This is a genomic window from Helicobacter sp. 12S02232-10 (assembly GCF_002272895.1).
In the GTDB taxonomy this organism is placed as follows: Bacteria; Campylobacterota; Campylobacteria; order Campylobacterales; family Helicobacteraceae; genus Helicobacter_J.
In genome coordinates this window covers 114,593-172,263 of the sequence record NZ_MLAQ01000004.1, presented here as the reverse complement: position 1 = coordinate 172,263, position 57,671 = coordinate 114,593, and the positions used below count along the sequence as shown (strand labels likewise).

Genomic DNA, 57,671 nt, shown 5'->3' with positions numbered 1-57,671 from the left:
TTCTAAGCACAAATTTAGCTTCCTGCTTAGCATTGCTGACGCTTACAATCGTCTCATCGTGTGCGCTATCAATTTTAAGCACACCATCAAACGGCGCTTTTATTTTAGGCTCTACAACCAATACTGCTGCATTTCTTCTGTTTGCAACAATATTTTTTCCTTCTTTGTTTTTGTAAGTCTTTAGATTATAATATCTGATAAACCCTTCTTTTTCCGCCAAAATCTCGCGTTCCTCTTGGCTTCTAGAAGCCGTACCCCCGACGTGAAAAGTTCTCAATGTAAGCTGGGTTCCAGGCTCGCCAATGGATTGAGCGGCAACAACTCCCACTGCTTCTCCAGGTTTAGACATTTTGCCCTCACCCAAATTCAATCCATAGCATTTGGCACAAACACCCTTTTGTGCCTTACAAGTAACTGGAGTTCTGATGATTACAGATTTTACTCCAGCTTCTGTGATTTTTTTGGCTTTTTCTTCACTGATTAAAGTACCTGCACTCAAAAGAATCTCATTAGTAATTGGATCAATAATATCTTCAGCCAACACTCGCCCAAAAATTCTTTCTTCTAAAGGTTCAATCAATTCGCTACCAACAGTGATATCTGTAATTTCAATACCTTCGTGCGTTCCACAATCCTCCATCACAACCTTGACATTTTGGGACACATCAATGAGCTTTCTTGTCAAATAACCAGCATTTGCCGTTTTAAGCGCAGTATCAGCCAACCCTTTTCTTGCTCCGTGCGTGGAGTTAAAATACTCCAATACATTCAGACCTTCTTTGAAGTTTGAAATAATCGGGGTTTCAATGATTGTACCATCAGGCTTTGCCATCAAACCTCTCATTGCAGATAGCTGTCTGATTTGTGCAGCCGAACCTCTTGCGCCCGAATCTGCCATCATATAAATTGAGTTAAAACCTCCCTTATCTGCCTCTACCAACGCCATCATTTCTTTGCCCATTTTATTATTGGTATCTGTCCAAATGTCAATGATCTTGTTATATCTTTCTTGCTCTGTCAATAATCCCTGATCGTATTGTGCTTGGATTTTCTTCACTTCATTTTTAGCAGCATTGACCACCTTTGGCTTATCATTAGGGACAATGATATCTGCAGCTGAAATTGAAATACCCGCTTTTGTGGCGTATTTAAAGCCCAATCCCTTAAGATTATCCAAGAAAGCAGCCGTAATTCCAATGCCTCCTTCTTTATAGACATAATCAATCAGTGCGCCAATATCTTTTTTCTTCATCACTTTGTTCCATAAATTGATGGGAACAAAATCGGGCAAAATAGACTTCAAAATCAATCTACCTGCTGTAGTATGAAGCACCCTACGTCCAATAACAGTTCGAATTTTTGCATTGATATCTAATTCTTGTGCATCAATAGCAATCATAATTTCATCGATATTTCCAAATAATTTATGCTCACCCCTGACACCTGATTTTTCCAAAGATAAGTAGTACAAGCCCAAAACCATATCCTGACTTGGAACCGCAACTGCTTTGCCGCTTGCAGGGAGCAATATATTCATTGAGCTAAGCATCAACACCTTGCACTCTGTGATCGCTTCTTGGGACAAAGGAACGTGAACAGCCATCTGATCGCCATCAAAGTCAGCATTAAACGCTGAACAAACAAGCGGATGGAGTTGGATTGCCTTACCATCAATCAGTTTTGGGTGGAATGCCTGTATAGATTGCTTATGGAGAGTCGGCGCACGATTGAGCAATACAGGATAGCCTGCTACAATTGCTTGCAAACATTCCCAAACTTCATTTGTTTTTTGCTCAATCATTTTTTTAGCCTGCTTGAGTGTCGTTGCATACCCTTTTTCTTCAAGTTTTGCCAATAAATGCGGTTTGAAAAGCTCTAAAGCCATATTTTTAGGCAACCCGCATTCATCCATTCGCAAATTTGGTCCCACGACAATAACACTTCTTCCGGAGAAATCCACACGTTTGCCAAGTAGATTTTGTCTGAATCTGCCTTGTTTTCCTTTGATAATCTCTGAAAGGGATTTTAAAGGACGTTTGTTTGCTCCTTTTACCGCATTTGCATTCCTGCCGTTATCAAAGAGTGCATCTACTGCCTCTTGCAACATTCTTTTTTCATTTCTGACAATAATTTCAGGGGCGTCAAGCTCCATTAGCCTTTTTAAGCGTTGGTTCCTATTGATAACCCTACGATACAAATCATTCACATCGCTTACAGCAAACTTTCCACCATCAAGAGCAACCAAAGGTCTTAAATCAGGGGGCAATACAGGCAATACGGTGAGCATCATCCATTCAGGGCGATTCCCAGAATTTAAAAAGCTCTCTACGACCTTCAAGCGTTTGATGATTGTTTTTTTCTTCGCTTCAGAATTAGTGCTTTTGACTTCCTCTCTGAGATTTTGGAGTAAAATGGTCAAATCAAGTTGTTCTAAAAGTTCTTTTACAGCTTCTCCACCCATTTGAGCAACAAAGCCTTTATCTTCAAACCTTTGATGGATATTTTGATACTGCTCTTCATTTAAAACATCGTATTTCATTACGGGTTTTGTGGATTCATTATCATAAAAAGCCTCTCCGGGTTCTTTGACAATATAGGCTTCATAATAAAGCACGCGTTCCAAATCTTTCATTTTTACACCAAGAAGCGTACCGATTCGGCTTGGCAAAGAGCTAACATACCAAATATGTGCAACTGGTGTTACAAGCTCAATATGCCCCATTCTAGAGCGTCTAACTTTTGAGCTTGTGACTTCAACTCCGCATTTTTCGCAAATAATGCCTTTATAACGCGGTTTTTTATATTTTCCACATAAACATTCATAATCTCTCACAGGACCAAAAATCTTAGTACAAAATAAGCCATCTCTTTCGGGCTTAAGTGTTCTATAGTTGATTGTTTCAGGTTTTTTAACCTCTCCATAACTCCAAGAGTGAATTTTTTCAGGACTTGCCAAAACTAATTGAAAAGAATTAAAATCTTTTGGGCGATCCTCTTCTTTGATTACGATTGGCTTAGGATTCCCTTCTTCATCAGTTTCATCGCCAAAAATATTGACATCTAAAGCCAAAGATTGTAATTCTTTTGTTAAAACATAAAAAGTTTCAGGGATTTCTGATTCTCCGACGTGCTCACCTCTTGTGATTGCACGATAGGCATTTTCCCTACCTTTAATATCATCAGATTTAACCGTAAGCATTTCTTTAAGAGTATGGGCTGCCCCATAAGCTTCAAGCGCCCAAACTTCCATTTCCCCAAATCTCTGTCCTCCAAAAAGTGCCTTACCACCAACAGGCTGTTGGGTAACAAGAGAATAAGGTCCGGTACTTCTAGCATGGACTTTTTCATCGACAAGATGGTGAAGTTTAAGCATATACATATAGCCTACATTCACTCTTTCTCTCATTTTTTCGCCAGTTTTGCCATCATAAAGATCGGTTTTGCCATCCATAGAGATTTTTGCCATTTCAAAAAGCTTATTGAATTTGTCTTGAGAAATGCCTTCAAATACAGGAATAGCAAATTTAACGCCATTGCTCCAATCTCTAGCATAACCCAACAATTCATCATCACTGCATTGCTTGAGAACTTCAATGATTTCGGGTTCATTTTGATTGACTGCTTCGGCAATTTCAAGCATTTTTGCCCTTAGGCTCTTAAGAAAAGATCCGGTTTGTTTCTCAAGTAATTCAGAAATTTGCCTACCAAATTCTTTGCCCACAAGACCTAAATGCACTTCTAAGATTTGTCCGATATTCATACGACTTGGAACACCCAAAGGATTTAAAACAATATCAACAGGTTCTCCATCAGCAGTATAAGGCATATCCACATCTGGGACTATATTGGATACGATACCCTTATTCCCGTGTCTTCCTGCCATTTTGTCACCGACTTTGAGCTTCCTTTTTGTAGCGATATAAATTTTAACCTGTTTAACAACCCCGCTGGGCAAAATATCATCTTTTTCCAAAATCGAAAGCTTTTCTTCGTGTTCTTCTCCAAGAGTCTTTTTTTGCTCTAAAAAATTTGTCTTGATCTGTTCATATTTACCTTGAACGGCTTTTGAATAACTTTTTATGAGTGTATTTAAGGCAAAACGATTGATATTGGCAATCTCATCTTTTGGAATCATTTCACCTTTTTTATACTTCTTGTCACTAATTACAGCATCTGCATTGAGCTTTTCCTTTGAAAGCATCAGACCAATTCGCAACATTTCTTCTTTATTAAGCATTGTCAATCGATCGTGGTGTTCAATGTCCAAAATAGACTTTTCTTCTTCATAAGCACTGATAGCCCTAGAATCTTTTTCATAGCCTTTTTTAGTGAAAATCTTCACGCCAACAACCGTTCCTTCCAAAGAAGGTGGGCAATAAAGCGACTTATTCACAACGTGACCGGCTTTTTCTCCAAAAATAGCCCTTAAAAGACGTTCTTCAGGAGTAGGCTTCACTTCACCCTTAGGAGAAACTTTGCCTACAAGAATCATCCCCCCACTGACATAAGTTCCGATTTTAACAATCCCGCTATCATCTAAGTGGGCGATTTCTTCTTCTCTGACATTGGGAATATCTGAAGTAATTTCTTCAACCCCGTGCTTCAATTCTCTAGCTTCAATTTCTTTTTCATAAATATGAATAGATGTGAAAGCATCTTCTCGGATAACCTTTTCACTCACAACAATTGCATCTTCAAAGTTATATCCATTCCAAGGCATAAATGCAACACGGATATTCTTGCCAAGAGCAAGTTCCCCATTATCCATACTCGGACCATCTGCAATGATCTGATCTTTTTGAATGGTGTCGCCGACTTTTATAATGGGTTTTTGGGTAAAACTTGTGTTTTGATTGGTTCGGAGATTTTTTTGCAACGAATAGGTATCTATATAAGCACCATTCTCATCTTCGCCCAAAATATAAACATTTTTTGCATCCACTTTTTCAACAATGCCAGGTCTAAGGGCCTTAATAGCCTCCCACGAATCCCTAGCAATAATTTTTTCTATACCTGTGCCTACAATTGGAGCATCTGGTCTGAGTAATGGAACGGCTTGACGTTGCATATTCGATCCCATCAAAGCACGGTTGGCATCATCGTGTTCCAAGAAAGGAATTAAAGACGCAGCAACCCCAACAAGCATTCTAGGGCTAAGATCAATAAGAGTGACTTTATTTTTTTCACTCAACATAATCTCTCCGCCAACCCTTGTTTCGATCAAATCTTCAACAATGGCTCCTTTATCGTTGAGCTTTGTGCTCGCAGGTGCAATGATATGACCATCTTCTTGAGTAGCGGTTAGATAAACAATTTCATCGGTTACTTTTCCATTGATAACCTTTTTATAAGGGGCTTCAATAAAACCAAGATCATTGACTCTAGTGAAAGTGGATAATGTATTGATAAGACCAATATTTTGACCTTCTGGAGTCTCTATCGGGCAAATTCTTCCATAATGCGTAGGATGCACATCTCTTGCCTCAAATCCAACTCTTTCTTTTACCAAACCGCCCTCACCAAGAGCAGAAAGCCTTCTTTTATGTGTGACTTCTGAAAGAGGATTTGTTTGATCCATAAATTGCGAAAGTTGCCCACCTGTAAAGAATTCCATAATCGTGCTTGTGATCATTTTGGAATTGATGAGATCGTGGGGCATAATCGTATCAAAAGAACTACTCATAGTCGTAAGTTTGTCTCTAATGGCTTTTTGCATTTTTACAAGCCCAGTGTGAAGTTCATTTGCCAAAAGTTCCCCAATAGCCCTTATCCTTCGATTGCCCAAATGATCCCTATCATCAATTCTTCCTTGACCATTTTTGACTTTTACCAAATATTTTACGGTCTCTATTACATCTTCATGGGTTAAAACGGTTACATAATCAGGAACATTCAACCCAAGCTTATGATTCATCTTCATTCTGCCCACTCGGGTTAAATCGTATCTCTCAGGTTCAAAAAATAATTGTTTTACAAATTGCTTAGCAACTTCTTTTGTAACAGGCTCTCCAGGTCTCATAACCTTATAGATTCTAATGGCTGCTAAATCGTTTTCATCATCAATCTTTTCAGTTTGCTTCAAAAGTCTCAAAGATTCAGCATCGGCTATAAAAGAATGGATAATGGAAGCATCATATCCCAATGCCAAATCATTGGCAATCACAAAATCTTTGACTTTGATTTCTAAAAGTTTTTTCAATTTGCTTTCATCAATTTGAGTGAGCGTATCAAAAATAATTTCTCCAGTCTTTGCATCAACGATCGGTTCAGCCAAATGGCGATTCAATAAGACATCAGTAGGATATTCTACCCATTTGAGTCCTTTTTCTTGAAGTTCCTTAGCTTTCTTAGCACTCAATCTTTTTCCAGCTGGAACAACTACCTCTCCATCAGAATTTTTCAGATCAAATTCAATCCTGCCATCAAAATCACTCGGATTGAAAGGTATCAAATACTTTCCTTTTTCAAACCGAATCCTCAATAAAGGATAAAACATTTTAACAATATCTTGTTTGCTATAGCCCATTGCTCTAAATAATATTGTAACGGGAACTTTTCTACGCTTATTGATTCTCACAAATAAAGTATCTTTTGCATCGTATTCAAAATACAGCCACGAACCCCTATCAGGAATAATTTGTCCTGTATAGATTAGCTTATTGAAAGAGGTTATCGATTCTTCTTCTTTAAAAATAACTCCAGGACTGCGGTGCAATTGATTGACAACAACACGTTCAACACCATTGATGATAAAAGAAGTTCGATCAGTCATTAAAGGGATTTCTCGAATAAAAATACTTTGCTCTTTAATATCTTTTATCCCTACTTTCTCGCCTTTTTCATCTTTATCCCACAAAACAAGTCTGATTTTTATTTTCAGCGGAATGGCGTAAGTAATACCTCTCTCCATTGCCTCGCGAATGGTATATTTAGGTTTGCCAAATTCACATCCTGCATATTCTAAAGTAATCCTATTTTGAGCATCTTGAATTGGAAAAATAGACTTAAAAACTTTTTCTATTCCACTTTCTTTATCCCCTCTTGGAGACAAAAAAGAATCATAACTATCTCTCTGCAATAACAACAAATTTGGAACTTCCAAACTTTGAGGTAACTTTGTAAAATCTATTCGTAATCTATTTTTTGTTTTAATTTTCGTTGGCATATTTTTAAACCTTCGTTCAGTGGAATTTAGAAGAGTCAAACACTCCGAATAAACCTAATTATTAGAGATAAATTAAGTTTATTTGGAGCGTCCATAAATTGCGATAACCCAAAAAACAATAATATTTGTTTTTTGGGTGCTTCAAATGTAATTGAATTAAAATTACTTAATTTCAACCTTAGCGCCAGCTTCCTCAAGTTTTTTCTTGAAATTCTCAGCATCTTCTTTGTTGATACCTTCTTTTAATGTATGAGGAGTATTTTCAGTGGCTTCTTTGGCTTCTTTCAAACCAAGCCCCGTAATTTCTCTAACTGCCTTAATAACGTTGATTTTATTAGCACCGCTATCAATTAAAACAACGTTAAATTCAGTTTTTTCTTCAACAGCCGCAGCACCTCCTGCAGCAGCAGCTCCAGCAACGACGGTTGGAGCAGCACTTACACCAAACTTTTCTTCAAAAGCTTTGACAAGTTCTGATAGTTCAAGAACTGATAAATTTCCAATATAATCTAAAATCTCTTCTTTTGTAATCGCCATAATGGCCTCCTTAATTTTTATTCTTGTTCTTTTTGTTTTTTAAGATTATCTAATCCTGTGACAAAATACCTAGCTGGAGCTGTCCAAACAGACAATAGCATTCCAATAAGCTCTTCTTTGCTTGGCAACTTCGAAATTGCCATAATATGATCAGCATCAACTTTCTCTTTATCAAAACATCCTGCTTTAATCGCAAATTTATCCTTATGATCTTGCCCGAATTTAGCGACTAATTTAGACAATGCTATTTGATCTTGTCCCCAAATAAAAATATTTGTATTCTTTAAATCCAAATCAGGGTACTGGGCATTCTTCATAGAAATTTCTGCTAAAGTGTTTTTAACCACCTGAACCTTGATCTGCAGACTTCTAGCAGACATTCTAAGCTCTTCTAAATTTTTAACCGCAAGACCTTTATAGTCGCATACAATCAAAGCAGATGCATTAATAAACTCCGCTGTCAGATACTCAACTGTCTGATTTTTTTGAAGTTTGGTCATTCTTTCCTCCTTTCTAGACTAGACTTCTACAAGGAGATGAATCAAATTAAGCAAAAGCCCTTGTGGTCTTCAGTCTAAAGATAAAATCGAACTTACTTTATTTAACGTCCATCAACTCTTGAGAATCGAGCTTGATTGATGGAGACATTGTTAATGACAATATGCCGCCTCGAATATATTTTCCTTTTGCACTAGCAGGTTTCAAACGATTGACTATTTTTAAAAATTCCAATATATTCTCTTTAATTTTTTCTTCAGTAAAACTTGCCTTTCCAATAGGGGCATGAATATTGCCTTTTTTATCAACCCTGAAATTAACCTGACCGCTTTTGGCATTTGTAACCGCCTTAGCAATTTCCATTGTTACAGTTCCAGTTTTTGGGTTTGGCATCAATCCCTTTGGTCCCAATATTCTTCCAACTTTTCCAACAAGTGCCATCATATCAGGGGTTGCAATCACCATATCAAAATTCAAATTACCGTTTTTGATTTCTTCTGCCAAATCCTCATCACCAACAATATCTGCCCCTGCATTTCTAGCTTCATCAGCTTTAATGCCTTTGGCAAAAACAGCAACTCTGATTTTTTTACCCGTTCCGTGAGGCAATACAACAGCGCCTCTTATCATTTGATCGGCATGTCTTGGGTCTACGCCAAGCCTAAGAGCTACTTCTACTGTTTCGTCAAATTTAGCAGATGCTAAAGACTTAACAGTACTTACTCCACTGCTTATATCATATATACGATTACTATCAACTTTTGAAAGTAAACCTTGCAATCTTTTGGCTACCTTTTTTTCCATACCATAAACTCCATCATATTATTTTTACTAATTAACGATTTCCACACCCATACTTCTTGCACTGCCAGAGACAATATTTTTAGCTGCTTCAAGGGTATTGGCATTCAAATCTTCCATTTTGAAAGTTGCAATTTCCTCTACTTGTTTTTGAGTCAATTTTGCAATCTTGTTTTTCAATGGATTATCTGAACCCTTTGCAATACCTGCAGCCTTTTTAATCAAATCTGTAACAGGAGGTTTTTTTGTGATAAAAGTAAAACTCTTATCCTGATAAACCGTAATAACTACCGGAATATTAAAACTACCCATATCTTTTGTTTTTTCATTGAAAGCTTTGCAAAATTCCATAATATTAACCCCTCTTTGACCCAAAGCAGGTCCCACAGGTGGAGAAGGATTTGCTTTGCCAGCAGGAATTTGAAGCTTAAGCTCCCCAACAATTTTCTTTGCCATATTACTTCCTTAAAAAAATATTTTTAATTATACTATTTTTTCTACTTGTGAATATAGTATTTCTATAGGAGTATTTCTACCAAAAATAGAAACATTTAATTTTAATTTTCTATGTTCAATATCATATTCCTCAACCGTTGCCGTAAAATTCGCAAAAGGACCCTCCACAATTCGCACAACTTCACCAGGATCAAAAGAAATTTTTGGTTTAGGTGCAGCACGATTTTTAACCTTTTCAAGAATGTGGTTAATATCAGCTTCACTAAGAGGTGTTGGCTTTTTACTCTCACCTATAAATCTACCGACCTTAGGAAGAGATTGTATCTTATGCCAAAGAGCAGTGTCTAAATCAACCTTGATAAAAACATAACCTGGATAAAGGCTTTGTTCAGTTACTTTATTCTTGCTCTTTTTGGAAACCTCAATAATATCTTCGGTAGGAACTACAATCTCTTTTAACCGATCGCCTATATTGTTTTCTTTGACAAGATTCTCAATTGCTCTTTTAACAGCCTGCTCGCTACCCGAATAAGTCTGTATAGCATACCAATCTAATGACATAAAATCTCCTATTACAGAATACTAGATACAGAAGCAGACAAAATAAGATCAACTAGTGCTAAAAACAAAGTAATAATAGTAACAACAACGACAACAGATATCGAAGCATTCCTTATTTGTTCTTTAGTAGGAAAAATTACCTTTGATAATTCTTCTTTAGCCAATCTATAATATACGAATATTTTTTTCATAAAATCTCACTTCTAAATTATACCCCAATTTAAAAATGGCAGGCCAGGAGGGATTCGAACCCCCAACACTCGGTTTTGGAGACCGACGCTCTACCATTGGAGCTACTGACCTATAAGCTAGGAAAAATCCTAGCTTTTTAGCTTAACTTCCTTATGAATAGTATGTTTATTAAGCCTAGGGCAGAATTTTTTGAGCTCCAGTTTTTCCGTATTTGTTTTAGCATTCTTTGTTGTGCTGTAGTTAATATCACCACATTCAGAACATTTTAGCCCTATTTTAACTTTCATAATATTTTCCCAATTCTACTCAATAATCTTTGTTACAACACCTGCACCAACTGTTCGACCACCTTCTCTGATTGCAAACTTGGTTCCAAGCTCCAAAGCGATTGGACTGATCAATTCAACATTGATTTTTATATTGTCGCCAGGCATAACCATTTCAACACCTTCTGGTAATTTGATAGAACCGGTTACATCTGTAGTTCGAACATAGAATTGAGGGCGATAACCATCAAAGAATGGAGTATGTCTACCACCCTCTTCTTTTGAAAGAACATAAATCTCGCCTTCAAATTTTTTATGAGGGGTAATTGAACCTGGCTTACACAAAACCATACCTCTAATAACATCTTCTTTTTTAGTTCCTCTCAAAAGAACACCGACGTTATCTCCGGCTTCACCTTTATCCAACTCTTTTCTAAACATTTCAACACCGGTAACGGTAGTTTTTTGAGTATCTCTAATACCTACAATTTCAACTTCATCACCAACTTTTACAATCCCTCTTTCAATTCTACCTGTTACAACAGTTCCTCTACCAGCAATAGAAAAAACATCTTCAACTGGCATCAAGAAAGTTTTATCGGTATCTCTTTCAGGAGTTGGGATATAGCTATCAACTTCTGCCATCAATTTGAGGATTTTTTCACCCCATTCTCCGACATTGCCACCTTTAGCTTCTTCTAGTGCTTTTAAAGCTGACCCTGCAACAATCGGAGTATTATCACCAGGGAATTCATAAGCACTTAAAAGCTCTCTGACTTCCATTTCAACCAAATCAAGCAATTCTTGATCATCAACCATATCTTGCTTATTTAAAAATACCACGATATAGGGAACGCCTACTTGTCTAGACAGAAGAATGTGCTCTCTTGTTTGAGGCATAGGACCATCTGCTGCAGAAACAACCAATATTGCACCATCCATTTGAGCTGCACCTGTGATCATATTTTTTACATAGTCTGCGTGTCCAGGGCAATCTACGTGGGCATAATGCCTATTTTCTGTTTCATATTCAATATGAGAAGTCGCAATTGTAATACCTCTTTCTTTTTCTTCTGGGGCATTGTCTATGTTGTCATAGTCTTTCATTTCAGCAAGACCCTTAAGAGACAAAACAGCAGAAATAGCGGCACTCAATGTAGTTTTACCATGGTCAACGTGTCCAATAGTCCCGATATTAACATGGGGTTTAGTTTTGACAAATTTTTCCTTCGCCATTTGTTTTCTCCTGAAAATTAAAATTTGAATTCTGATTTTAATAAAAATGTTCTTACAATAATGTTAAAAAATATCAAAAACATTCAAGTATTAAAATCTTTACTTTAGAAAAACTGGAGCCCATAAGCGGGATTGAACCGCCGGCCTCTTCCTTACCAAGGAAGTGCTCTACCACTGAGCTATATGGGCATTATTTGGAGCTATAGGAACACTTTTTTAATAGAAGTTCAGCTCCCAGTAAAATGGAGCGGGAAACGGGGCTCGAACCCGCGACCCTCAGCTTGGAAGGCTGATGCTCTAGCCAACTGAGCTATTCCCGCATCTTAACTTAAACCATAACCTATATGATTGATAAATCTTTGGCAAAGATTTAAAATTTAGTGGTGGTGAGACGTGGATTCGAACCACGGAAGACATAGTCAGCAGATTTACAGTCTGCCCTCGTTGGCCACTTGAGTATCTCACCAAAACAACTAAAATAAAGTTATAGCAAACAAAACTGGTCAAACACTGATTCAGAGAATTCTGTTTTAGGGTTTGAAAAATTTAAAAACAATGGAGCTGGTTAAGGGACTTGAACCCCCGGCCTGCTGCTTACAAGGCAGCTGCTCTACCAACTGAGCTAAACCAGCACACTCAATATAAAGGCGAAATTATACCTATTTTAAACCTACCCTGTCAAGCGTTTTATTTAAAAAATATGAATTCCATAAAAAATATCAAATCTATTGGGTTTTAACCTAATAATTTTATATAATTGTAAAGTTTGAAATATATTAATGTAGGAATCTAAGAATATGACGATCGCTATACTTTGCGGAGGTTCAGGGACAAGATTATGGCCACTTTCGCGTTCTTTATTGCCCAAGCAATTTGTTCCTCTCTTGGAAGATACGTCTTTTTTTACTCAAACTTTGCTTAGAAATATTCCGATTATCGAAAAATTCGATGGACATTATCAAATAATTGCTAATCAAGATCACTATTTTCTTGCTCAAGATCAAGCCAGAAATGCTAATGTTGAAATTAAAAGCTATATTTTAGAATCCATCGGAAAAAATACAGCTCCAGCACTTGTATTTAGTGCTTTGGACGCAATTAAAAATTATGGGGAAGATGAAATCATTTTAGCATTACCAAGCGATCATCTTATCAAAAACTCCAAAAATTACGAAAAAGCCATTCAAAAAGCAGTCCAATATGCAGAACAAGATTATCTTGTAACCTTTGGAATCAAACCCTCAAGTCCCCATACTGGATATGGATATATCCAAAGCAAAAACAATGATAATGTTGAAAAATTTGTCGAAAAACCCTGCCTAGAAATTGCGAAAAAATATATTAATGAAAAAAATTATTTCTGGAATAGCGGGATGTTTTGCTTCAAAGCATCAACTCTTCTTAGTGAAATGGAACTCCACGCAAAAGAAGTTTATAAAATATGCAAAGAGGTCTATCAAATATCCAAAAAAGACGGGGAATACGTTCGCTTAGATCCTGAGATTTCAAAAAAAATCCCTGAAATCAGTATTGATTACGCACTGATGGAAAAAAGTCAAAAAGTCAAATGCGTGATCGGGGATTTTCTATGGAACGATATGGGAAGCTTTGAATCTCTTAGTGAAGAATGGGAAAAAGATACCAATGGTAATGCATCTAAAAACACATTTATAGCAACAGAGAGTAAGAATAATTTTATCATTTCAGATAAAATTGTCGTCGCTATCAATATCAATGATTTGATTGTTATTGATACAAAAGACTCCTTACTGATCACAAAAAAAGGGGAATCTCAGAAAATAAAAGACGTACTCAAGCGACTCAAGCAATCCCACCCCAATCTGACTCAAATCCATACAACCGCCTATCGTCCGTGGGGAAATTACACTGTTCTACTCGAATCTCCCAGCTATAAAATCAAACAAATCATTGTCAAACCCAAATCTCGGCTTAGTCTTCAAAAACATTTTCATCGAAATGAACATTGGACAATAGTAAGCGGGAGTGCAAGCGTCACCATAGGAGATAAAGAAATTTTTTTAAAAGCCAATGAATCCACTTATATTCCGATGGGGCAGCTTCATCGCTTAGAAAATCCGGGAAAAATTGATCTAGTCATCATAGAAATACAAGTCGGTGAGTATCTTGGCGAAGATGATATCATCAGAATAGAAGATGATTTTAGAAGGTGCTAATGCTATGCCTACTAAAAATTTAAGGAAAATCCTTTGGTCCTCAAAAAATAAAACATAATTTTCATTGCAAACAATAACGCTATTTTGAAATATGTTAAAATGATCTAAATTTTACTCCAAACTAGAGGATAATGAATGAAAGTCGCACTGATTACAGGTATCACAGGACAAGACGGAGCTTATTTGGCAGAATTTTTACTGAAAAAAGGCTACGAAGTTCATGGAATTAAACGCAGAAGCTCTCTTTTTAATACCGATCGCATTGATCACCTCTACCAAGATCCTCATATTCAAAATCGAAATTTTATTCTTCACTATGGAGATATGACCGACTCAATGAATTTGACGCGCATTATTCAAGAAGTACAACCTGATGAAATTTATAATCTTGCCGCAATGAGTCACGTAGCCGTCTCATTTGAAACTCCCGAATATACTGCAAATGCTGATGGAATTGGGACATTGAGAATTCTTGAGGCCGTCAGACTGTTGGGTTTGACTCAAAAAACAAAGATTTATCAAGCTTCAACAAGTGAGCTTTTTGGAAAAGTATCAGAAATTCCACAAAAAGAAAGTACTCCTTTTTATCCTCGCTCTCCCTATGCTTGCGCAAAACTCTATGCTTATTGGATTACGGTAAATTATCGTGAAGCCTATGGAATTTTTGCAAGCAACGGAATTTTATTCAATCACGAAAGTCCGATCCGAGGGGAAACATTCGTAACACGAAAAATCACACGGGGGGTGGCAAAAATTGTTTTTGGAATTCAAGATAAACTTTATCTTGGTAATCTTTCGGCTAAAAGAGATTGGGGTTATGCCAAAGATTATATCAGAATGATGTGGATGATCCTTCAAGCTCAAAAACCTCAAGACTGGGTAATTGCCACCGGAACTACTACAGAAGTACGCCAATTTGTTAAAATGGCATTTGAAGAAGTGGGGATTACAATTGAATTTCAAGGAGAGGGCGTAAAAGAAAAAGGTTATGTAGTAAAATGCCAAAACAAAGATTTTCAGCTCCCAATTGGTAAAGAAGTCATCAGTGTCGATAAACAATATTTTCGCCCCACAGAAGTTGATTTGCTTATCGGCGATGCAACCAAAGCAAAAGAAGAGCTTGGCTGGGTTCCCGAATACGATTTAAAAGCTTTGGTAAAGGAAATGATGGAATCAGATTTAAAACTAGTACAGAAAGATAAATATCTCCAAAAGGGAGGTTATGAAATCTTGAGTTACTTTGAATAAATACATTGCAAGCAATCCGAAAAACAATAAGGAAAAATAATGAAAAAAGATTCTAAAATTTTCATTGCGGGTCATAAAGGATTGGTAGGTTCAGCTATTATGAAAGTTTTAAAAACAAAAGGTTATGAAAATCTTCTCACAAAAACCCGTGCAGAACTTGATTTAACCGATTCTGCTCAAACACAAGCCTTTTTTGAAAAAGAAATGCCAGAATATATTTTTTTAGCCGCTGCAAAAGTAGGAGGAATCAACGCAAACAACCTCTATCGCGCAGATTTTATCTATCAAAATCTTGCAATCCAAAATAATGTGATTTATAATGCCTATAAATATCACGCAAAAAAACTCTTATTTTTAGGTTCAAGTTGTATTTATCCAAAACATTCTCCCCAACCCATTAAGGAATCTTATCTGCTCACAAATGAGCTTGAATATACAAATGAACCTTATGCCATCGCAAAAATTACCGGTCTTAAAATGTGCGAGGCTTTCAGTTTGCAATACGGGTGCAATTTTATCTCTGCAATGCCCACAAATCTCTATGGAGAAAACGATAACTTTGATTTAGAAACCTCTCATGTTTTACCTGCACTGATTCGAAAATTTTACGAAGCCAAATCAAACAATTCAGACACTATAGTGCTTTGGGGTAGCGGAAACCCTCGAAGAGAATTTCTATATAGCTTGGATATGGCAAAAGCCTGTGTTTATATTATGGAAAATATTGACTTCAAAGATTTAGCAAAAGATCTTAAAACAATAAAAAATACACATATCAATATCGGTTATGGAAGTGATATCAGTATTAAAGAATTAGCTTTGTTAATCCAAAAAATCTCAGGCTTCAAAGGTAAAATTGTATTTGATCCCTCAAAGCCTGATGGCACTTATCAAAAACTTTTGGATTCTTCAAAAATAAATAATCTGGGTTGGGAACCTGAAATCACTCTCGAAAAAGGCATTCAAAAAGTATATGAATGGTATTTGGAGCAAAAATGAAAAAAAATAATTTCTTTAATATTCTTGATAAACTTCGGCACCTCATTACCAAGCGGGACAAAATAATTCTTGTTATTTTGCTATTTGCAACCATATTTTTATCGATTATAGAAACTTTTGGTATCAGTATTATTATGCCTTTCATCACATTTGCAAGCACCCCAAGTCTCATTCTTCAAAACAAGTTTTCAAAATTTATTTATGAGTTTTTCGAATTCAAATCAACCCTAAACTTTATGCTTACCTTTAGCTTTATATTGATTGTTTTTTATATCTTTAGAGCATTCTACAATATTGCCTACACATATGCCTTAAATCGTTTTGCCTTTAGAAAATACCATTATTTTTCTTATAAACTTTTTTGCAAAAGTATGAATTTAACCTATCTTGAATTTACAAATAAAAACACTGATAAAATTCGTAGCACAATCATTTCTGAATCATTAAACGCCGCCCAGTGTTTCCAATATTTTCTAACCATATTTTCAGAAATTTTTACTATCTTGCTTTTATATATCCTTTTGCTTTTAGTGAGTTGGAAAATGACTATTGTTTTGAGTTTTATTTTAGGCTTTAAGATTCTTTTTATCATAAAAAGTATTGGAAAAGTCATCAAAAATCAAGGCAATATCCGTGCCCAAATGGAGGAAAAATTTTTTAAAATTCTCTCAAAAAATTTTGGAAACTTCAAGATCATTAAACTCAGAGGGAACGAAGAAAAAGTTTATGCAAACTTCAATAACACCGGCAAAAAAAGAGCTAATGCCCAAATTATTTATCAAACCCTAAACCAACTCCCCAAAAATATTTTAGAAACCGTTGGTTTTAGTATCCTTATTGGCAGCGTGGCTTACATTCTTTATCGATACAACGATGCAAGTGCGGTATTGCCAATTATTTCAATGTATGCTTTAGCGTTATATCGGATCTTGCCTTCTGTCAATAAGATAATGTCGAGTTATGGTTTTATTATTTTTAGTCAAAAATCCCTAGAGATAGTCTATAATGATCTAGTTTATCAAACTAAAGAAGAGAGCGAAGAACCTCTTGATTTTAACAATAGCATTACGCTTAAAAATATTAATTTTGGCTATACCCGACAAAAAACCATTATTAAAAATTTTAACCTCACTATCTATAAGGGCGATAAAATTGCTTTTATCGGTCCAAGCGGAGCAGGAAAATCAACCTTGGTCGATCTCATTATCGGGATATATCAACCAACTTCAGGAGAAATTTATATTGATAACACAAAGCTTACAAACAAAAATATCAAAACGTGGAGAAAAAAAATAGGCTATATCCCTCAAAATATTTATTTATTTGAAGGCACTGTGGCAGAAAATGTGGCCTTTGGAAGCGAAATGGATAAAAACAAGCTTATTTGGGCATGCAAAATGGCAAATATCTATGATTTTTTAGTCGAAAATGAAGGATTAGAAACTCTAGTGGGAGATGGAGGCATCAAACTCAGTGGGGGACAAAAACAACGCATAGGGATTGCAAGGGCGATTTATAATGATCCTGAAATTCTAGTACTTGATGAAGCTACTAGCGCCTTGGATACAGATACTGAAACAAAAATAATGGATGAAATTTATAATATTGCAAGGAATAAAACTCTTATTATTATTGCTCACAGACTCAGCACGATAGAAAAATGTGAAAGAAAAATAAAAGTAGGGGATTAAATCCCCGATGGAAAAAATTTCTAAAAAGAAAGTTTGCTAAACAATACCAAAGCGTTGGAATTCTTTGAAATAGAGCCTCCTGAATTCACATAAGCCCCTCCGATATCTAAAGCCGAATCTTTACCCTTATAGGCACGATACATTGTTGCTAAAGAAATTTCGTTATAAGATCCTCCTGCATAAAGAAAATCAATCTTGATTCTATCAGCATCATAACCTAAGAAAACATAACCTGAATAAGCTCCTCTAGCCAAATAATTTGAAGTCCCAATGCCATTGACATATTTTCCATAAAACCTCATTTTATCATTGACAGACCAAATACCTGCTCCACTATCAATTTGATAATACCCTACTCCGGCCTTGAAAGCTTGATACCTTAATTCTTCTTCAATCAAAACAAAAAAAGTATTATCTTTATTGCTTTTTGCATTGATAGAGTCATTATAAGGCAAGCCACCATGAATTCCTAAGGCAACATTTCTAGCTTCAGTGTTTTGAAACATAAATTTAAGTGTGGTGATCGCTTTTAAAGAGTTATTAGAATAAGCATAAGAACCATTAAAACCTGCCTGCAAAAGACCTTTATTGCCATAGAGTCCATTCGCTAAAACAACATTAGTATTATAGAAGATATAAGGATCGATACTAAAGCCCCATTTTTTAAATCCAAAACCTCCAGATAAAACCTCTCCACCCATACTTTTTTCTTTAATCGTAGGATTATAGGCTTTTAACCAACTCAATTCCGAACCATATCTGCCCAATTGTTTTCCAAGACCAAGTTTTGAATCCATCACCGTTCCCCATACGTCAAAAAAACTATTGGTATAACGAATTGCTCCGCCTTGAAGAGGTCCAGCTATCCAATCAGAGGCGATAAATTCATCAGACATAAATCTACCTAAGGCAAATTTAAATCCCTCATTGGCATATCGAACATACAAATCAGAAAAATCTCCCGAATCGGTATAATAAGATTTTGAATATGCTTTTGAGCTTTGCATAACAGGAAGTGCAGCCACTACAGCAGCTCCTGAACTCCAACCATAACCCATATTCCAATTTACCCCTATCCTAGATTGGAGACCAGCATAAGAGCTTTGACTCTTACTACCACTCATTTGAGTATTTGCTAGTCCTTGATTGTAAAACCCCGCCAACCAGCCAAATTGTTTCAACTCCATTGCACTACTAGAACCAAAGCTTGCTGCAAGTAGCAACACCATAGAACCAAAATATTTTTTTCTCATTCTTGCTCCTTTTTGTTGTGTCTGTATATGAACAAATAGATATTACAAATAATCAAAAGAAATATTTTAGATCTGAGTCAAGAATAAAAACGACCATCATAAAGATGGTCAAAAGAAGAATTAAGAAGTTTAAAAAGATATCTTAGCAAAGATTACAGCATTATTTTGCTGTTTTTGTTTGCTCTGGAAACCATTGCTGACATAACCCCCACCGATTTGTAAACCAAGATCATCTTTCATCTGAAAGACATTCCAAGAAACAATCGCAGAAAATTCATTATAATCCCCATTAGCATAAAGCAAATCAAAATTGATTACTTTTGTCTCAAGTCCTGCAAAAGCATACCAGCTACTTTCATTTGTACCAAAATAATAATTGCTGAAATTTCCAGTCAAATATCTCCAGCCATAAAATCTGCTTCGATCGTTGATAGCATAAATCCCATTATTTTTACCCACAGTATACCAGCCTGCACCTACTTTTATCATATCTTTAAAGCGAAGCTCTTCATCTATCCAAAATAAAATCGTGTCATCTTTATTGACATCTAATATATTTTGCCACAAAAACCTTGCTGATGAAATTGATTTGATTCCATTATCGCTTCCTAATTCAAGTGCAACTTTAGTTCCTGCCTGCACCATAGAATGATTGCCAGCATAATAATTGCCGCCTAACCAATAATGAATAAATGGATCGATTTTCAAAAATCCCAAATCAATATTAATGCCACCTGCAAAAAGATCTCGCTGACCTATATCAAAATTATTAAAACTAGAAGAATATCTCCTAAACTGACTGAGTTCAGATCCAAAACGATTGGGTTGATAACCAAAAGTCGAGTAATCATTAACCCAAGTAGCCCACGCTCCAAAATATTTTGTATCCCATTTGGCAGCAACCCCTTGAGTATGCCCGACTATCCAATCAGATTTTAAAAATTCATTATCAAAACGACCAACAGCGAGTTCGATTTCTCCATCATATTTCACATACAAATCTGATAAATCGGCATAATTGGTAGTATACATATACTGTGCATAATTGCGTCCATCAAAAGCATCTTTAGGAGTGCCATATACAGGGAAAGCTCCCCATCCAGCTGCCCCTATATGAAGATTTCCAAACCCTATATCTAATCCTAATTGAGCAGTTATACCTGCATAATCGGCATTTTTGGTTTTTCCATCTTTGGCATCATACATCTTATTACCATCTCCAAAACCCTTGTTAAAAAATCCTCCGACATGCCCGAAAACATCAAAATCAGCTGCTCCGGCCCCACTTAAAAAAGTTCCCGCCAATACGATCGATCGAATAACCTTACTTTTCATTTCACCATCCTTAAATAAACAAGTTTGTCAGATAATAATCCAAACATTCCCTAAATCGACTAAAACAAATCTTTTTAAATCAATAAGAAAATTTACCAAAAAATACTAGCGAACTATCTCCAATAGAATTAAGTACTTTAGATGAATAGGAATAAACATAACCCCCGCCCGCATTGAACTTCATATTTCGATGTTGCCATATTTTATAATCTGCCATTAAAGAATATTCTTGATAATTTCCAAAAGCAACCATCGCATCCACTCTGACTCTATTAGTCTCCAAACCCCCAAATAAATAACCTGCAACCGTTGCATTGGCAAAATAAACAGCCGGCACACCCGGAGAATTAATGCCCCTTCCATAGAACTTCGTTCGATCATTAAATGTCCATAGCGAACCTTTTTTATCAGCCCCAGGAACCGCATAAAAACCTGCTCCAAAATTAAATAATTTATACTTAAAGGTTTGGTCAATCCAAATAAGACCTGCTAAATCATCGCCAGCCAAACCATCTGTATCCCCATATTGAAACATACCGCGCAAAAGCGTGACAGATTTAAAAGCATCAGCAATCACGGTTGCATACCCCGCTTTCGCCCCAACCTGAACAAGAACGCCTTTTGTTATGGTTGGAAGTTGGGTATCTATCAATACAAAAGGTGAGATTCTAAACCCTTTATAAGTGTAATCAACCCCGCCTGCAATCACTTCTCCGCCAACATAATTTTTCTTTGCGCCGGGATTATAGGCTGATAAAGAATTTAAATCAGTAGCAATCCTATTACCTTGTTGCCCGCTGTATTGATACCCGTTATAGAGCATCGAATCCATAAAAATTCCCCAATAATTCATCTTCCTATCATTAATCCTAATGGAAGCTCCTTGTACATTCCCTGCCATCCAATCAAATTCAAGAAAGTCAGTGTTATATCTTCCAAGTGCAAATTTAAGCCTTTCGGTATCATATTTTACATAAGCATCCGAAATATCCCCGCTATTGCTGTAAGGAGCATTATCATCCTTATGACTGAATACGCTCCAAGCCCCGATAGCACCAAGCCCCAAACTCCAATTGTTATCGAGGATAAAATTTGCTCCTGCTCTTGCATTCAGGCCGATATAACTATGCGGACTAGACTGAATTCCCTGATTATATAAAACACCCAAATAACCGAAAGGATCCACAGTTACCTCAAGGGCTTTGACAAAATTACCCCATAAAATAAATAAACAAACCGAACCTAAAGCAATTTTTCTCATAAAGCTTCTCCTTGTATTTTTAAAAATTTAAAAAAGAAATCATAGCCAATCAAAACTAAAAACTATATTGAACAAATCCACGTCCCATTATGTAATCCTTTGTTCCCCCAAAATATCCTGTCGCATCAGTTTGATTAAACATTCCTAAGATACCAAGACCCAATTCAACTCCTTTTTGAGGCTTAAAATTAATTTTAGCATCCCAGTTCAAAATATTCTTACCATTAATAAAAGTTCCCCTGACTGCTCCGTACAAAGAAAAATATCTGCCCATATCTCCAGAAGCAAATCCATACGCAGTAACCGCATCGCCATAAAACATTCCGACAGTTCTTTCAAACCTTGTATGTTGTCCAAAAGCATCAATTCTATTAGCTCCCGCTCCGCCACCGACTGAGACAATCCCAATACCACTTTCTAAACCATTCCAACCTACCAAGCCTTCAGCCCAAACCAATCCGCTACTACTAGAAGTTCCATAATGCTGTTTATTAGCTACATAAGAAAGCAAATGAATATGGCTATCAAAATAAACTCCGGACTTTAAGGGCAAATGGAGTTCAATTTTTATGCCTGGGGAAATAAAAAATCCCGGCGCCATATAAAGATAAGGCTTAATTTTGACAGGAGCATTAGGAATCTGAATATCTCCACGGAACAAAAGAGCACCTGACCAATTAAACATTTTTCTAAAATTACTCAAATAATAATTCGTGACCCAAGCATTTCTAAGAGCCCACACAAAAGACAATGAAATATTTTCAAACTTATCATAAGAAACACTGATACCCTCAGTATCGTGAGTCATCCATTCCTCATCAATATTATAACGCCCCAACGTTAGCCTGAATTTTTCATATTCATTATAAAAATCACCATAAATATTAGAAAATACAAAAATCTCTTGGGCCTTGTTAAAATCACCTTGTTTGGCTTCATAGATTTTAGGGACTAACCATGCTTTTGCACCAAATTTATAGCCCATAAATCTTTGGGTATTATACGACAAATCCATATTTAAATCCCCATAAGTGGGATCTTGTTTTGTCGATTGCTGAAAGAAAAATCCAATATGCCCATTAACAACTCCTTTCATAAAAGCCTCTTGAGGAGTTCTAGTACCTGCTGCAAAAACAACGCCTCCACATAAACAACACAAAACAAGCTTTCTGAGCATTTGCATCCTTTTATCCAAAGAAACAATAATTTATATTTTAGGTTTCTTGCAGAACTTGACAATTATCCTAGCAAAAAGAATTCCAAATTTAAACCCAACAGAATTTTATAAATAAAGTTGATTGACTTATACTAAAGTTTTATGATACAATAAAACTCAAAAAAATAGAAATTTATGCGGAGCACTCTATGAGCAAAAGTCTATATGAAACTCTTGGTGTCGAAGAAAATGCGACTGCTGAAGAAATAAAAAAATCTTACAGAAAACTAGCTAGAAAATACCATCCCGACATCAATAAAGATAAAGAAGCTGAAGAAAAATTTAAAGAAATTAATGCTGCTTATGAAATCTTAAGCGACGAAAAAAAGCGAGCTCAATACGATCAATTTGGCGACAATATGTTTGGGGGTCAAAATTTTAGTGATTTTGCCCGATCTCAAGGAGGTTCAGGGATTAATTTAGATGATATTCTCTCCCAAATTTTTGGCAGTGCCGGAGGATTTGGATCTGGAGCCAATAGTTTTGGTTTTGGTGGAAATTTCGGATTTGAACCCGATTTGGATATACGTGCAAATTTAACGATTCCTTTTGCAAGTGCAGTCCTTGGGGGCAAACATCATATCAATATTCAAAACGACAGCTTTGACATCAAAATCCCTGCCGGAATTAATGAAGGCGAAACAATCCGAGTTAGAGGAAAAGGAAAAACTGGCAGATCAGGAAAAGGAGACTTGTTATTAAAAATCAATATTGCCCAAGAGCCAGAATATTCAAGGGATAATGATGATTTGACTAAAACTTTTGACCTTCCCTTAAAAATTGCACTTTTTGGAGGAAAAATCAATATCCCCACATTGCACAAAGAAGTCAGTCTTAAAATTCCTGCCAATACAAAAAATGCCCAAAGATTTCGTATCAAAGAACTCGGGGTTAAAAACAGAAAAACAGGGCATACAGGAGATCTTTATCTGAAAGCAAACATTGTTTTGCCCCACACAGACTCTTTGCCAGACGAATTGAAAAAAAACCTTGAAGAGCAATTGCCCTAATTCATCAAAAAGGATAATGCAATGTATAGTTATGACGAACCTGTTTATCTTATCAGTGTTGTGGCAAAAATACTTGAGATCCATCCTCAAACCCTCAGACAATATGAGAAGGAAGGGCTGATCGAACCAGGTCGCACAGATGGAAAAATGAGGCTTTATTCCCAAAGAGACATTGATAAAATCAAAACCATTCTCAGATTAACACGCGATATGGGAGTTAATCTAGCAGGCGTAGATATTATCTTGCGACTTAAAGAAAAACTCGATGAGCTTGATACGATCAATGAAGAATTGCGCTCAAATCTACAAAAAAAAGCTCGGACAACTACTGGGACAGAAGTCAGCGTCAAAAAAAGCTCTTATGAACTCATTATATTTAAAAAATAACGCCATTGATGAATGATGAAAAATCTAGCTAGTCTCCTGCGTCCAAAAACTCTTGAAGAGTTCGCAGGGCAAAGCAAAATTATCGGCGAAAACTCTCCTCTTAAAAATGCCATTTCTACAGGAAATTTTCCTCATTCATTTTTTTATGGGCCTCCTGGGAGTGGCAAAACAACTTTGGCTAGACTCATTGCCCACAAACTTCAAAAACCTTTTTTACAATTCAATGCAACCAATTTTAAACTCGAAGAATTTCGCCTTGCACTCAAACAATACCAAAATACACTTGCAAAACCCGTTGTATTTATTGATGAAGTACATCGACTAAGCAAAAATCAACAAGAGTTCTTATTACCGATTATGGAAAATCAAGAAGCACTTATTTTGGGAGCAAGCACTGAAAATCCCTACTATAGTCTAACAGGAGCAATTCGTTCGCGCGCATTTTTATTTGAATTTGCCCCTCTTGGGAGATCTGAGCTCAATCAAATCCTACAAAAAGCTCTTGACATCTATCCTTGCAAAATCTCCCAAGAAGCTAGAGATTACCTAATTTCCTCAAGTGGCGGGGATGCACGAGCAATGCTAAATTTATTAGATGTGGCTATGGAGAGCCAAAACGATGAGATTGTTTTAGATACTCTCAAATCACTCCGTCCCATAAGTCTCAATGATGGAAGTAGTGATGAGAACACACATTACAATCTTATCAGCGCACTCATCAAATCTATTCGTGGTAGTGATGAAAACGCCGCACTTTATTATCTTGCAAGATTAGTTTGTGGGGGAGAAAATCCTGAATTCATTGCTAGAAGGCTCGTCATCTTGGCAAGCGAAGACATAGGAAATGCAAATCCAAACGCACTCAATCTTGCCACTTCTACAATGACAGCAGTGTCCAAAATCGGGTATCCTGAAGCTAGAATCATTCTCTCTCAATGCGTGATTTACCTGTCTTGTTGTCCAAAATCAAATACTGCTTATAATGCCATCAATGATGCAATAAAATCTGTCAATGAAGGTGAAATTCTTCCAATCCCAAAAAATATCCTTACTCATTCTAAAACCTACCTTTATCCACACGATTACGGCGGTTGGATCAAACAAAAATATCTTCAAAAACCCCTGCATTTTGTCAAACATACCCAAAAAGGATTTGAAAAAAACCTGCAAGAATGGATCATAAAAATCAAAGGAAGTCAATGAAATGCTCCAAATGGATTTTTCCATTTTTGATCTTGATAAATGCATTCGGAAAAGATTTAGATATTGACTTAACAAAAAATGGATGGCAACTTGAACTCAAGAGAATTTCCCTCAACTTCTCTTCAACCTCACTCAAAAATCAAAATCTTTACAAAAATTTTTCCAACAGTCGCATTCGTGGAAATTCTCAAATCGTTGCACAAACTTTTGGAGAATTTGACGCCAATTATTATGCTAAAAAATTCGTTGTCTTTAACTCTCTACTCACAGAATATGGAAGAAACGTCATCAATCCTGAAAAAGGACCTAAAATTGATAATAAAACTTTAGACAGAATTCTTTTATCTACAGATTACACCCAAAGGATTTGGAAGTTCGAAAAAGCCCTCGGAGGATTTGAGCTAGGTCCTTATGCCCAATTAAGCTACCGAACAGAATTTACCCCTCAACCAAGCTTAAATAGAATTAAGATCTTGCGCTTCAGTACAGGGTTCAAAATATTTGAGGGAAATTACATCAAAAATCTTTACCTCAACTTATTTGGCGAAGAAGATTTCACCTATAGCAGACCCGTAGAAAGTTTTGGTATTCAAACAGGATTTGACATCCAACAAAAAATACGCGACAACGTAAATTTTAATTACCATCTTAATTTCAGAGACTATATCCTTAATAATTACCAACCCTCCCATAACCCTCAATATGAATTGGAACTAGATATCAGAATGGACACAAACCTGTATAAAAACTTTTCCATCGCCCCGTTTTTCACCTTCTATATGCTCAAAGGAAGGTATTTTAAAGAAGTTGGAACAAATTTATTCATAGGTGTCTCAATTTCTTATAATCAAGTTTTTATTGATGCTTCAAAAAAATAAAGGGAATTTTAAATCAAACTTGCTAAAATCAACAAAAACTAAATAACTTGGAGCCACAATGCAAAAGTTGCAAAACAAAACGGGAAGAGCTTGGAAATTTGGCAAAAATATCGACACGGATATTATTATTGCCGCAAGATACCTAAATACCAGCGATGGAAAAGAATTGGCAAAGCACATTATGGAAGATTCTAGATATGGTTTTGCCGATATGATTTCTCAGGGAGATTTTATTGTTGCGAGTGAAAATTTTGGTTGCGGGAGCAGTAGAGAGCACGCCCCTCTTGCGCTAAAGGAAGCCGGAATAGCAGCAGTATTGGCGCCATCTTTTGCAAGAATTTTTTATCGAAATGCTTTCAATACAGGCTTGCTTATTTTAGAAGTCGCTCAAAATGATATTGACACGATCAATGAAGGTGATGCACTTGAAATTAGTCTAAAAGAAAATAAAATCTTTAATCACACTCAAAACCTGCAATACACTTATGCTAAAATCCCTTCTTTTATGCTTGAACTGCTTCAATGCGGGGGATTAATGCCTTATGCACAAAAACAAATAAAGGAAAAGATTTGAAATCTTATAACATAGCCCTTATCAAGGGAGATGGCATTGGTCCTGAAGTAATCGATGAAGCAAAAAAAGTGTTGGATGCAGTAAGTCAAGTTTATAACTTTAAAATCAAATACGAAGAATATTTAATGGGGGGATGTGCATATGATGCATATAAAAATCCTCTGCCTGAAATAACCATTCAAGGTTGCCTCAAAGCAGACGCCATTCTTTTTGGCGCAATCGGAGGAAGCAAATGGGACAATTTACCTAGAGAATTGCGACCAGAAAGTGGTCTTTTGCGTCTCAGAAAAGAATTGGAAGTGTTTGCCAATATCCGTCCAGCAATTGTATTTGAAGAATTGCTTGAAGCAAGCACGCTTAAACCTGAAGTCATTGCAGACACCGATTTAGTGATCATCAGGGAGCTTATCAGTGGAATTTATTTTGGCAAACCTAGAGGAAAGGACCAAAATCACGGATATAACACAATGGCTTATACAAAAAAAGAGATTGAAAGAATCGCAAAAATCGGCTTTCAGTTCGCCGCCAATCGAAGAAAAAAACTTTGCTCTGTGGATAAAGCAAATGTTTTGGAAGTAAGTCAGCTTTGGAGAGAAGTTGTTACTGATGTCTCAAAAGAATACCCAGAAATCGAACTGACCCATCAATACATTGATAACGCAAGTATGCAATTGATCAAAGACCCTAGACAATTTGACGTGATTTTAACCGGCAATCTTTTTGGAGATATTCTAAGCGATGAGGCCGGTATGCTAACAGGCTCTATTGGGTTACTTCCTTCTGCAAGTATCGGGGAAAAAGTCGCTCTTTATGAGCCTATTCACGGCTCGGCTCCAGACATAGCTGGAATGGGCATTGCCAATCCGATAGCTGCCATTTTAAGTGCTTCTATGTTACTAAAATACACACTCAAAGAAACACAAGCTGCCGAAGCCATCAATCAAGCGGTATCAAAGGTTTTAAAAAAAGGTTGTCGCACGCAAGACATTGCCCATTTTGGAGCTGAAAAAATCTGTAGCACTTCCCAAATGGGAGATTTAATTACAGAATGTTTGGAGCGAGGATAAGATGAGTTTTAAAACAATTACTCTTGCAAGTATTTATGAACTTCAAGGTTTAAAAGATGAGGCATTAGAGATTTATAAAAATATTCTCAAAACAGATCCAACAAACCAGGAAGCTAAAAGTGCTTATAAACGACTTACTGAAGAAATAAAAAACCTTGAGCGAGCTGATGTAAAGGCTAAAAACCTTTTTATAAACGCCTCAAGCCAAGAAGAATTAAAAACATTTGAAAGGTGGTTGATGCAATGGAATTAAAAGATATGATTCTTCAAACCCTCACAGAAATAGAAAATGTCCCTAATGAAAAAGAAATTAATTCATCAGAAACCAAAATTATTCCAAAAAGCGAATCTGAGTTCCTTTATGCTCTTAGAGAAAAAACACTTGTTCTCTTTGAGGGGCTCCAATCTCCTCAAATCAAAGATTTACCCACAAAACTTGATTTGGTTATCAATTATCTGCAATACCAACTTTCTATTATTGATGAAAAATTGGGACATTGATAGTGATTTGATTGATTCCTTAATTGTATAAAACTCAATTGAGGTCCTATTTTAATACGTAAAATCCCTTTGCCATCAACTCTTTATCTTGGATTCTTTAATTAAAAAATATGTATTATTTATAAATTTTATAGTATCATTCAGCAAAAAATATCTCTTATATAAGGTAAAAAATGCTAGAAGTATTGATGATAGAAGATGATATAGAACTTGCAGAAATTTTGAGCGAATACCTCAAACAACACGATATTAACGTCACTAATTATGATGAACCTTATACCGGAATGAGTGCTATAGCAACCCAACATTATGATCTTTTATTGCTTGATTTAACACTTCCCAATCTTGATGGACTTGAAGTCTGCAAGCGAGTCGCTAAACAAAAAAATATACCCATTATCATCTCATCTGCTAGAAGCGACTTAGATGATAAGATTAAAGCACTTGAATATGGAGCTGATGATTATATTCCAAAACCTTACGATCCTAAAGAGCTGCTTGCTAGAATCCAATCCCTTTTAAGACGTTACAATCAAAAGGGAGGAAAAAATGAAGAAAAAGATAAAAGCTCAATCTTTAAGATTGACAAAGATAGTCGAGAAGTATTCTTTAAAGATAAAAAACTAGATCTTACGCGTGCTGAATACGAAATACTTACTCTGCTTATCAGCAAAAAAGGACACGTATTTTCACGAGAGGCGATTGCGATTGAATCAGAATCTATCAATCCAGAAAGTTCAAATAAAAGCATTGATGTTATCATCGGAAGATTGCGGGCCAAAATCGAAGAAGATCCCAAAAAACCAAAGTATATTATTTCCGTCCGAGGTGTAGGTTACAAATTGGAATCTTAAAGCCCGATCAATGAAAACTTCTATATTTTTTAAGATTGCCATCTTATTTTTATTTGCTCTATTTAGTTTTTTCGCTTTCTCTTTTTATTTTATCAAATCTCAAATTGAATACGAAGATAACCAGTCTGAAATCAAATACAGACAATTTACTGCTACCATCAACCAAATTCTAGCCCACAACGGCAATATTGAACTCATAGAAAAATATCTCAAAGATCTCGGATTTAAAACAACTTCTGAAGCCAAAATTAAAGAAGTTTTGCTTAATTACAAAAAATTTCCTGCTGGCTTTAATGGCTTGTTAGCTAAAACCATCAAGCAAAATAATGAAATTTTTATTCTCTTAGAAACTCAAGATAAAGTCACGCTTTATAAAGACACGTTTAAAACCTCCTACCAAAACTATTATCTCATCACGTTTGCAGGGATACTCCTGCTTACGTTTTTATTTGCATTGGTGATAAAAAGTCTTTTGCCTCTCAAAAGACTCAGGCAACAAATTCGATATTTTTCTAACGGTAAACTCAATATCAATTGCAAAATCAATCAACAAGACGAAATTGGAGAACTTGCAAATGAATTTAACAATGCCATCAAAAAAATTGCCGCCCTCAATGAATCTAGAACACTTTTCCTCCGCTCTATTATGCACGAACTCAAAACCCCAATTACAAAAGGCAGGATCACTGCAGAAATGGTTGAAAACCCTTTGCAAAAAGAAAGACTCTCATCTGCTTTTGAACGATTGAATACCTTGATCAACCAATTTGCAAAAATTGAACAACTCTCCTCTCAAAGCTATAAACTTAATAAAAGAGAATTTTTAGTCGATGAGTTGATTGAATGCACTAAAAAAATGCTCTTGATTGACAAAATGAGTACTGACCCAATTACACTTTTAAGCCCAAATGATTTAATCAAGGCTGATTTCGATCTTTTTGCAATAGCTGTCAAAAATCTCTTGGATAATGCCATTAAATACGGTTCAGATGGAAAAGTACTTATCAATACCGACAAATACAGTCTTATCATTTCCAATAAAGGGAATCCCTTAAAAATGGACTTCAAAGAATATTTCAGACCTTATTTTAAAGACTCTACAAAAGTAAATTCTGAAGGATTCGGGTTGGGTATGTATATCATCAAAAACACATTGGATGCCCAAAACTTCAATATCACATACGAACATCAAGATGATACTAACTATTTTATTATCCACGGATGTATCGTCGAAAATTTCTGCGTTGTGCCTGAAAAGAGCAAATAAAATCGGTAAAATACTTTATGATTTATTTGTTACATTATGGAATAATAATGTTTGAGCTAAAGGGGATTTGGTATGAAAGATTGGAATGAAAAATGTGCAGTTGTAGGTATCTATAACGCATACAACGCCTCAATACTCAGCTACTACTCACTCTTTTCAATGCAGCACAGAGGGCAGGAAGCCAGCGGTATCAGTTCTTCTAATGGGGAAAAGATTTCCACTTACAAAAATAGCGGTTTAGTGACCAAAGTCTTTGATGAAAATACATTAAAAAAACTGCAAGGGAATTCAAGCATTGGTCACAATCGCTATTCCACAGCAGGAGAAGATTCGATTGATGATTGTCAGCCAATTTTTGCAAAATATAGCCTTGGCGAATTAGCCATCGTTCATAATGGAAATCTAACCAATGCAAAAAAAGTCAGAAAAAACCTCATTGAAGATGGAGCTATATTCCAAAGCCATTTGGACACAGAAAATCTAATCCATCTCATCGCTAAAAGCCATAAACACCAATTAGTCGATAGAATTACTGATGCTATCAACCAAATAGAAGGTGCTTATGCCCTTATTTTTCTATCTAGAACAAAAATGTTTGCAGTCCGAGATAAATACGGACTGCGACCCTTGAGTTTAGGTAAAATTACCAATCCCGATGGTAGTGTAGGCTATATCGTCGCAAGCGAAACTTGTGCATTTGATCTGATCGGGGCTGAATATGTTCGAGATGTAGAGCCTGGTGAAATGCTTGTTTTTGAAGGCGCTTATTCGAAACATATCACAATGCCAAAATCTATAAAAATCTTTGCTGCCAATCCTAAGCCTTGCATCTTTGAATACGTCTATTTTGCACGCCCTGATAGTAAAGTTTTTGGAAGAAATGTCTATGAAATCCGCAAAAAAATGGGTATAGAGCTTGCCAAAGAACATAAAATCAAAGCCGATATGGTTATTCCTGTTCCTGATAGCGGAGTGGCCGCTGCCATAGGGTATTCAAGAGAAAGTGGCATTCCTTTTGAGTTAGGCATTATTCGAAACCATTATGTGGGGCGAACTTTCATTGAACCCACTCAATCCGCTAGAGAACTAAAAGTAAAATTAAAATTAAATCCTATAGCTGAAATCATTGAAGGAAAAGAAATCATTATTATTGATGATTCGATTGTACGCGGCACTACAAGCAAGCAAATCATCAAAATCCTAAGACAAGCTGGGGCCAAAAAAATCCATCTCTTTATTAGCTCTCCTCCAACCATATCTCCTTGCTATTACGGCGTGGATACACCAGATAAATCCCAACTCATCTGTGCCAATCATTCCATTGAAGAAGTTAGAGATTTTATCGGTGCAGACTCATTGGCTTTTTTATCTTTGCAAGGACTTAAAAATAGCATCCAAAACGCTGGTGAAGAAAAATTTTGTCAAGCGTGCTTTGATGAGAATTATATTGAAGATTTACAGGAATAAAGAATTGAAAAAAATACTTACGATCGGAAGATATTTTAAATCAAAATTTGGTCAAAGGGTTAGAAAAATCCCTATTTCACTTCAAGGATTTACTTGCCCAAATATTGATGGAAGCGTCGCAAAAGGTGGGTGCATCTATTGCAGAAATGAGAGTTTCTCCCCTAGTATCGTTAAAATTTCAAACTTAAATACCTCGCCTGTAGAAATGAATTTCAAAATCACACAAAATCCTCTTTTGGAAGATCAAGTCGCCCAACTTAAAGAACAATTCAAATGGCATTCAAATTTTCACAAAGACAAATTTGCAGTCAGGAAGTATATGGTTTATTTCCAATCCTATACAAATACTTACGCCCCGTTTGAAACACTTAAGCGCCTGTATCAGGAAGCCTTAGCCCTTCCTAATGTAGTAGGTATGAGCATTGGAACACGGGTGGATTGCGTTGAGGATCGGGTGCTTGATTTGCTTGGAGATTATGTCAAAAAAGGCAAAGAAATATGGCTGGAATACGGGATACAATCTGTATATGATGAAACACTAAAAGCAACCAATAGGGGACACTCAACACAAGGTATGCAAGAGTTGTTTGAAAAAACTAGGCAAAGAGGCATTAAAGTCTGCGCACACTTAATCTATGGACTTCCCAAAGAAACTCCTGAAATGATGCTTCATTCTCTACAAACGGTTTTAAAATGGGGAATAGACGGGTTAAAAATACATCCCCTTTATGTTGTATCAGGAACCTATTTAGAAAAACTCTACCATTCTAAAAACTATACACCCATAGAGCTTACCGATTATGCCGATTTGATTGTAAAATCTCTGCAAATGATTCCTTCTGATGTAGTTATTCAAAGAGTAAGCGCAGGGGCTCACGATGAAACATTGCTTGCCCCAAAATGGTGTTTTGATAAAAATATTCAAATGCGTTATCTGCGAGAAAAACTCAAAGCTGCCGGCATAGAATATTAAATTAAGGAGAAAACAATGTTCAAAAGATTACGTCGCTTACGCTTGAATCAAAACTTAAGAGAGCTTGTCAAAGAAACAAGACTTGATATCAGAGACTTTATCTATCCTCTTTTTGCAATTGAAGGAAGTCAAATCAAAAATGAAATCTCTTCAATGCCAGGTGTTTATCAAATGAGTCCAGATGAAATACTGCAAGAATGCCAAGAGCTTAAAAAACTAGGAATTTATCATATCTTATTATTTGGAATTCCTGCACATAAAGATTCTTGCGGGAGTGAAGCATTGAGTGATCAGGGAATCGTGTCCAAAACTATCCGTACCATCAAAGAAAAACATCCCGACATTACAATCACGGCAGATTTATGCTTTTGCGAATACACAGATCACGGACATTGTGGCATTATTGATCCTAAACTAAAAACAGTAGATAACGATGCGACTCTTGAAATCTTAGCCCAACAAGCTATCGTTTTATGCAGTAGTGGTGCAGACATTATTGCTCCTAGTACAATGATGGATGGTATGGTTTTGACAATTAGAAATGCGCTTGATGCAGCAGGATTTTGTCACATCCCCATTATGAGTTATTCAACAAAATTTTCCAGCGCTTATTATGGTCCCTTTCGAGAAGCCGCCCAATCGGCTCCAGGTTTTGGGGATAGAAAAAGTTATCAAGAAGATCCAGCAAACCGCAGAGAAGCCATACTTGAAAGCCTTAATGATGAGGTCGAAGGGGCTGATATATTGATGGTTAAGCCCGCCTTAGCTTATCTTGATATCGTCAGAGATATTAGAGAAAGAACGCTCTTGCCTTTGGCAGTCTATAATGTCAGCGGGGAATATTCAATGCTTAAAATGGCTCAAAAATCAGGAATCATTGATTATGAAAAGGTAATGATTGAAACGATGCTGAGTTTCAAACGAGCAGGAGCAGATATCATTATCAGTTATCACACCAAAGAAGTTGCAAAGTATTTATCACAAATCAAATAAAAACACATAAGAGATGCCATAATAAAGATTACTAAATTCTCTTGTTACGGCGACATTGGCATATTCATCCGAATTATATCTGCCTTTTGAAAAGAATGGAATCCCAACGCTTACTTCAATGCGATGTTTTAAATTTATGGTCATATTCAAACCCATATCAATCAAAAGCTGATTAGCAATAATATTTTCATTTTTTCTTTTATAATAAGCATTAAATTAAGCCAAGCCAGCAAAAAATCCAAAATCAAATTTTTTATCACTGTAATAATTGAGCAAATAATCAGCTTGAATCTTGGTAGCTACGCCCGAAAATAAATCAAATTTATCCAAGCTATTTAATAATTTTATATTTGCATATCCCAACCCCAAAAAGGTTCGAACTCCATTTTTCTTATTAAAAAAATACTCCACGCCAATGCTACCCCCAAGATATCCCTCATACCCATAACGTTTCCCACTCAAATTCCCTGAGGATTTTTCATAATATTTAGAATCATAAATACTATCTGTACCTCTAGTATCAGCACCCACAAAAATTTTGAGATCATCAACGGCAAACAGACTCTTTGAAATTAAAAAAATGACCATAAAATAAAATCCTTTAAAGTCACGCATAAAATATCCTTTAAAAAACTATAACTTTATTTGTAAAAGATTATAACAAAAACCCAATGCTTATTAAAACTTTTTGCGTCGCTTTTGATATAATCCTGACCAAAAATCAGGAGAACAAATGGGAAGAGCATTTGAATATCGCAGAGCAGCCAAAGAAAAACGATGGGATAAAATGAGTAAAATTTTTCCCAAACTTGCCAAAGCAATCACAGTAGCAGCAAAAGAGGGAGGAACTGACCCAGAAATGAATGCCAAACTACGCACTGCTATTGCGAATGCAAAATCTCAAAATATGCCAAAAGATAATATTGATGCAGCCATCAAAAGGGCTGCAGGAAAAGATGGAATATTTTCAGAGATCACATATGAAGGAAAGGCTAGCAATGGTGTCTTAATTTTTATAGAATGCACAACCGACAACCCCACAAGAACCATAGCAAATATCAAAAGCTACTTCAATAAAACCCCCGGAGCTTCTATTGTTCCAAACGGATCTTTAGAATTTATGTTTTCAAGAAAAAGCGTGTTTGAATTCGAAAAACAAGCTGTCGATTCCATAGGAATTCAGTCGGACGAATTGGAACTAAGTCTCATTGATTATGGCTTGGAAGAACTTGAAAACATTCAAACAGAAGAAGGGGAAATCCTTGTAGCATATGGAGATTATAGTGATTTTGGAAAACTAGGGGAAGGATTTGAAAAACTAGGGATAAACATCAAAAAAGCTCTGTTAAAAAGAATTCCCAATAATCCCATTTCTCTTGATGAAGCCCAACTAAGCGAACTAGAAAAGCTTTTGGACAAAATTGAAGAAGATGATGATGTCCAAGCTGTCTATACAAATGTAAATTAATTGAAACTACCAACCCCTGACAACTGCGTGGCATTTGAAACAACCATTGAGTATGCGATCAAATGCATTGTATGCTCGGTTCATTTCTTTTTTATTCAGATATTCTCCCATAAGCTCTAGCTGCTCATCCATCCGAGCAAAATTATTAAAAATAACCACTTCCAAATTTCTTTTATGCAAAGGAAGATAAACCTTTGGATTGACACCCTTGAGTTCTATTAGAGATTTTTTCAATTTTTCTCTTCCCTCATCAATTAAAGGACGCTGGTTGTGCAAAAACCCTTTTAATATCAAACTTGTGGAATATTCAAGATGTTGCATAATCTCAATCACATTCACCGTCCCTTCAGAATAAAGATTTGAACCCAACATCAAACAAAACAAAATTTTTTTGATCATTTTCTTCCTTTCTCAAATTTGATATTCAGATTTTTATTGGCTACTTTTCATCTTTCAAATAAAGAAAGCATTACTAAATCAAACCTATCACTCATTCTCAATCTAAGCGCAATAAAATATTTTGTCTATCATATCGCATATAAAAAATTTACCGCACATTCTTCTTCTTTTTGAATCAATCAATTTTAAGGACTGTCAAAAATGCTTCTTGAGGAAGCTCAACTTTTCCGATGGCTTTCATTCTTTTTTTACCTTCTTTTTGTTTTTCCAAGAGTTTTCTTTTTCTTGTAATATCTCCCCCATAACACTTCGCAGTTACATTTTTGCCCATTGATTTCACCGTTTCACGAGCAATGACTTTATTGCCCACGCTTGCTTGAATGGCAACTTCAAAAAGCTGTCTAGGGATAATTTCTTTCATTGACTCCACTAATGATTTTCCCTTTTCATAAGACTTATCCCTATCAACAATAACAGAAAGCGCATCTACGATCTCTCCTGCAACGCGCACATCAAGTTTTACAAGATTTCCCTCTTTATATTCAATCGGTTCATAATCAAAACTTGCATACCCTTTTGTGCAAGACTTCAATTTATCATAAAAATCCATTACAATTTCATTACTTGGAAGAGCATAAACAAGCATAACACGCGATTGATTGAGGTATTCCATCTTTTCTTGAACACCACGACGATTAGACAAAAGCGTGATAATATTACCCAAATATTCACTTGGCGTAATGATGGAAGCCCTTACATAAGGTTCTTTGATAGAGGCGATTTTTTGCTCAGGCGGAAGTTCGCTGGGATTTTGAACAAACACTTTTGAACCATCTGTCAAAACCACCTCATACACAACAGTCGGAGCAGTAGCAATCAGATCAAGACCAAACTCTCTTTCCAATCTTTCTTTAACAACTTCCATATGCAGTAGTCCCAAAAAACCCACGCGGAATCCAAAGCCTAAAGCGACACTTGTTTCAGGTTCAAAACTTAGTGCCGAATCATTAAGTCGAAGCTTATTGAGCGCATCACGCAACTCCTCAAACTTATCGGTATCAATAGGATAAATCCCTGCAAAGACAAACGGTTTGGCAGGCATAAAGCCATCTATAGGACTTGCAACAGGATTTTTAGCATCAGTTATCGTATCTCCTACGGCCATATCCGTAACGCTTTTAAGCCCTAGTGAAATAATCCCGATTTCTCCACATTTTATCTCTTTAGTGGCGACCTTATGGACAGGATGAGGGTAATACAAACCCAAAACTTCGTGTTTTTTTCCTGTATTCATCACCAATACTTCCTGTCCTGTAACAATTTTTCCATCTTTTAGACGAACAAGAGCAAGTGCTCCCAAATAATTATCAAACCAAGAATCATATATCAGAGCCTTTGTCGGGGCATTTTCTTCTCCGTTTGGAGGAGGGATCTGACGCACGATTCTTTCAAGCAGTTCTTTAATGCCTACACCACTTTTAGCACTTACACAAAGAACATCTGAACAATCAATGCCAATTGTATTTTCTATGTCTTCTGCCACTGCAATCGGATCTGCAGCAGGTAAATCAATCTTATTAATGGCAGGAATAATTTCCAAATTATTTTCAAGGGCGATATAAACATTTGCAATCGTTTGAGCTTCCACACCCTGAGAGGCATCTACCACCAATAAAACCCCTTCGCAAGAACTCAAAGATCGCGAAACTTCATAACTGAAATCCACGTGTCCGGGAGTATCGATGAGATTCAACACATAACTAATCCCATCAAGTTTGTAAGTCAAACGAACCGATTGTGCCTTTATTGTAATACCCCGTTCTTTCTCAATATCCATCGTATCCATAATCTGACTCATCATTTCGCGCTCACTAACCCCGCCACATTCCTGAATCAAGCGATCTGCAAGCGTGCTTTTACCATGATCAATATGGGCAATAATGGAAAAATTCCGTATATGTTGTATCTCAGCCATTACTCAACGCCTTGTTTTTTCGGGTATTGTATCAAATTTATTTATTCAAAACTCCATTGTATGGATTTTAAAGGTTAAATCTGTATGATTACTTAAAATGTTTTCGGAGTTTATTGTGAAAATTTCAATTATGTGTCAATCAACACTTCTTCAAGAGGCACTAAGACGCTATCTTAAAGATAATCTAAGCAATTTTGAAGATTGTGATTTTATCATCTCTGATATAAGACTAAAGACTGATAAACCTATTTGTCTTATCGATTCCTCACAAAAAGCTGACATTAAAAAACCATTCACGCAAACAAGTCTTTTGAAAGATCTGCAAAATTTCTACTATTCAAAAATCAAAGCTGCCAAAATTACTGCCAATCCTATGCCAAACAACTTGCTTGAAAATCCAGAATTAAAAATGCAAATTGATTCCATTTTGGAAGAGTTTTCAAGAAAAATCTATCAAACTTTAAAAAAGCATGAAAAATAAATCCACAATCAAAATCATCGCAGGCAAATTCAAAGGGACTCATTTAGAAATGCCTCCTTCCACAATCACGCGTTCAAGTAAATCCATTCTTAAAGAATCCTTATTTAACGTCCTTGGACAAGATATTGTTGGGAGCTGCTTTATCGAAGCTTTCGCAGGAATTGGTTCAATCGGATTGGAAGCCTTAAGCAGAGGCGCAAACGAAGCTTTATTTTTTGAGCAAAATCCAAATTCCTTTCAAGTGCTAAAAAAAAATATTTCCCAGTTTTACTCAAAAGATCCCTCTATTATTGCCAAAAGTTTCTTGGGAGATACATTTGAGTTGCTTCCTCAAGCCATCAAAAAAAACGATACTAAAAAAATCATCTACCTTGATCCCCCATTTAATACCAGAGAAAACTGCGCAGACATTTATGAAAAATGCGTTTCATTATTGCAGTCAATTTTAAATTCAAACTTATTTTTAGTTATTTTTGAGCATTTAAGCAATTATAAATTACCTGAAAATATTGCGCATTTTAGTATAATAAGACAAAAAAAATTTGGCAAAAGCTCATTGAGTTATTACGCCTTATCTCAAAATATAAAGGAAACCAATGGCTGAAGAAAAAGAAAATACTGAGCAACAGACTCAAAAGAAAAGTAAAACACTACTTTTTATCATTATTGGAGTCGTCATTCTTATGATAATCATAGGAGGGATTGTAGCTATGGCTATGCTTAGCGGGGGCAATGAAGATTCTCAAGAGCAATCACCCCAATCAACACCAGCACCTCAAAATATTCAGAAAAAATCTTTAAGTTCGACCTCTAGGCAATCTGACTATATGAATATAGGACCTCTTTATGCGATTCCTCAGCCATTTATAGTTAATCTCGTAACCCAAAGTGGCAGAAGATACCTTAAAGCCTCCATTACGCTCGAACTCAGCAATCAAAAGCTTCAAAACGAAATCAATGCTAAAGCCACCATCATTCAAGACACTATCATTGAGATCCTCTCATCAAAATCCATTGAAGAGATCGCAACCACAAAAGGTAAAGACAGATTAAAAGATGAAATCGCAAGTCGCATTAATGATTTTTTAATAGACGGGTATATCAAAAATGTCTTTTTTACAGATTTTGTGATCCAATGATTGGAATTGATATCGTCTCCATTTGCCGTATTGAAAAAAATCTTCAAAAATACGGCGAGGATTTTTTGAAAAAATTTCTTTCATCAGAAGAAATTAATCTTTTAAGAACCTCATCAGGCTTTAAATCTTCTAGTGTAGCAGGTTTTTGGGCTGCAAAAGAAGCTTGTTCCAAAGCTTTGGGCGTAGGAATAAGCGATGAACTCAGGTTTTTTGACATTCATTTATCAAAAACACCTAAAAATGCCCCTATCATCAAGCTTGAACCCAGCAAAAACAATGCTTTTCAAATCAAATCCATTGATCTAAGTATTAGTCACGATGGAGGATTTGCAATTGCTGCTGTAATTGTCAATAAAATTCAATGAGAAGCATACTGTATATATTCTCAAATAAAATTATGTCAAAAGCTTCTCAAGTACAGCACTCTGAACCAAATACATATATAAAAGCGTCCCTGCCACAATGCTTAAAATAGACATTTTAAATAAACACTGCAAAAGTGCAACGCATAAGAAAGCTGCTATCTCATTCAATCCATAAGGGATACTTGCAATATCTGTTTTCTTCAAACAATACACAATCAACATCCCCACAATCGCCCCAGGTAAAACCTTTCCTAAATAAAGCAAAAAATCAGGTGCGCGTCGCTTAGAATTAAAAATTACAAAAGGCAAAGCACGTGTCAAAATAGTCGCTAAGGCAATCACCAACACCATAACAATTGAATGCATCATTCATATTACTCCAATTTATTTTTCAACAAACCTAAAATAAAAGTCATTAAAATCATTGAGGGAAGTAAAAAATAATCCGCTCCAAACAAAAGCAAACAGCCAAGACTTCCAAAAATACCTATAATTGCAGGAATATGATTGGAAGTTGCTTTCCATTGATCAATAAATATCACGATAAAAATAGCTGTCATAATAAAGTCGATACCCTGTGTATCAAAAACGATTTTAGAGCCTATCAATGCCCCACTAACACACCCGATAATCCAATAGATGTGATTTAAAAGTGCGATAAAAAACATAAAATAAGTTTTATCAATTCCTGCAGAAGGTTTTTTAATATTTAAAAGTGCAAAAGTTTCATCAGTAAGCGAATGGATCATATATGGCAACTTCTTTCCCATCTTAGCAAATGCGCCCAACATACCCACTCCATAAAATATCTGCCTCGCATTCACCATCAAAGACAATAAAAATACGCTCCAAATCCCTGTTCCTGCGGCCAATAAACCCACAGCCACAAATTGCATCGCACCAGCATAAATAAATGTTGCCATAAAAAATGCCCAAACAAAATCATAGCCATTTTTCTGTAGCAACACCCCAAAAGCCACTCCCATAAAAAGATAACCCAGCATAATAGGAAGCGTATGTGGAAAAGCATCCTTCAATGCATTCAAAACTATTTTTCTATCCACGCAAATACTCCGCTTTTCTTCTGTTGGTTATAATCCCCACACATAAAATAATGGAACAAATGCACAACCCTAGCAACCAATAAAAATGATCCATTACTAAAGACAGATCCGCCCCCATTTGGTTCATTCTTACAAAAGCATTGATACCATGAAAAGCTGGAATAAAATGAACAAATCCAACTATAAAGCTTGGAAGCAACTCAACAGGCCAAATAAAACCCATCATAAAAATCAAAGGTAAAGAAGAAATCAAAATGATTTGCGTGGGAATCGCAGGTTTTTTTACAAGCAATCCAAGCAAAACACCAAAGCTAGCGCAACAAAAAATAAATACCAAAGCAAAGCACCAATACGAAACGATATCTGCGCCAATGTGGATTCCATACATTTGGAACAAAAATCCAAAATAAAATAAAAAAAACACAATATAAATCATAGAAAAAGCACATACTCTAGCTAACACAAGCTTTAAAGCAGAAGCCCTATTCCAATATCCTTGAATGCCTGCAAGATTCTTTTGATTTTGAGTTGCACCCAGTATCCCAGCTCCTGCAATCATTGTTTGATGCAAAATAAAAACTAAAATAGCTGCCAAAGCATAATTTATATAACCCACACTTGGATTAAACAAAGGAATGGAATCTCTCTCAATCAAATTCGTATCCTTAACCTTGCTACCTCCTTCTAAAAAAACTCTCCAAAGTTTGATTTTATCAGAAAGCTCCCCTGTAGCCCGAATAATCCCATCAATCACAGCTCCATAAATCAAAAAATACGATGCATTGGCAAAATAACTCAAATTACTTGGAATACCTCTATATACATCAGACTCAAACCCATTAGGGATCTCCAAAATTCCATAAATTTCCCCTTTTTCCAAAAGCTCTTTTGCCTTTTTCATTGAAAAAAGTACATAATCAACATCAACTTGCGGGGTTGAATGAACTAAAAAAATCAACTCTTTAGACAAAGAGCTATTATCTAGATCAACAACGGCAATTTTTTGAGAATCCACAATATCGTTTTTATAAGGGGAAGGATACAAAAAAGCATATAAAAGCGAACCCACCACTACGACAAAAACAACGGAAATATTTGTAAATATTGCCCTAAACTCTTCAAGTAGAACCCTTAAAAAACTCATTTTCCCGCCCTCAAACGATAGATCAATAATCCCAAAGGGAAAAAGAGTAAAAATGGCAACATCTGCACAATAATTTTTAAACTATATGCAGCATCAAGCCCATAATTAGCCTGCTGCAAATAAAGCTTCATAAAATATGAAATCGGTAAAATATGGCTCCAAAACAATGCAAACCCATCCATACTACTCTGAGGATAAGTAATCCCTGCAAATGCCAAACTTGGAGCAGTATAAGCTGCAATAACACTAACGGTTTTTGTGCAATCACGCAAAATCGATTGGAAGCAAATCACCATACCACTGATGCCTCCTGTCATCATTAAAATCCCTAAAAATAAAATATTATAATCCCCATTCAAAGCATAACCCAAAGCCTGAAAAGACTTCAGCATTCCAATTCCCCATAATGAAAAGATAACGACATTTATTACAAATCCAGCAATCACATCCTTAATCCCAGAAGCCTTTTCCAATAAGTTAAGCATCCCCAAAGCTGCCAAAATCTGCCACATACAAGGTAAAATTAATGTCAGTAAAAACTGCGCATAGCTATTATTGGGATTATAAAGCGCGTGAATTTTAGAAACAATAGGCATCGCTAAAGATTTCGCACTATTTAAATTAGATTTCTTTGCCAATCCCTTTGCAACATTCATTTTGGCATTTATAGTTGCAATCACTTGCAAAAAAGCACTATCTATTGATTTTCCAATCAATACAAATTGAGCATTATAATAAAAAGGAATTTTTGTCTTAACATCTATTTTCGTATTGCGTTCCAATCCTTCAGGAATGACTACAAGAGCATAAATTTTACCACTGCTCAAATCGCTTTTTGCCCCACGTAAAGAATTATAAACTCGGACAATGTTTAGTGTAGAGGTTGCATTGAGACTAAATTTTATCTCTGCACTCAAAGTGCTTTTATCTTGATCAACTATCCCAATGGGGAGTTTTTTAGGAAGCTCCATATAAAAAATACTATAGACTAAAAACCCTAAAAACAATGGTAAAACAAAACAAATTATCCCCAAGAACTTATTGTGCCACAAAGATTGGATCTGTTTTTTAAAACTATTCATTTCTCTTCTAACTTGACAACTACACTCATTCCAACCCGTAATCCTTCGATCTCTCCTATGGGTTTGGCCTCAATTTCAAAACTCTTCATATCATAACTCTCAGTGCTTGAGGTTGCTTTCCAAGTTGCAAAATCACCCATAACAGAAACATAATTGACCTTAAAATTAACATTTTTTCCCAAAGCGGGTATATAGCCCTGAAATTTTTGTCCCACTTGAAAGTTTTCAAGATACGATTCCGGAATACTGAGTTTAAGCCAAGCATCTTTTATATCTACTACAAGCACAACTGGAAATCCGCTAGGACTAAGCTCCCCACTATAAAGCAAAATATTACTGACTTCTCCATCAATTGGTGAATATGCTTCCACATCTTTAATGTAAGCTTTTACCTCATTCACTTGCCCCTCAGCAGCTCTCTCTTTCTCTGCTGCAGCTTTTTTGGTCTCTGCGCTTGCTCCATCTAAAGCAATCTTATATTGCTGGTAAGCGGTGCTTTCATTGTATTTGGCACTTTTGTAAGCGGCGTATGCTTCATCTCTTCTTTGCAAACTTGCCACGCCATTGTCATAAAGCCCTTGAATCCTCTTGTAAGTTTTTTCCGCCAAATCTGCCATAGCCTTTGAACTCTCCCATAAATCCCTAGCAGAAACAATAGTTTCTACCCTTGCGCCTTTTTGAGTCTCATCGCTCACAGCCTTTGCAGCCTCATAACCGGCTTCTGCTTGAGTGAGTTTTGCTTCAAGTTCAGGGCTTTTAATAGTATAAATCAAATCCCCTTTTTTAACCTTGTCCCCCTTTTTTACAAAGACTTGGTCTATTCTGCCTGCAAGCTTGGAACTCACGCTATATTCTCTAGCCCCGATTTGTCCTTGCAAAATCTGGGGTTTAGGCTTATAGGCAAGATAAAACGTAATTCCTAGCCATATTAAAATACCAAGCCCAAAAATCCCAACCAATAAAATCTGAATATTTTTTTTCATCTCACTCCTTACTCCTCAATTCTGATAATCATAAAACATATCTAAATGATTACTCAAGGCCATCAAATTTGCCAAAGAAGTAATGTATCTATAAGTAATAGTTTTTTGTTCGATCAAAACACTTGAAAGAGCATTTCTAGCATCTATAACCTGCGCACTAGTTCCCATTCCGTGCTTAAATGCTTGCTCTTGAAGCTTCAGATTTTCTCTGGCAAGCTCTATGCCTGAATTTAAACTTTCATATTCCTCAGCTGCTGCAATCACTTGCTTATAAGTTTTGCGAACCAAAAGCTCCATATCTTTTTGAGCTTGAACTTTTAAGGCGTCGACTTGGAGTTCGGCAAGTTTTGCAGCCTGATACTTCTGAATCCTCCCTTCAGGCGTGATTAAAGGCAATCTTGCCCCTATTCCGACATACCAATTCGGGATCATTCTATTCAAGATAGAATCCGGACTTTTCATTAAATAAGATCCAAAAAGCCCTACTTGGGGTAAAAACTTGCCCATTTCAAGTTTTTTGACCTCTTTGGCACTCAAAGATTTGTTCTCAAGTGTTTTCAACACCGGATAAGAATTCAAAGTTTCACTGACAAAAAAATCCGAATTTGGAAGTATCTTGGTATTATCTATAAGGAGTTTAGAACTTGGAAAAAGATCATCTTGAGAAGAAAGGATAGTATTGAAAGCCAGATAGGCAATATCCAAAGAATCTTTTGCTTCTTTAGTTTTATTTTTTGCTCGATCATAAGCTACTTGAGCGCTCAAAACTTCGATCCTAGCAATTTGTCCCGCCTTTTGCATTTTAATCGCGTTTTGGTAATGGTTATAATGCCCTTTTTGTATATCTTCAAAAACCTTTACAACCTCTTGATTTAAAACCACACCATAATAAATCCTGACAAGCTCCTCAAAAGTCGCTAATTTTTTAAGTCTCAAGGCCTGATCTGCATCCTTTGCACTCAAAGCAGCTATTTTACTTGCATAGATCCTTGCTCCACCCATATACAAAGGATAAACGATGTTTAAAGCCCCCATAACAATGTCTTGCTTAGAAAGAGGTATGGGCGAACCCAAAGTTTGAAAAAATCCCGAAAACTGAGGGAGAACGCCTGAAATCTGACTGAGCAAACTTTTATCTTGAATTAAATCCAACTCAATGGGCTTAGCCATATGCACATAAAATGCGGTAATATCAATACTGGGCAAAAATGAGAGCTTGGTTGCTGTGCTTAGCTTTTGTGCCCTTTGCACTCCAAATTCTTCAGACTTGATTCCCTCGTGATTTTTCAAGACCTTTTCCCACGCCTGCTTGATAGTAATCTTTCTATCGACCAAAGAAATAGAATCAGGATCAATATCTTGAGCAAATACGCAGATAGAACCGATGCAAAAAAGAAAAAGTATAAAAATTTTTTTCATCAATCAGCCTAACATTTTAAACTCTAAATTTGACTGACTATAATACACTTTTTATAAAAAATAATCCAATGCTTCAAAATTAAATCAAACATTGTTTAAAGATTTATGCATTTGATTTCCTTTTTACGCTTTTACTTTTAGATTTATATCCTAATATGCAAAATCAAAAGCAAGGAGAAGGGTCAAAACCTTATTTTTTGCTATCATTCTATAAAATGTTTATTTAAAAGGTATGGCTATGGTTTTTTTGCAAAAATTGTTTGAAAAACTACTTTGGAACTCAAGACTTTTTATCATTCTTGCAGTCGTACTTTCAATGGTAGGAGCAGTATTGCTATTTATTGTAGCAAGTATTGATGTCATCAAAGCCGTTATTAATACTTACAGATATTATCTCGGTTTGCTTGGACAAGAAGCTGATATTCATAATGTTCTTTTGCATACAATTGTTTCTGCAATTGATTTATATTTGATCGCAGTGGTTCTTTTAATTTTTTCTTTTGGTCTTTATGAACTTTTTATCCGAAAAATAACCATTAAGGATGAAAATAGTTCAAAAGTCTTGGAAATCCATACGCTTGATCAACTCAAGGATAAATTGGCAAAAGTCATTGTAATGGCTCTCATTGTGGCATTTTTTTCAAAAGTGTTAAATATGGGAATAACAGAATCTCAAGATATGGCTTATTTTTCAGTTTCTATCCTTGCCATCTGCGTGGGGCTTTATTTTCTACACAAACACTAAGGGTGTCAAATTTCCTTAGGTTCTATGTCAGATTGTTTAAAAATTTTACGCATTTTAAGCTTTTTAATCCTAGCTCCTTCCATACTTAAAACCTCAAATTCGCAATATTTGTCATTTACCCGATCACCAACGACTGGGAGCCTCCCAAGCAAACCAAAAACATATCCCCCAATTGTGACCTGCTCACATTCATCATCAAACTCTATATCCATTGCTTCTTCAACGCTTTCTAAATCCATCATCCCATCAAATTCGTAAGTATCTTCATCAATGCGGTGCATATCTTCTGTTTTTAAATCATGCTCATCAGAAATATCTCCCATAATCTCTTCAATAATATCCTCCATTGTAAGCAATCCTGCCGTCCCGCCATATTCATCAATCACAAGGGCAGTATGAATTTGTTCTTTATTCATTTTGATCAGTATCTGCGAAATTGAAGCGCTTTCAGGGACAATAATCATTTCCCTGACCAATCCTTTAAGATCGTGCTTATTTGAGTCAAAAACCGAACTTGTGAGTAAATCACGAATATGAATCATTCCAATAATATTATCCTTACTGCCTTCACAATAAGGGTATCGCGTATGGCGACTTTCCATAACGATCTGAATATTTTCTTCATAACTTTTCTCAGCATTCAAACAAATCATATCTTTTCTAGGAGTCATAATCTCTTTGGCGATAGTATCAGAAAAATCAACCGCGTTTTTGATGATTTCGCCCTCAATAGAATCAATGACACCCCCCTTCAAACTTTCCCCGACAATAATCTTAAGCTCCTCTTCAGAGTGAGCACTATCACTTTCTTTAGCAGGCTCTATGCCAATCCTCTTTAAAAAGAATGCGGCCAAAATATCAAAAAGTCTGATGACAGGATAAAACACAATCCAAAAAGAATACAGAGGTCTTGCTACAAAAAGTGCAGATTTTTCAGATTTAGCAATCGCAACTGACTTTGGAACAATTTCTCCTAAAACCACGTGCAAAAGAGTAATAAAAGTAAAAGCAACAATAAAGCTAATGGTATGGAGCAAAATAGGATTAGTTCCAAAAAGCTTTTCAAAAGGAATACTAAGAAGATTAGCAACAGCAGGCTCTCCTATCCAACCAAGCGCCAAAGACGAAAGCGTAATACCTAGCTGAGTAGCACTTAAATAGGTATCAAGCTGATGTGAAATCTTTAAAGCCAACTTCGCATTCAAGCTACCCGTTTTGGACAACTCTTCAAGTCTAGATTTTCTCACCTTGACAATTGCAAATTCAGAAAGAACAAAAAAACCATTTAAAAATACTAAAAATATAGCAAAAATAAACATCAAAACCGATTCATACGGGTCCAAACTAATACTCCTTAATTGAGCGTAAAACGCATACTACTTGTGGATTATAGAAATATTTTAGCATAAAAATATATCCTAACGATTTAAAGTTCAGGTCCCACTGCCATCACGATAAAATAAACTATAGCTCCCAACAATGCAGAAACAGGCACGGTGATGATCCAAGAAGCAACGATTTTATTGATGGCACTTCTTTTGACCAATTCATTTTTATAGACTTTTTTAAGTGATTTTTTTTCTTTTTTATTTAAATTCGGCAAAGGAGATTTTTTACTCATTTTTTTCAGACTTTCCAACATTGCACCTTTTCTCTTAACGCTCGCTTTGTTAAATTTATTTAAAAATTCCTCGATAGCTTTTGAATCTTTCCCATTATGGGCGCTAATGATAGTTTGTTGCATTTCATAGTATCTTTTCTTGAGATATTCCCTTAAAAAACCTACTCCAAAAACCGCTCCAATAGCAATATGTGTTGAACTCACCGGCAACCCTAAACCAGAAGCTGCCAAAACGGTTAAAGCTGCCGACATTGCAATACAAAAAGCCCTCATCTTATCTAATTCAGTGATCTCGCTCCCAACAGTTTTAATCAATTTGGGTCCATAAAGTGCAAGTCCCAACGAAATTCCAAGCCCACCCACAATCATAATCCACAAAGGCACACTAGCAGTCTTTCCAACGCTTTCAAGACTACCCAACGCCTGATTAATGGCTGCCAACGGACCAATTGCATTGGCGACATCATTTGCCCCGTGTGCAAAGCTCAATAAAGCAGCTGCAAAAACTAAGGGAATCGTAAAAAGAACATTGATATCTTCCTTTGTATTTTGAAGCGTATCAGCCTTTTTGCACACAAGCGGTTTAACGATAACATACACAACCAAAGCCAATAAAAAACTTGCACCCAATGCAAGGGAAAAATCAATTGAATAAACTTTTTTTAATCCTTTTAAAATTAAATACAATCCAAATGACCAAGTCATTATAAAAATAAGAATCGGCACGACTTTTTTGGCAGCGAGCTTTTTATTTTGCTTATAGGTAATCGTCTTTTTAATGACCATTAAAAAAATCATTGCAATCAAAGCTCCCATCAAAGGAGAAATGATCCAACTCGCTACAATACTTCCAAAAGCTGCCCAATTTACCACGCCTAAACCGCTCGCAGCAACCCCTGCCCCTAAAATTCCCCCAACTATTGAATGCGTTGTCGAAACAGGAGCTCCAACCATTGTGGCCAAATGCACCCATATAGCTCCTGAAACCAAAGCTGCAATCATTACGCCTACAAAAATTTTAGGATCAGCAATGCTAGATGGCTCTACAATGCCTGATTTAATCGTATCTACAACCTCCCCGCCAGCTATGATGGCACCTGCAGCCTCACAAACTGCTGCAATGGCAATAGCACCCATCAGTGTAATAGCTTTAGACCCCACAGCAGGACCCACGTTATTGGCAACATCATTTGCACCAATGCTCATTGCCATATATCCCCCGATAATTGTTGTAAAAACTAATAACAAAGGATTTGAAGTATTTCCAAAATAAAGTGCGATAATAGAAATAAATATCGCAAAAAGCATCACAATGCCGATTTTTAAGCTCTCTTTTTGAATTTTTTTACTTGCTTTTTGAAACTGATTGATGTCTTTGATTTCCACAGTCGGTCTCCAACCTTACAGAATTTGGATTCATCATACCAAAAAGTTCAATAAAGAAAACTTAGTTTTTTCTCAAACCAAACATCATAGATATAAGATTTTATACCTTGATTTATAGAATAATTTGCAAAATTTTATTCAATAAATCACATTCATCCTGTAAAATTCCATTTGCAAAAAAATAAAAACTTATGATATAAAACAATCTCAAGCTTAATTGCAAGGAGAAGCCATGTTCCCATTTAGTGATGAAGAACTTAAAAAACCTGTAGAAAAATCCATTCAAAAAATTCGTCCTTCCCTTACACTTGATGGCGGGGACATCACCATACTTGGAATTAAAAATTCAAAAGTATATGTTCGTCTAGAAGGGGCTTGCAAAAACTGTTCTTCAAGTTCAAACACTCTAAAATACGGCATAGAAAAACAATTAAAAGAAGATATTCACCCCGACCTTGAGGTTATTAACATCCCTTATGGAAAAGAAGAAAATTATCCCAGATTTTAAAGGAGATTTTGATGGAAAATGCATTTCAAATCAATAATAATCCTAAAAAACGAACCCTTATTTACAAAGGCTTTAAAGCTTTTGCAAACGGAGAATACAAAAAAGCTTTATTTTTTTTCTCCGAAGCACTTTTTTTAGACAAAGATGATCTAAATGCCAAAATTGGTCTATTATTATCAGATATGGCTACAGATTTTCCTAGAGAAGCCTATGGTTTCTACGAGCTTTATCAAAATCTCATCAATACCCAACCACGAGCTGCAAGAACAAAAGTGCAAAAACAAATTTTGGACATCATCAAGTCTTTTGATGCCAACTTAAACAAGATGTCCAATCTCATTTATGATGAAGATTCCATTAAGGCTGAAAGCATTGATGGAATCTTGTATAAGGATTTTAAGCAAATGTGCCAAAATAAAAACTTCAAAGAAATATTTCAAAATTTGATGTTTAGCACTAAAATCATTTTTACGAGCAAAAATGATTTTTATGACTTTTTAGACCTTTTAGTAGAAAATGATTTTTATGAAATGTCCATCAGTTATATTGAAAATATGCGTAGTTTCACTCTTTATGATAAAAAGATCAATGAAATTCTCCAAAAGGCGGTCGAAAAACAAAGTGAAAATACAAAAACAAATTAATTATAACCACAAAAAATATTCTTTTTTAAGCGACGATTCTAGAGATGCTCTAAATGATGCAGATGTCTTGTTTGTGCGCACAAAACAAAATGTTGCTTTTGCTTATGAAGTGGAAGATAAAAGGCTTGATATTTTAAACGTGCAAGATTTAAAAAACTACTTCGCACTCACGCCTAAAATTATCGGAATTACAGGCACCAATGGCAAAACTACAACGGCTGCTATTATTTATTCAATTTTACTTGATATGGGTTATTCGTGCGCTTTACTTGGGACAAGGGGTTTTTTTGCCAACGACAAACAAATCAAGCCAAAAGGGCTTACAACGCCTGGTATTTTAGAACTCTATGAAGACATTGAAAAAGCTGCGTCTTTAAACTGCGAATACTTTGTTATGGAGGTCAGCTCCCACGCCATAGAACAAGAACGCATAGCAGGGCTTGAATTTTGTGCCAAAATTCTCACCAATATCACAAGCGACCATTTAGATTATCATAAAACTTTAGAGGAATATATTCGAGTTAAAAATAGCTTTTTCAATGATACGACACTCAAAATCATCAATCGCGACGAACCTAAAGCTTTCTTTAACCCCCAAAATGCTTATGGTTACGCAGTCACTTCAAAAACCAACTTAAGTGTCAGTGCCTATTGTGTAAATCAAGGTATCAGTGCTCATTTAATTTGGAAAGAAGATATGAGAGGGACCTTAAATGAAGAAACCTTAATTGATTCCTCTCTTTATGGTCTGCACAATCTTTACAATATCTTAGCAGCACTTGCGTGCATCAAATGCCTTACAAAAATTCCCCTAAAAGATATTGCTAAAAATCTCTCAAACTTTGCAGGTGTAAGTGGCAGAATGGAAGTAATTTCACAAAATCCTCTCATCATCATAGATTTCGCCCACACTTATGATGGAATGAAGCAAATTTTTGAAAGCTTTAAATCAAAAAAAATCTCTGTAGTTTTTGGAGCCGGCGGAGATAGAGATAAAAGCAAGCGTCCGAAAATGGGTGAATGTGCCTATAATTATGCCCAAAAGATTTACATCACTTCAGACAACCCACGCTCAGAAGATCCAAATGAAATCATCAAAGACATTCTTCAAGGAATCCCCAAAGACCATTCTCGACCTATAATTACTGAGCCAGATAGAAAAAAAGCTATTCAAATGGCAATCAAAGAACTTTTAGATGATGAAATTCTACTGATCTTAGGAAAAGGCGATGAAACTTATCAAATCATCGGTCAAAAAAGCCATCATTTCGATGATAGAGAAATTGCTAGAGAGTGCCTTACTAAAGTTTAAATTTTAAGCCCAAACCCGTTAAAATATCCAAAAAAATCAAGGAGTTTTAATGGATACTCTAAAAAAAGCTGGTTTCAGTCTGTGGTGCGATTTTATCGAAAGAGATTTTTTGGAAAATAAATTCAAGACTTTATTGCAAAATAATTCTATTGATGGAGCCACAAGCAATCCAAGTATTTTTGCAAACTCTATTGTGACCTCGCCTGCCTATAAAAATCAGCTAATTTCCCTCAAAGGCAAAAAAGCTAAAGATATGTATGAATCGCTTGCCCTTACTGACATCAAAAAAGCTGCATCCATCCTCAAACCCTTATGGGAAACAAATCAAAACAATGGCTACATCAGCATTGAAATCGATCCACTTTTGGGGGAAGACGCAATAAAAAGCATCGATGAAGGAAAAAGACTTTTTAAAACCCTTGATGCTCCAAATGTAATGATAAAAATTCCTGCCACAGAAGCAGGTTATGAAGTGATGAGCGAACTTTATAAAAACAATATTCCAATCAATGCAACTTTAATATTTTCTCCAAAACAAGCCAAAACCTGCTCTGAAATCTTTAAGAATGCCAAAAATTTTTCTTGCAATCAAAATCGTGCCGTCATCAGTGTTTTTGTATCTAGATTTGACCGCATCGCTGATTCTGTTTTAGAAGAAAAAGCGCCTGATTTAAAAACAAAAACAGGCATTTTAAATGCAATGGAATGCTATCGTCTCATAGAAGAAAATAATGATCCTTTCACCCGCACGCTCTTTGCTTCAACAGGTGTAAAAACTTCAGAATTGCCCAAAAGTTACTATATTGATGCTCTATTACTGCCCCATTGTATCAACACTGCACCACTAGATTCTATAGAAGCATATTTGCAAACCAAATCCCATACTCTGAAAAATCCTTTAGACAAGGAAGAAATAGAAAAACAAATGCAAAAAATAACAAATGCAGGGATTGATATGCCCACCCTTTCTGACTCCTTAATGAAAGATGGAATGGAAGCGTTTATAAAATCTTTCGAAGACTTATTGCGCTACATCTCAGCATAAAACTTAATCATATTATTAAAAACTTTAAGGGTTTTTTAGATAGAATAAAAGCTTTAAATTACAATAAATAAAGGAAAGACTAAAATGCTAGAAGGAATAATTAGAGAGAGTATTTCAAAGGCAAATACCAAAGCCTTAAGGAATGATGGTTATCTAATTGCCAATATTTATGGCAAAGGCGTTGCAAATATTCATTGCGCTTTTAAAATGAACGACTTTATCAAAACACTCAAGACAAAAACAACATTGATTTTCCCAGTCAAAGTCGGTTCTCAAACCCTTGAAGTCGTTGTTCAAGAATATCAAAAAGACCCCGTGAGTAGCAATATCGTTCACGTTGATCTTCTTTTAGCTCAAAAAGGTATTGTTTCAAAATACAAAGTCCCTGTAAAAATCAGTGGAATCCCTGTAGGTCTAAAAAATAAGGGTGTTCTATTGCTCTCCAAAAAGCGAATAACTGTAGAAAGTGCTCCTGAAAATTTGCCCGCAAGCTATGATATTGACGTGTCTAAACTTGATGTAGGTGACTCTGTTTTAATCAGAGATTTAGCCGAAACTTCCAAAGTGAAAATTATTGAAAATCCATCCGTTGCTGTTGTGGGCGTGATCAAAGCCAAGTAAATAATGGCGCCTCTTCTGATTGCCGGTCTAGGGAATCCCGGCGCTAAATACGAACATACAAGGCACAATATCGGTTTTGAAATTTTAGATTTTCTTGCCTTAGATTTACAAATTCATTTTGATTTTTTTTCTAAATTCAATGCTCAAATTGCAAAATACTCTTCAAAAGATGTTTTTTTGCTCAAACCTCAAACGTTTATGAATCTCTCCGGTGAAGCTATTGCCCCTATGATGAAGTTTTATAAAATCGATACCCTGCTTGTCATTCACGACGATCTTGATCTCCAACTCGGTTGCATACGCTTCAAAAAGGGTGGATCTAGTGGCGGGCATAACGGATTAAAATCCATTGATTCGCTTTATGGAAATGATTATTATCGCCTCCGATTTGGTATCGGCAGAAATGCAAAAATTCCTGTTATAGATTATGTATTGCAAAATTTTAGTCCGCAAGAATACGAAAACAAAACCCTAATGCTTGAACACTCTAAACAGGCTTTAAAATTTTTTATACAAAACAAAGATTTTACCTCCCTGCAAGAACGCTTCACCAAAAATATCAAAAATAAGGCTTTATGATGGTATTTCGATTCGTGGGATATTATTATCTGAAATATGTTCTAATCATTTTTTGCGCACTCGAAATGTTTTTTATCAGTATTGACAGCCTTAAATATGTCGATAAATTTCCCGATTCTGCAAATCTTGCCATTCTATTCTTTGTCTATGATGGGCTTTATGCCCTCAATTATACACTCCCCATATCCCTGCTTTTAGGATTGGTGATTTTCTATATCAGTATGATTAAATCCAACCAATACACAGCCCTGCTGGCAATCGGTTTTTCTAAAAAAGCCGTGCTAAAACCGATTTTAATCATTAGCCTGTTATTTAGTCTTGCATATATCGGTTTAAACGCCACACCCTTTGTATATGCCCAAGAAAAGGCAGAAGCGATTATTTATCAAGGCAATTTTTCAAATACAACCGAAGATTTGTTAGTAAAATACGGGCAAGACTATGTTTATTTTGGCAAAATTTATCCTATTTTACAAAAAGCTCAAAATATCAAGGTCTTCCAACTTAAAAACAATCTTTTAAGTTCCTTTACACAAGCAGATACCGCTTATTTTGAAAATGGCTACTGGGTACTTCAAAACGCAAGTATTGCAACTCTTCCCCAAAACTTTCCACTTGGAAGCAAAGGGCTTGAAATCCAACATCTTCAAGAATTAAAAATCCTAAAAGGCTTCCGTCCAAAAGTCCTAGATACGATTTATCAAAACAAACCCTCAGTATCAATCGTAGATGCAATACAATCGATATTGATTTTGAAAAATCAAAACGCAGGGAGTGAAAAAGTGCGGGCTATGCTTTACAGTTTCATTTTTATCCCCTTCTTTGTGCCATTAACAGCAATGATCATAGCCTATTATACTCCAAGCTTAGCTAGGTATGGCAATTTAGCTTTATTAAGCTTTGAATTTATTGTAATTTCACTTGTCATCTGGGGACTATTTTTCGCTCTTGGAAAACTAAGTATCAGTGGATTGTTTTTACCTGAAATTGGAATTTTAATGCCTTTGATTATTCTTGGCTTTGCAGCATTTTGGCATTTTGGAAAAATCAATAATCGAACTTGAATTTAAAAGATGAATTTCTTCATCTTTTAAATTAACTATGCAAATGGGAATTATCTTGAGTAGGCTGGATATTTTTATTGTCTGCAAGTTTTTCTTCTTCAACCCTTTTTAAAAATTCAATCAAAGAAAGCGAAGCTCTGACATAAGCTTTAGCACTGAATGACTCAGGATCAAAAAACACGATAGGCTTCCCAGTATCACCACCTTCTCTTACCTTTGGCTCTAAAGGAATTTCTGCAAGAATTTTTGTTTGATATTTGTCTGCAAGAATTTTGCTTGTTCCCTTTCCAAATATATCATATTCGCTCCCACAATTAGGACAAATAAACCCGCTCATATTTTCAATCACTCCTGCAATAGGAATATGAAGCTTAACAAACATATCCAAACTTCGGGAGCTATCATCTAAACTTACCTGCTGGGGCGTGGTAACTGTAATCCCTGCACTAACCGGAACGCTTTGAGCCATACTCAATTGAGCATCGCCAGTTCCTGGAGGCATATCAATCACCAAAATATCCAAAGCACTCCACACCACATCAGTTAGCATTTGCTCAATTGCACGCATTAGCATTGGTCCACGCCAAATCAAGCTTTGTCCCTCTTCATACAAAACGCCCATACTCATCATCTCAACACCAAAAGCTTTCAAAGGGATGAGTCGTTTGCCACTGGAATCGACATTTGGTTTGGCCGTGTTAAGACCAAGCATTCTGGGAATATTTGGGCCATAGACATCTGCATCCAACAATCCGACTTTTTTACCTTGCTGGGCTAAGGCAATGGCAATATTTGCACTTGTAGTGCTCTTACCCACACCCCCTTTGCCTGAACTTATCATTATAAAGTGTTTGATTTGGGGTGCAAGATTTTTAATACTAGGGGTTTTTGACTGGGGTTTGGGTGGGGTTTTGATATCAATATGAAATTCTTTAACTCCAAGACTAAGGACTTTTGCCCTTATTTCTTCTTCAAGCTGTTTAGAAACTTCTGGAGCACTTGATGGAATGTCAAGCAAAATGCCAAGCTTCTCTTGATGAAGCGTAATATTTTTGACAAAACCAAAACTCACAATATCTTTTTCAAAATTAGGATATATCACTGTTTTTAATATTTCTAACACATTATCTTGCGTAATCATTTTCTTCCTTTTATAAAATTATGAAACCCTTATAATCAATAAAACCTTAATCATAAATAAACTCTCTAGACGATTGATGCAAAATGCTTTTGAATGCCCCATTTCTAATCTCCAAAATACCAAAATCAACATAATTTATTTTATTAAATAATTTATATTTATTAAAATAAATTATTCATAACTGATATATATTTAATTAAAAATATATTAGTTACTAAAATATTAACAATAAGTCATAGAATGTATTTAAATAAATTTTCAAATTTTATTTTAAGGATAAAAATATGTCAAACAATCAAAAAGATTTTCTTTATCTGCCTTTGATTATTGTGTGTCTAGCGCAAATAGGAGCTTCAGGAGATAATTCAGTGGTTTCTTTAGCAACTGGACAATTTGTCTCAAAGCTTCACGCAACAATGGATAAAGTCCAACTCGCTAATGTTATTTATAGTCTTTTAGCCGGATCTTTGATGGTGTTTGGCGGTATGCTTGGTATCGCCAAAGGATTTAAAAAAGTTTTTTTAATGGGGGTATTTTTGGCATTTTTAGGCGAAATAGTTGCAGTGGTTGCCCCTAATATCAATATCCTCAATTGGGGTGCTAGGCTTTTAACCGGTCTTGGAGCAGCTTTTATGATTCCAAGCGTTTTAGGTATCATTGTCAGTCTTTTTAATGGACCTGCAAGAGTTGTAGCCTTTGGTGCAGTGGGTGCTGCCACAGGAGTGGCTGCAATCATTATGCCGCTTGGAGCAGGCTTGATTATGGACCATTTTGGTTATAAAGTCGCTTTTTTGATTTTAGGATGCTGGTTTTTGGTGGTGTTTATTTTAGGCTTAATGGCTATTCCATCCATACAAAAAAGTCCGATGAGAGTTGATTATGCCGGCACGTTTTTTGCATTCATTGGGCTTGTATGCTTCATATTAGGGTGTTCAAAAATCTCTGTGTGGGGACTTATCTCCCCGCTAGAGCCACCCTTTTTATTTTTGGGAATCTCCCCTGCACTACCCTTAATTATTCTAGGTATGATTATTGTCGCATTGACATTGGTATTTGAAAACCATACCGAAAAATCTACAGGAGCTGCTCTTATCCCACAATCTTTTATCCGAACGAGGCAAGTCAGGAATGGATTGTATGTAACTGGCTTGATATTTATGATGTTTGGAGCGGTATTTTTCTTCATTCCTGCTTGGATTATGATAGTTGCGCAAGAAAGCAGTATGCTCTCTGCCATAGCAGTTGTTTGTACAGCTATACCGATGATTGTGCTTTCTTTGCTTTTGCCTAAAAAATTCGCTTATCTTTCCCCTAGAAATGTTTGTCTTTTCTCTGGAGTTTCTACTTTGGTAGGGTGTTTGATTTTAATTTATTCATTAAAGATTGGCGGGTATGAGAGTTT

The 57,671-nt window shown here is 35.8% G+C and carries 57 protein-coding genes and 5 tRNA genes (2 of these 62 running past the window's edge); 31 read left to right on the top strand and 31 right to left on the bottom strand.

All coding sequences use genetic code 11. The features are described from left to right. From BKH41_RS04940 to BKH41_RS04875, 14 genes are all read right to left on the bottom strand, one after another. A protein-coding gene (locus BKH41_RS04940; protein ID WP_095297563.1) for a DNA-directed RNA polymerase subunit beta/beta' crosses the window boundary here: on the bottom strand, positions 1-7,165 show its 5' portion. The gene continues 1,493 nt to the left of window position 1, outside the view; the window shows 7,165 of its 8,658 coding nt (coding positions 1-7,165); it begins with the start codon at positions 7,163-7,165; the stop codon falls past the left edge of the window. A gap of 162 nt (positions 7,166-7,327) precedes the next feature. Further along, a complete protein-coding gene (rplL, locus tag BKH41_RS04935) occupies positions 7,328-7,702 on the bottom strand; it encodes a 50S ribosomal protein L7/L12 (RefSeq protein WP_095297560.1) in 375 nt (124 codons plus the stop codon). A 17-nt stretch (positions 7,703-7,719) separates the two neighbouring features. Then, a complete protein-coding gene (rplJ, locus tag BKH41_RS04930; RefSeq protein ID WP_095297558.1) occupies positions 7,720-8,202 on the bottom strand; it encodes a 50S ribosomal protein L10 in 483 nt (160 codons plus the stop codon). 97 nt (positions 8,203-8,299) lie between these two features. Beyond that, positions 8,300-9,004, bottom strand: a complete 705-nt coding sequence (gene rplA / locus BKH41_RS04925; RefSeq protein WP_095297555.1) for a 50S ribosomal protein L1 — start codon at positions 9,002-9,004, stop codon at positions 8,300-8,302. Positions 9,005-9,031: 27 nt separating this feature from the next. After that, positions 9,032-9,457 (bottom strand): 50S ribosomal protein L11, encoded by a 426-nt coding sequence (rplK, locus tag BKH41_RS04920; RefSeq protein ID WP_095297552.1) that lies wholly within the window; start codon positions 9,455-9,457, stop codon positions 9,032-9,034. Positions 9,458-9,484: 27 nt separating this feature from the next. Continuing rightward, complete coding sequence (nusG, locus tag BKH41_RS04915) at positions 9,485-10,018, bottom strand: transcription termination/antitermination protein NusG (RefSeq protein ID WP_095297550.1); 534 nt, start codon at positions 10,016-10,018, stop codon at positions 9,485-9,487. Positions 10,019-10,029: 11 nt separating this feature from the next. Then, a complete protein-coding gene (secE, locus tag BKH41_RS04910) occupies positions 10,030-10,209 on the bottom strand; it encodes a preprotein translocase subunit SecE (protein ID WP_095297548.1) in 180 nt (59 codons plus the stop codon). A 36-nt stretch (positions 10,210-10,245) separates the two neighbouring features. Beyond that, a tRNA-Trp gene (locus tag BKH41_RS04905) sits at positions 10,246-10,321 on the bottom strand. Between the two features lie 17 nt (positions 10,322-10,338). Beyond that, positions 10,339-10,497 (bottom strand): 50S ribosomal protein L33, encoded by a 159-nt coding sequence (gene rpmG / locus BKH41_RS04900; RefSeq protein ID WP_095269274.1) that lies wholly within the window; start codon positions 10,495-10,497, stop codon positions 10,339-10,341. Between the two features lie 15 nt (positions 10,498-10,512). Then, complete coding sequence (gene tuf, locus BKH41_RS04895; RefSeq protein ID WP_095297546.1) at positions 10,513-11,712, bottom strand: elongation factor Tu; 1,200 nt, start codon at positions 11,710-11,712, stop codon at positions 10,513-10,515. A gap of 114 nt (positions 11,713-11,826) precedes the next feature. Beyond that, positions 11,827-11,901, bottom strand: a tRNA-Thr gene (locus tag BKH41_RS04890). A 54-nt stretch (positions 11,902-11,955) separates the two neighbouring features. Beyond that, positions 11,956-12,032 (bottom strand) — tRNA-Gly (locus BKH41_RS04885). Positions 12,033-12,093: 61 nt separating this feature from the next. After that, positions 12,094-12,178: transfer RNA gene (locus BKH41_RS04880), tRNA-Tyr, on the bottom strand. A gap of 90 nt (positions 12,179-12,268) precedes the next feature. Next, positions 12,269-12,344 (bottom strand) — tRNA-Thr (locus BKH41_RS04875). A gap of 165 nt (positions 12,345-12,509) precedes the next feature. Here BKH41_RS04875 and BKH41_RS04870 point away from each other — a divergent pair. The 4 genes from BKH41_RS04870 to BKH41_RS04855 all read left to right on the top strand — a co-directional run bounded on the left by BKH41_RS04870 (position 12,510) and on the right by BKH41_RS04855 (position 17,845). Beyond that, positions 12,510-13,907, top strand: a complete 1,398-nt coding sequence (locus BKH41_RS04870) for a mannose-1-phosphate guanylyltransferase/mannose-6-phosphate isomerase (RefSeq protein WP_095297544.1) — start codon at positions 12,510-12,512, stop codon at positions 13,905-13,907. 135 nt (positions 13,908-14,042) lie between these two features. Then, the gene (gene gmd, locus BKH41_RS04865) at positions 14,043-15,155 is read left to right on the top strand and encodes a GDP-mannose 4,6-dehydratase (protein ID WP_095297543.1); all 1,113 of its coding nucleotides are present in this window, start codon (positions 14,043-14,045) and stop codon (positions 15,153-15,155) included. 39 nt (positions 15,156-15,194) lie between these two features. Continuing rightward, complete coding sequence (locus BKH41_RS04860) at positions 15,195-16,154, top strand: GDP-L-fucose synthase (RefSeq protein WP_095297541.1); 960 nt, start codon at positions 15,195-15,197, stop codon at positions 16,152-16,154. Then, positions 16,151-17,845 (top strand): ABC transporter ATP-binding protein, encoded by a 1,695-nt coding sequence (locus tag BKH41_RS04855; protein WP_257875407.1) that lies wholly within the window; start codon positions 16,151-16,153, stop codon positions 17,843-17,845. The genes BKH41_RS04860 and BKH41_RS04855 overlap by 4 nt, the downstream gene beginning before the upstream one ends. 20 nt (positions 17,846-17,865) lie before the next feature. Here the strand turns inward: BKH41_RS04855 and BKH41_RS04850 are convergent, their stop codons facing one another. The 4 genes from BKH41_RS04850 to BKH41_RS04835 all read right to left on the bottom strand — a co-directional run bounded on the left by BKH41_RS04850 (position 17,866) and on the right by BKH41_RS04835 (position 22,871). Then, complete coding sequence (locus tag BKH41_RS04850) at positions 17,866-19,098, bottom strand: hypothetical protein (protein WP_095297537.1); 1,233 nt, start codon at positions 19,096-19,098, stop codon at positions 17,866-17,868. A gap of 129 nt (positions 19,099-19,227) precedes the next feature. Next, positions 19,228-20,433, bottom strand: coding sequence for a hypothetical protein (locus BKH41_RS04845; RefSeq protein WP_095297535.1), 1,206 nt, complete (start codon positions 20,431-20,433; stop codon positions 19,228-19,230). A 79-nt stretch (positions 20,434-20,512) separates the two neighbouring features. Then, positions 20,513-21,694, bottom strand: a complete 1,182-nt coding sequence (locus BKH41_RS04840; protein WP_095297533.1) for a hypothetical protein — start codon at positions 21,692-21,694, stop codon at positions 20,513-20,515. 55 nt (positions 21,695-21,749) lie between these two features. After that, a complete protein-coding gene (locus BKH41_RS04835) occupies positions 21,750-22,871 on the bottom strand; it encodes an outer membrane family protein (RefSeq protein WP_095297531.1) in 1,122 nt (373 codons plus the stop codon). A 188-nt stretch (positions 22,872-23,059) separates the two neighbouring features. On the opposite strand from BKH41_RS04835, the gene BKH41_RS04830 reads away from it, so the two are divergent. The 13 genes from BKH41_RS04830 (at position 23,060) to hemB (ending at position 34,084) form a co-directional block, all read left to right on the top strand. Further along, on the top strand, positions 23,060-23,920 hold the full coding sequence (locus BKH41_RS04830; protein ID WP_095297529.1) for a DnaJ C-terminal domain-containing protein: 861 nt from the start codon (positions 23,060-23,062) through the stop codon (positions 23,918-23,920). Between the two features lie 21 nt (positions 23,921-23,941). Beyond that, positions 23,942-24,307, top strand: coding sequence for a helix-turn-helix transcriptional regulator (locus tag BKH41_RS04825; protein ID WP_095297527.1), 366 nt, complete (start codon positions 23,942-23,944; stop codon positions 24,305-24,307). A gap of 15 nt (positions 24,308-24,322) precedes the next feature. Next, the gene (locus BKH41_RS04820; protein ID WP_095297525.1) at positions 24,323-25,510 is read left to right on the top strand and encodes a replication-associated recombination protein A; all 1,188 of its coding nucleotides are present in this window, start codon (positions 24,323-24,325) and stop codon (positions 25,508-25,510) included. Further along, complete coding sequence (locus BKH41_RS04815) at positions 25,507-26,388, top strand: hypothetical protein (protein ID WP_095297523.1); 882 nt, start codon at positions 25,507-25,509, stop codon at positions 26,386-26,388. Before BKH41_RS04820 ends, BKH41_RS04815 begins: the two co-directional genes overlap by 4 nt. Before the next feature lie 58 nt (positions 26,389-26,446). Beyond that, positions 26,447-26,962, top strand: coding sequence for a 3-isopropylmalate dehydratase small subunit (locus BKH41_RS04810; RefSeq protein WP_095297521.1), 516 nt, complete (start codon positions 26,447-26,449; stop codon positions 26,960-26,962). Further along, positions 26,959-28,029: a 3-isopropylmalate dehydrogenase gene (gene leuB / locus BKH41_RS04805; RefSeq protein WP_180762737.1), complete on the top strand. Its 1,071-nt coding sequence runs from the start codon at positions 26,959-26,961 to the stop codon at positions 28,027-28,029. Before BKH41_RS04810 ends, leuB begins: the two co-directional genes overlap by 4 nt. Before the next feature lies 1 nt (position 28,030). Further along, positions 28,031-28,282, top strand: coding sequence for a hypothetical protein (locus tag BKH41_RS04800; RefSeq protein WP_095297517.1), 252 nt, complete (start codon positions 28,031-28,033; stop codon positions 28,280-28,282). After that, positions 28,273-28,530, top strand: a complete 258-nt coding sequence (locus BKH41_RS04795; protein WP_095297515.1) for a hypothetical protein — start codon at positions 28,273-28,275, stop codon at positions 28,528-28,530. The genes BKH41_RS04800 and BKH41_RS04795 overlap by 10 nt, the downstream gene beginning before the upstream one ends. 173 nt (positions 28,531-28,703) lie before the next feature. After that, positions 28,704-29,384 (top strand): response regulator transcription factor, encoded by a 681-nt coding sequence (locus BKH41_RS04790; RefSeq protein ID WP_095297513.1) that lies wholly within the window; start codon positions 28,704-28,706, stop codon positions 29,382-29,384. 10 nt (positions 29,385-29,394) lie between these two features. Next, positions 29,395-30,651 (top strand): ArsS family sensor histidine kinase, encoded by a 1,257-nt coding sequence (locus BKH41_RS04785; protein WP_095297512.1) that lies wholly within the window; start codon positions 29,395-29,397, stop codon positions 30,649-30,651. Positions 30,652-30,723: 72 nt separating this feature from the next. Continuing rightward, entirely contained in the window at positions 30,724-32,118 is a 1,395-nt protein-coding gene (purF, locus tag BKH41_RS04780; protein WP_095297510.1) for an amidophosphoribosyltransferase, read from the top strand. 4 nt (positions 32,119-32,122) lie between these two features. Continuing rightward, positions 32,123-33,091 (top strand): TIGR01212 family radical SAM protein, encoded by a 969-nt coding sequence (locus BKH41_RS04775; RefSeq protein WP_095297586.1) that lies wholly within the window; start codon positions 32,123-32,125, stop codon positions 33,089-33,091. A gap of 15 nt (positions 33,092-33,106) precedes the next feature. Continuing rightward, positions 33,107-34,084 (top strand): porphobilinogen synthase, encoded by a 978-nt coding sequence (gene hemB / locus BKH41_RS04770; protein ID WP_095297508.1) that lies wholly within the window; start codon positions 33,107-33,109, stop codon positions 34,082-34,084. Here the strand turns inward: hemB and BKH41_RS09650 are convergent. Together BKH41_RS09650 and BKH41_RS04765 are read right to left on the bottom strand one after the other, a co-directional pair. Beyond that, the gene (locus BKH41_RS09650) at positions 34,070-34,249 is read right to left on the bottom strand and encodes a hypothetical protein (RefSeq protein WP_257875406.1); all 180 of its coding nucleotides are present in this window, start codon (positions 34,247-34,249) and stop codon (positions 34,070-34,072) included. The genes hemB and BKH41_RS09650 overlap by 15 nt on opposite strands. 51 nt (positions 34,250-34,300) lie before the next feature. Then, on the bottom strand, positions 34,301-34,699 hold the full coding sequence (locus tag BKH41_RS04765) for a hypothetical protein (protein ID WP_095297506.1): 399 nt from the start codon (positions 34,697-34,699) through the stop codon (positions 34,301-34,303). Positions 34,700-34,817: 118 nt separating this feature from the next. Here BKH41_RS04765 and BKH41_RS04760 point away from each other — a divergent pair, with 118 nt between their 5' ends. Then, complete coding sequence (locus BKH41_RS04760) at positions 34,818-35,552, top strand: YebC/PmpR family DNA-binding transcriptional regulator (protein WP_095297504.1); 735 nt, start codon at positions 34,818-34,820, stop codon at positions 35,550-35,552. Between the two features lie 6 nt (positions 35,553-35,558). Here the strand turns inward: BKH41_RS04760 and BKH41_RS04755 are convergent, their stop codons facing one another. Beyond that, the gene (locus tag BKH41_RS04755; protein WP_095297502.1) at positions 35,559-35,951 is read right to left on the bottom strand and encodes a hypothetical protein; all 393 of its coding nucleotides are present in this window, start codon (positions 35,949-35,951) and stop codon (positions 35,559-35,561) included. 175 nt (positions 35,952-36,126) lie between these two features. After that, on the bottom strand, positions 36,127-37,926 hold the full coding sequence (lepA, locus tag BKH41_RS04750; protein WP_095297500.1) for a translation elongation factor 4: 1,800 nt from the start codon (positions 37,924-37,926) through the stop codon (positions 36,127-36,129). A gap of 115 nt (positions 37,927-38,041) precedes the next feature. Between lepA and BKH41_RS04745 the strand changes: the two genes are divergently transcribed. Genes BKH41_RS04745 through acpS form a run of 4 tightly spaced genes read left to right on the top strand, consistent with a single transcriptional unit; the run spans position 38,042 to position 39,911 of the window. Then, positions 38,042-38,407: a hypothetical protein gene (locus BKH41_RS04745; RefSeq protein ID WP_095297498.1), complete on the top strand. Its 366-nt coding sequence runs from the start codon at positions 38,042-38,044 to the stop codon at positions 38,405-38,407. Continuing rightward, positions 38,397-39,011, top strand: coding sequence for a 16S rRNA (guanine(966)-N(2))-methyltransferase RsmD (rsmD, locus tag BKH41_RS04740; protein ID WP_095297496.1), 615 nt, complete (start codon positions 38,397-38,399; stop codon positions 39,009-39,011). The genes BKH41_RS04745 and rsmD overlap by 11 nt, the downstream gene beginning before the upstream one ends. After that, entirely contained in the window at positions 39,004-39,546 is a 543-nt protein-coding gene (gene fliL / locus BKH41_RS04735; RefSeq protein WP_095297494.1) for a flagellar basal body-associated protein FliL, read from the top strand. Before rsmD ends, fliL begins: the two co-directional genes overlap by 8 nt. Continuing rightward, complete coding sequence (gene acpS / locus BKH41_RS04730) at positions 39,543-39,911, top strand: holo-ACP synthase (protein ID WP_095297492.1); 369 nt, start codon at positions 39,543-39,545, stop codon at positions 39,909-39,911. Before fliL ends, acpS begins: the two co-directional genes overlap by 4 nt. Before the next feature lie 30 nt (positions 39,912-39,941). On the opposite strand, the gene BKH41_RS04725 is transcribed toward acpS, so the two are convergent. From BKH41_RS04725 to BKH41_RS04700, 6 genes are read right to left on the bottom strand one after another with little or no spacing between them, the layout of a single operon-like run. Then, positions 39,942-40,280: an AzlD domain-containing protein gene (locus tag BKH41_RS04725; RefSeq protein ID WP_257875405.1), complete on the bottom strand. Its 339-nt coding sequence runs from the start codon at positions 40,278-40,280 to the stop codon at positions 39,942-39,944. Positions 40,281-40,285: 5 nt separating this feature from the next. Further along, positions 40,286-40,915 carry an AzlC family ABC transporter permease gene (locus BKH41_RS04720; RefSeq protein ID WP_095297582.1) on the bottom strand — a complete coding sequence of 210 codons (630 nt, stop codon included), beginning with the start codon at positions 40,913-40,915 and terminating at the stop codon, positions 40,286-40,288. A gap of 52 nt (positions 40,916-40,967) precedes the next feature. Continuing rightward, positions 40,968-42,119 carry an ABC transporter permease gene (locus BKH41_RS04715; RefSeq protein WP_095297490.1) on the bottom strand — a complete coding sequence of 384 codons (1,152 nt, stop codon included), beginning with the start codon at positions 42,117-42,119 and terminating at the stop codon, positions 40,968-40,970. After that, a complete protein-coding gene (locus BKH41_RS04710) occupies positions 42,116-43,201 on the bottom strand; it encodes an ABC transporter permease (RefSeq protein WP_095297488.1) in 1,086 nt (361 codons plus the stop codon). Before BKH41_RS04710 ends, BKH41_RS04715 begins: the two co-directional genes overlap by 4 nt. Continuing rightward, positions 43,198-44,184, bottom strand: coding sequence for an efflux RND transporter periplasmic adaptor subunit (locus BKH41_RS04705; protein ID WP_095297486.1), 987 nt, complete (start codon positions 44,182-44,184; stop codon positions 43,198-43,200). Before BKH41_RS04705 ends, BKH41_RS04710 begins: the two co-directional genes overlap by 4 nt. Before the next feature lie 15 nt (positions 44,185-44,199). Further along, complete coding sequence (locus tag BKH41_RS04700) at positions 44,200-45,603, bottom strand: TolC family protein (protein ID WP_095297484.1); 1,404 nt, start codon at positions 45,601-45,603, stop codon at positions 44,200-44,202. Positions 45,604-45,841: 238 nt separating this feature from the next. On the opposite strand from BKH41_RS04700, the gene BKH41_RS04695 reads away from it, so the two are divergent. Further along, complete coding sequence (locus tag BKH41_RS04695; RefSeq protein WP_095297482.1) at positions 45,842-46,348, top strand: YqhA family protein; 507 nt, start codon at positions 45,842-45,844, stop codon at positions 46,346-46,348. A 5-nt stretch (positions 46,349-46,353) separates the two neighbouring features. Here BKH41_RS04695 and BKH41_RS04690 read toward each other — a convergent pair whose 3' ends face one another. Both BKH41_RS04690 and BKH41_RS04685 read right to left on the bottom strand, forming a co-directional pair. After that, a complete protein-coding gene (locus BKH41_RS04690) occupies positions 46,354-47,667 on the bottom strand; it encodes a hemolysin family protein (RefSeq protein WP_095297480.1) in 1,314 nt (437 codons plus the stop codon). A 107-nt stretch (positions 47,668-47,774) separates the two neighbouring features. Continuing rightward, a complete protein-coding gene (locus BKH41_RS04685) occupies positions 47,775-49,355 on the bottom strand; it encodes an inorganic phosphate transporter (RefSeq protein WP_095297478.1) in 1,581 nt (526 codons plus the stop codon). A gap of 232 nt (positions 49,356-49,587) precedes the next feature. Here BKH41_RS04685 and BKH41_RS04680 point away from each other — a divergent pair, with 232 nt between their 5' ends. The 7 genes from BKH41_RS04680 to BKH41_RS04650 all read left to right on the top strand — a co-directional run bounded on the left by BKH41_RS04680 (position 49,588) and on the right by BKH41_RS04650 (position 55,128). Then, positions 49,588-49,863 (top strand): NifU family protein, encoded by a 276-nt coding sequence (locus BKH41_RS04680; protein WP_095297476.1) that lies wholly within the window; start codon positions 49,588-49,590, stop codon positions 49,861-49,863. An 11-nt stretch (positions 49,864-49,874) separates the two neighbouring features. Beyond that, positions 49,875-50,507, top strand: coding sequence for a histidine kinase (locus BKH41_RS04675; protein ID WP_095297474.1), 633 nt, complete (start codon positions 49,875-49,877; stop codon positions 50,505-50,507). Further along, positions 50,485-51,819: a UDP-N-acetylmuramoyl-L-alanyl-D-glutamate--2,6-diaminopimelate ligase gene (locus tag BKH41_RS04670; RefSeq protein ID WP_095297472.1), complete on the top strand. Its 1,335-nt coding sequence runs from the start codon at positions 50,485-50,487 to the stop codon at positions 51,817-51,819. Before BKH41_RS04675 ends, BKH41_RS04670 begins: the two co-directional genes overlap by 23 nt. 49 nt (positions 51,820-51,868) lie before the next feature. Further along, positions 51,869-52,864 carry a transaldolase gene (locus BKH41_RS04665; protein ID WP_095297470.1) on the top strand — a complete coding sequence of 332 codons (996 nt, stop codon included), beginning with the start codon at positions 51,869-51,871 and terminating at the stop codon, positions 52,862-52,864. A gap of 84 nt (positions 52,865-52,948) precedes the next feature. After that, positions 52,949-53,485 (top strand): 50S ribosomal protein L25/general stress protein Ctc, encoded by a 537-nt coding sequence (locus tag BKH41_RS04660; protein ID WP_095297468.1) that lies wholly within the window; start codon positions 52,949-52,951, stop codon positions 53,483-53,485. A 3-nt stretch (positions 53,486-53,488) separates the two neighbouring features. Further along, positions 53,489-54,064, top strand: coding sequence for an aminoacyl-tRNA hydrolase (gene pth / locus BKH41_RS04655; RefSeq protein ID WP_095297466.1), 576 nt, complete (start codon positions 53,489-53,491; stop codon positions 54,062-54,064). Beyond that, complete coding sequence (locus BKH41_RS04650; RefSeq protein ID WP_095297464.1) at positions 54,061-55,128, top strand: LptF/LptG family permease; 1,068 nt, start codon at positions 54,061-54,063, stop codon at positions 55,126-55,128. The genes pth and BKH41_RS04650 overlap by 4 nt, the downstream gene beginning before the upstream one ends. Before the next feature lie 31 nt (positions 55,129-55,159). Here BKH41_RS04650 and BKH41_RS04645 read toward each other — a convergent pair whose 3' ends face one another. Next, positions 55,160-56,269, bottom strand: a complete 1,110-nt coding sequence (locus BKH41_RS04645) for an Mrp/NBP35 family ATP-binding protein (protein ID WP_095297461.1) — start codon at positions 56,267-56,269, stop codon at positions 55,160-55,162. 284 nt (positions 56,270-56,553) lie between these two features. On the opposite strand from BKH41_RS04645, the gene BKH41_RS04640 reads away from it, so the two are divergent. After that, a protein-coding gene (locus BKH41_RS04640) for an MFS transporter (protein WP_095297458.1) crosses the window boundary here: on the top strand, positions 56,554-57,671 show its 5' portion. It continues 502 nt past the right edge of the window; 1,118 of the gene's 1,620 nt are visible here — the first part of the coding sequence; its start codon is at positions 56,554-56,556; the stop codon falls past the right edge of the window.

What these genes read in the sequence shown, in the direction of transcription:
- rplL (WP_095297560.1), bottom strand. Translation starts at nt 7,702, where the DNA reads ATGGCGATTACAAAAGAAGAGATTTTAGATTATATTGGAAATTTATCA.
- rplJ (WP_095297558.1), bottom strand. Translation starts at nt 8,202, where the DNA reads ATGACCAAACTTCAAAAAAATCAGACAGTTGAGTATCTGACAGCGGAG.
- rplA (WP_095297555.1), bottom strand. Translation starts at nt 9,004, where the DNA reads ATGGAAAAAAAGGTAGCCAAAAGATTGCAAGGTTTACTTTCAAAAGTT.
- rplK (WP_095297552.1), bottom strand. Translation starts at nt 9,457, where the DNA reads ATGGCAAAGAAAATTGTTGGGGAGCTTAAGCTTCAAATTCCTGCTGGC.
- nusG (WP_095297550.1), bottom strand. Translation starts at nt 10,018, where the DNA reads ATGTCATTAGATTGGTATGCTATACAGACTTATTCGGGTAGCGAGCAG.
- secE (WP_095297548.1), bottom strand. Translation starts at nt 10,209, where the DNA reads ATGAAAAAAATATTCGTATATTATAGATTGGCTAAAGAAGAATTATCA.
- rpmG (WP_095269274.1), bottom strand. Translation starts at nt 10,497, where the DNA reads ATGAAAGTTAAAATAGGGCTAAAATGTTCTGAATGTGGTGATATTAAC.
- tuf (WP_095297546.1), bottom strand. Translation starts at nt 11,712, where the DNA reads ATGGCGAAGGAAAAATTTGTCAAAACTAAACCCCATGTTAATATCGGG.
- BKH41_RS04870 (WP_095297544.1), top strand. Translation starts at nt 12,510, where the DNA reads ATGACGATCGCTATACTTTGCGGAGGTTCAGGGACAAGATTATGGCCA.
- gmd (WP_095297543.1), top strand. Translation starts at nt 14,043, where the DNA reads ATGAAAGTCGCACTGATTACAGGTATCACAGGACAAGACGGAGCTTAT.
- BKH41_RS04860 (WP_095297541.1), top strand. Translation starts at nt 15,195, where the DNA reads ATGAAAAAAGATTCTAAAATTTTCATTGCGGGTCATAAAGGATTGGTA.
- BKH41_RS04855 (WP_257875407.1), top strand. Translation starts at nt 16,151, where the DNA reads ATGAAAAAAAATAATTTCTTTAATATTCTTGATAAACTTCGGCACCTC.
- BKH41_RS04850 (WP_095297537.1), bottom strand. Translation starts at nt 19,098, where the DNA reads ATGAGAAAAAAATATTTTGGTTCTATGGTGTTGCTACTTGCAGCAAGC.
- BKH41_RS04845 (WP_095297535.1), bottom strand. Translation starts at nt 20,433, where the DNA reads ATGAAAAGTAAGGTTATTCGATCGATCGTATTGGCGGGAACTTTTTTA.
- BKH41_RS04840 (WP_095297533.1), bottom strand. Translation starts at nt 21,694, where the DNA reads ATGAGAAAAATTGCTTTAGGTTCGGTTTGTTTATTTATTTTATGGGGT.
- BKH41_RS04835 (WP_095297531.1), bottom strand. Translation starts at nt 22,871, where the DNA reads ATGCTCAGAAAGCTTGTTTTGTGTTGTTTATGTGGAGGCGTTGTTTTT.
- BKH41_RS04830 (WP_095297529.1), top strand. Translation starts at nt 23,060, where the DNA reads ATGAGCAAAAGTCTATATGAAACTCTTGGTGTCGAAGAAAATGCGACT.
- BKH41_RS04825 (WP_095297527.1), top strand. Translation starts at nt 23,942, where the DNA reads ATGTATAGTTATGACGAACCTGTTTATCTTATCAGTGTTGTGGCAAAA.
- BKH41_RS04820 (WP_095297525.1), top strand. Translation starts at nt 24,323, where the DNA reads ATGAAAAATCTAGCTAGTCTCCTGCGTCCAAAAACTCTTGAAGAGTTC.
- BKH41_RS04815 (WP_095297523.1), top strand. Translation starts at nt 25,507, where the DNA reads ATGAAATGCTCCAAATGGATTTTTCCATTTTTGATCTTGATAAATGCA.
- BKH41_RS04810 (WP_095297521.1), top strand. Translation starts at nt 26,447, where the DNA reads ATGCAAAAGTTGCAAAACAAAACGGGAAGAGCTTGGAAATTTGGCAAA.
- BKH41_RS04800 (WP_095297517.1), top strand. Translation starts at nt 28,031, where the DNA reads ATGAGTTTTAAAACAATTACTCTTGCAAGTATTTATGAACTTCAAGGT.
- BKH41_RS04795 (WP_095297515.1), top strand. Translation starts at nt 28,273, where the DNA reads ATGGAATTAAAAGATATGATTCTTCAAACCCTCACAGAAATAGAAAAT.
- BKH41_RS04790 (WP_095297513.1), top strand. Translation starts at nt 28,704, where the DNA reads ATGCTAGAAGTATTGATGATAGAAGATGATATAGAACTTGCAGAAATT.
- BKH41_RS04785 (WP_095297512.1), top strand. Translation starts at nt 29,395, where the DNA reads ATGAAAACTTCTATATTTTTTAAGATTGCCATCTTATTTTTATTTGCT.
- purF (WP_095297510.1), top strand. Translation starts at nt 30,724, where the DNA reads ATGAAAGATTGGAATGAAAAATGTGCAGTTGTAGGTATCTATAACGCA.
- hemB (WP_095297508.1), top strand. Translation starts at nt 33,107, where the DNA reads ATGTTCAAAAGATTACGTCGCTTACGCTTGAATCAAAACTTAAGAGAG.
- BKH41_RS04765 (WP_095297506.1), bottom strand. Translation starts at nt 34,699, where the DNA reads ATGCGTGACTTTAAAGGATTTTATTTTATGGTCATTTTTTTAATTTCA.
- BKH41_RS04760 (WP_095297504.1), top strand. Translation starts at nt 34,818, where the DNA reads ATGGGAAGAGCATTTGAATATCGCAGAGCAGCCAAAGAAAAACGATGG.
- BKH41_RS04755 (WP_095297502.1), bottom strand. Translation starts at nt 35,951, where the DNA reads ATGATCAAAAAAATTTTGTTTTGTTTGATGTTGGGTTCAAATCTTTAT.
- lepA (WP_095297500.1), bottom strand. Translation starts at nt 37,926, where the DNA reads ATGGCTGAGATACAACATATACGGAATTTTTCCATTATTGCCCATATT.
- rsmD (WP_095297496.1), top strand. Translation starts at nt 38,397, where the DNA reads ATGAAAAATAAATCCACAATCAAAATCATCGCAGGCAAATTCAAAGGG.
- fliL (WP_095297494.1), top strand. Translation starts at nt 39,004, where the DNA reads ATGGCTGAAGAAAAAGAAAATACTGAGCAACAGACTCAAAAGAAAAGT.
- acpS (WP_095297492.1), top strand. Translation starts at nt 39,543, where the DNA reads ATGATTGGAATTGATATCGTCTCCATTTGCCGTATTGAAAAAAATCTT.
- BKH41_RS04725 (WP_257875405.1), bottom strand. Translation starts at nt 40,280, where the DNA reads ATGATGCATTCAATTGTTATGGTGTTGGTGATTGCCTTAGCGACTATT.
- BKH41_RS04720 (WP_095297582.1), bottom strand. Translation starts at nt 40,915, where the DNA reads ATGCTGGGTTATCTTTTTATGGGAGTGGCTTTTGGGGTGTTGCTACAG.
- BKH41_RS04715 (WP_095297490.1), bottom strand. Translation starts at nt 42,119, where the DNA reads ATGAGTTTTTTAAGGGTTCTACTTGAAGAGTTTAGGGCAATATTTACA.
- BKH41_RS04710 (WP_095297488.1), bottom strand. Translation starts at nt 43,201, where the DNA reads ATGAATAGTTTTAAAAAACAGATCCAATCTTTGTGGCACAATAAGTTC.
- BKH41_RS04705 (WP_095297486.1), bottom strand. Translation starts at nt 44,184, where the DNA reads ATGAAAAAAAATATTCAGATTTTATTGGTTGGGATTTTTGGGCTTGGT.
- BKH41_RS04700 (WP_095297484.1), bottom strand. Translation starts at nt 45,603, where the DNA reads ATGAAAAAAATTTTTATACTTTTTCTTTTTTGCATCGGTTCTATCTGC.
- BKH41_RS04695 (WP_095297482.1), top strand. Translation starts at nt 45,842, where the DNA reads ATGGTTTTTTTGCAAAAATTGTTTGAAAAACTACTTTGGAACTCAAGA.
- BKH41_RS04690 (WP_095297480.1), bottom strand. Translation starts at nt 47,667, where the DNA reads ATGTTTATTTTTGCTATATTTTTAGTATTTTTAAATGGTTTTTTTGTT.
- BKH41_RS04680 (WP_095297476.1), top strand. Translation starts at nt 49,588, where the DNA reads ATGTTCCCATTTAGTGATGAAGAACTTAAAAAACCTGTAGAAAAATCC.
- BKH41_RS04675 (WP_095297474.1), top strand. Translation starts at nt 49,875, where the DNA reads ATGGAAAATGCATTTCAAATCAATAATAATCCTAAAAAACGAACCCTT.
- BKH41_RS04665 (WP_095297470.1), top strand. Translation starts at nt 51,869, where the DNA reads ATGGATACTCTAAAAAAAGCTGGTTTCAGTCTGTGGTGCGATTTTATC.
- BKH41_RS04660 (WP_095297468.1), top strand. Translation starts at nt 52,949, where the DNA reads ATGCTAGAAGGAATAATTAGAGAGAGTATTTCAAAGGCAAATACCAAA.
- pth (WP_095297466.1), top strand. Translation starts at nt 53,489, where the DNA reads ATGGCGCCTCTTCTGATTGCCGGTCTAGGGAATCCCGGCGCTAAATAC.
- BKH41_RS04650 (WP_095297464.1), top strand. Translation starts at nt 54,061, where the DNA reads ATGATGGTATTTCGATTCGTGGGATATTATTATCTGAAATATGTTCTA.
- BKH41_RS04645 (WP_095297461.1), bottom strand. Translation starts at nt 56,269, where the DNA reads ATGATTACGCAAGATAATGTGTTAGAAATATTAAAAACAGTGATATAT.